The 57,671-nt window shown below is 34.1% G+C and carries 44 protein-coding genes and 2 tRNA genes (2 of these 46 cut by a window edge); 16 read left to right on the forward strand and 30 right to left on the reverse strand.

Going from position 1 to position 57,671, the window contains the following annotated elements; translation table 11 throughout:
- The 5 genes from EDF66_RS17510 to EDF66_RS17530 form a co-directional block, all read left to right on the forward strand.
- On the forward strand, positions 1–2,086 hold the 3' portion of the coding sequence (locus EDF66_RS17510) for a prolyl oligopeptidase family serine peptidase (protein WP_132844010.1). 464 nt of this gene lie to the left of the window's left edge; the window shows 2,086 of its 2,550 coding nt (coding positions 465–2,550); its start codon lies beyond the left edge, outside the window; its stop codon occupies positions 2,084–2,086.
- 199 nt (positions 2,087–2,285) lie between these two features.
- Positions 2,286–2,801, forward strand: a complete 516-nt coding sequence (locus tag EDF66_RS17515) for a hypothetical protein (RefSeq protein WP_021189788.1) — start codon at positions 2,286–2,288, stop codon at positions 2,799–2,801.
- A gap of 398 nt (positions 2,802–3,199) precedes the next feature.
- A complete protein-coding gene (locus tag EDF66_RS17520; protein ID WP_021189787.1) occupies positions 3,200–4,213 on the forward strand; it encodes an SMP-30/gluconolactonase/LRE family protein in 1,014 nt (337 codons plus the stop codon).
- Between the two features lie 422 nt (positions 4,214–4,635).
- Positions 4,636–5,409, forward strand: a complete 774-nt coding sequence (locus tag EDF66_RS17525) for a hypothetical protein (protein ID WP_031288159.1) — start codon at positions 4,636–4,638, stop codon at positions 5,407–5,409.
- Positions 5,403–5,681 carry a hypothetical protein gene (locus EDF66_RS17530; RefSeq protein WP_132844011.1) on the forward strand — a complete coding sequence of 93 codons (279 nt, stop codon included), beginning with the start codon at positions 5,403–5,405 and terminating at the stop codon, positions 5,679–5,681. Before EDF66_RS17525 ends, EDF66_RS17530 begins: the two co-directional genes overlap by 7 nt.
- A gap of 117 nt (positions 5,682–5,798) precedes the next feature.
- Here the strand turns inward: EDF66_RS17530 and EDF66_RS17535 are convergent, their stop codons facing one another.
- On the reverse strand, positions 5,799–7,067 hold the full coding sequence (locus tag EDF66_RS17535) for an NAD(P)-binding domain-containing protein (RefSeq protein ID WP_132844013.1): 1,269 nt from the start codon (positions 7,065–7,067) through the stop codon (positions 5,799–5,801).
- Positions 7,068–7,228: 161 nt separating this feature from the next.
- Between EDF66_RS17535 and EDF66_RS17540 the strand changes: the two genes are divergently transcribed.
- Both EDF66_RS17540 and EDF66_RS17545 read left to right on the forward strand, forming a co-directional pair.
- A complete protein-coding gene (locus EDF66_RS17540; protein WP_132844015.1) occupies positions 7,229–8,158 on the forward strand; it encodes a helix-turn-helix transcriptional regulator in 930 nt (309 codons plus the stop codon).
- 97 nt (positions 8,159–8,255) lie between these two features.
- Positions 8,256–9,098, forward strand: coding sequence for a GNAT family N-acetyltransferase (locus EDF66_RS17545; RefSeq protein WP_132844017.1), 843 nt, complete (start codon positions 8,256–8,258; stop codon positions 9,096–9,098).
- A 4-nt stretch (positions 9,099–9,102) separates the two neighbouring features.
- Here EDF66_RS17545 and EDF66_RS17550 read toward each other — a convergent pair whose 3' ends face one another.
- The 8 genes from EDF66_RS17550 to EDF66_RS17585 form a co-directional block, all read right to left on the reverse strand.
- Positions 9,103–9,852 (reverse strand): YoaK family protein, encoded by a 750-nt coding sequence (locus EDF66_RS17550; RefSeq protein WP_132771972.1) that lies wholly within the window; start codon positions 9,850–9,852, stop codon positions 9,103–9,105.
- Positions 9,836–10,336, reverse strand: coding sequence for a hypothetical protein (locus tag EDF66_RS17555; protein WP_031288155.1), 501 nt, complete (start codon positions 10,334–10,336; stop codon positions 9,836–9,838). The genes EDF66_RS17550 and EDF66_RS17555 overlap by 17 nt, the downstream gene beginning before the upstream one ends.
- Positions 10,323–10,835, reverse strand: coding sequence for a hypothetical protein (locus EDF66_RS17560; protein WP_132844018.1), 513 nt, complete (start codon positions 10,833–10,835; stop codon positions 10,323–10,325). Before EDF66_RS17560 ends, EDF66_RS17555 begins: the two co-directional genes overlap by 14 nt.
- A gap of 130 nt (positions 10,836–10,965) precedes the next feature.
- Positions 10,966–12,324 (reverse strand): sensor histidine kinase, encoded by a 1,359-nt coding sequence (locus EDF66_RS17565; RefSeq protein WP_132771973.1) that lies wholly within the window; start codon positions 12,322–12,324, stop codon positions 10,966–10,968.
- Between the two features lie 6 nt (positions 12,325–12,330).
- On the reverse strand, positions 12,331–13,053 hold the full coding sequence (locus EDF66_RS17570) for a response regulator transcription factor (protein WP_132844020.1): 723 nt from the start codon (positions 13,051–13,053) through the stop codon (positions 12,331–12,333).
- A gap of 207 nt (positions 13,054–13,260) precedes the next feature.
- Complete coding sequence (locus EDF66_RS17575) at positions 13,261–13,755, reverse strand: hypothetical protein (protein WP_132844021.1); 495 nt, start codon at positions 13,753–13,755, stop codon at positions 13,261–13,263.
- 232 nt (positions 13,756–13,987) lie between these two features.
- A complete protein-coding gene (locus EDF66_RS17580; RefSeq protein ID WP_232789302.1) occupies positions 13,988–14,800 on the reverse strand; it encodes an alpha/beta hydrolase in 813 nt (270 codons plus the stop codon).
- Positions 14,801–14,856: 56 nt separating this feature from the next.
- Positions 14,857–17,436 carry a DUF3857 domain-containing protein gene (locus tag EDF66_RS17585; RefSeq protein WP_132844023.1) on the reverse strand — a complete coding sequence of 860 codons (2,580 nt, stop codon included), beginning with the start codon at positions 17,434–17,436 and terminating at the stop codon, positions 14,857–14,859.
- A 394-nt stretch (positions 17,437–17,830) separates the two neighbouring features.
- Here EDF66_RS17585 and EDF66_RS17590 point away from each other — a divergent pair, with 394 nt between their 5' ends.
- Positions 17,831–18,385: a ferritin gene (locus EDF66_RS17590; protein WP_021189770.1), complete on the forward strand. Its 555-nt coding sequence runs from the start codon at positions 17,831–17,833 to the stop codon at positions 18,383–18,385.
- Between the two features lie 61 nt (positions 18,386–18,446).
- On the opposite strand, the gene EDF66_RS17595 is transcribed toward EDF66_RS17590, so the two are convergent.
- A complete protein-coding gene (locus EDF66_RS17595; protein ID WP_132844025.1) occupies positions 18,447–20,645 on the reverse strand; it encodes an FUSC family membrane protein in 2,199 nt (732 codons plus the stop codon).
- A gap of 268 nt (positions 20,646–20,913) precedes the next feature.
- Here EDF66_RS17595 and EDF66_RS17600 point away from each other — a divergent pair, with 268 nt between their 5' ends.
- Positions 20,914–23,088 carry a S9 family peptidase gene (locus tag EDF66_RS17600; protein ID WP_132844026.1) on the forward strand — a complete coding sequence of 725 codons (2,175 nt, stop codon included), beginning with the start codon at positions 20,914–20,916 and terminating at the stop codon, positions 23,086–23,088.
- 75 nt (positions 23,089–23,163) lie between these two features.
- Here the strand turns inward: EDF66_RS17600 and aroQ are convergent, their stop codons facing one another.
- Positions 23,164–23,586 carry a type II 3-dehydroquinate dehydratase gene (gene aroQ, locus EDF66_RS17605; RefSeq protein WP_021189767.1) on the reverse strand — a complete coding sequence of 141 codons (423 nt, stop codon included), beginning with the start codon at positions 23,584–23,586 and terminating at the stop codon, positions 23,164–23,166.
- Positions 23,587–23,642: 56 nt separating this feature from the next.
- Positions 23,643–25,289: a gliding motility protein RemB gene (locus EDF66_RS17610; RefSeq protein ID WP_132771979.1), complete on the reverse strand. Its 1,647-nt coding sequence runs from the start codon at positions 25,287–25,289 to the stop codon at positions 23,643–23,645.
- A gap of 199 nt (positions 25,290–25,488) precedes the next feature.
- Here EDF66_RS17610 and EDF66_RS17615 point away from each other — a divergent pair, with 199 nt between their 5' ends.
- Positions 25,489–26,913, forward strand: coding sequence for a glycoside hydrolase family 125 protein (locus EDF66_RS17615; RefSeq protein ID WP_132844028.1), 1,425 nt, complete (start codon positions 25,489–25,491; stop codon positions 26,911–26,913).
- A 52-nt stretch (positions 26,914–26,965) separates the two neighbouring features.
- Positions 26,966–27,796 (forward strand): glutamate racemase, encoded by an 831-nt coding sequence (murI, locus tag EDF66_RS17620; protein WP_132771981.1) that lies wholly within the window; start codon positions 26,966–26,968, stop codon positions 27,794–27,796.
- Between the two features lie 58 nt (positions 27,797–27,854).
- On the opposite strand, the gene asnB is transcribed toward murI, so the two are convergent.
- A complete protein-coding gene (asnB, locus tag EDF66_RS17625) occupies positions 27,855–29,543 on the reverse strand; it encodes an asparagine synthase B (protein WP_132844030.1) in 1,689 nt (562 codons plus the stop codon).
- Positions 29,544–29,838: 295 nt separating this feature from the next.
- Here asnB and EDF66_RS17630 point away from each other — a divergent pair, with 295 nt between their 5' ends.
- The 4 genes from EDF66_RS17630 (at position 29,839) to EDF66_RS17645 (ending at position 34,859) form a co-directional block, all read left to right on the forward strand.
- Positions 29,839–30,402, forward strand: coding sequence for a Crp/Fnr family transcriptional regulator (locus EDF66_RS17630; protein ID WP_132844031.1), 564 nt, complete (start codon positions 29,839–29,841; stop codon positions 30,400–30,402).
- A 243-nt stretch (positions 30,403–30,645) separates the two neighbouring features.
- Positions 30,646–31,089 (forward strand): VOC family protein, encoded by a 444-nt coding sequence (locus EDF66_RS17635; RefSeq protein WP_021189762.1) that lies wholly within the window; start codon positions 30,646–30,648, stop codon positions 31,087–31,089.
- Entirely contained in the window at positions 31,089–31,469 is a 381-nt protein-coding gene (locus EDF66_RS17640) for a VOC family protein (protein ID WP_021189761.1), read from the forward strand. The genes EDF66_RS17635 and EDF66_RS17640 overlap by 1 nt, the downstream gene beginning before the upstream one ends.
- Before the next feature lie 216 nt (positions 31,470–31,685).
- A complete protein-coding gene (locus tag EDF66_RS17645) occupies positions 31,686–34,859 on the forward strand; it encodes an AsmA-like C-terminal region-containing protein (RefSeq protein ID WP_132844033.1) in 3,174 nt (1,057 codons plus the stop codon).
- A 139-nt stretch (positions 34,860–34,998) separates the two neighbouring features.
- Here EDF66_RS17645 and EDF66_RS17650 read toward each other — a convergent pair whose 3' ends face one another.
- The 14 genes from EDF66_RS17650 to EDF66_RS17715 form a co-directional block, all read right to left on the reverse strand.
- Positions 34,999–35,952 carry an arginase gene (locus EDF66_RS17650; protein ID WP_132771985.1) on the reverse strand — a complete coding sequence of 318 codons (954 nt, stop codon included), beginning with the start codon at positions 35,950–35,952 and terminating at the stop codon, positions 34,999–35,001.
- Positions 35,953–36,162: 210 nt separating this feature from the next.
- On the reverse strand, positions 36,163–40,011 hold the full coding sequence (locus EDF66_RS17655; protein ID WP_132844035.1) for a TIM-barrel domain-containing protein: 3,849 nt from the start codon (positions 40,009–40,011) through the stop codon (positions 36,163–36,165).
- A 299-nt stretch (positions 40,012–40,310) separates the two neighbouring features.
- Entirely contained in the window at positions 40,311–42,704 is a 2,394-nt protein-coding gene (locus tag EDF66_RS17660) for a mechanosensitive ion channel family protein (protein ID WP_132771987.1), read from the reverse strand.
- A 558-nt stretch (positions 42,705–43,262) separates the two neighbouring features.
- Positions 43,263–43,940, reverse strand: coding sequence for a M15 family metallopeptidase (locus tag EDF66_RS17665; RefSeq protein ID WP_206368645.1), 678 nt, complete (start codon positions 43,938–43,940; stop codon positions 43,263–43,265).
- Between the two features lie 101 nt (positions 43,941–44,041).
- Positions 44,042–44,118: transfer RNA gene (locus tag EDF66_RS17670), tRNA-His, on the reverse strand.
- A gap of 306 nt (positions 44,119–44,424) precedes the next feature.
- Positions 44,425–46,203 carry an AMP-dependent synthetase/ligase gene (locus EDF66_RS17675; protein ID WP_132771988.1) on the reverse strand — a complete coding sequence of 593 codons (1,779 nt, stop codon included), beginning with the start codon at positions 46,201–46,203 and terminating at the stop codon, positions 44,425–44,427.
- Between the two features lie 217 nt (positions 46,204–46,420).
- Entirely contained in the window at positions 46,421–46,918 is a 498-nt protein-coding gene (locus EDF66_RS17680; RefSeq protein ID WP_132844036.1) for a thioredoxin family protein, read from the reverse strand.
- A 71-nt stretch (positions 46,919–46,989) separates the two neighbouring features.
- Complete coding sequence (gene fbp, locus EDF66_RS17685) at positions 46,990–48,006, reverse strand: class 1 fructose-bisphosphatase (RefSeq protein ID WP_132771990.1); 1,017 nt, start codon at positions 48,004–48,006, stop codon at positions 46,990–46,992.
- A gap of 26 nt (positions 48,007–48,032) precedes the next feature.
- Positions 48,033–49,601, reverse strand: coding sequence for a phosphoenolpyruvate carboxykinase (ATP) (gene pckA / locus EDF66_RS17690; RefSeq protein ID WP_132844038.1), 1,569 nt, complete (start codon positions 49,599–49,601; stop codon positions 48,033–48,035).
- Positions 49,602–49,870: 269 nt separating this feature from the next.
- Positions 49,871–50,245: a YkvA family protein gene (locus tag EDF66_RS17695; protein ID WP_021189754.1), complete on the reverse strand. Its 375-nt coding sequence runs from the start codon at positions 50,243–50,245 to the stop codon at positions 49,871–49,873.
- A gap of 375 nt (positions 50,246–50,620) precedes the next feature.
- Positions 50,621–52,069 (reverse strand): L,D-transpeptidase family protein, encoded by a 1,449-nt coding sequence (locus EDF66_RS17700; protein ID WP_132771992.1) that lies wholly within the window; start codon positions 52,067–52,069, stop codon positions 50,621–50,623.
- Positions 52,070–52,235: 166 nt separating this feature from the next.
- Positions 52,236–52,655 carry an SH3 domain-containing protein gene (locus EDF66_RS17705; protein ID WP_021189752.1) on the reverse strand — a complete coding sequence of 140 codons (420 nt, stop codon included), beginning with the start codon at positions 52,653–52,655 and terminating at the stop codon, positions 52,236–52,238.
- A gap of 21 nt (positions 52,656–52,676) precedes the next feature.
- Complete coding sequence (locus EDF66_RS17710; protein ID WP_021189751.1) at positions 52,677–53,171, reverse strand: BON domain-containing protein; 495 nt, start codon at positions 53,169–53,171, stop codon at positions 52,677–52,679.
- A 94-nt stretch (positions 53,172–53,265) separates the two neighbouring features.
- The gene (locus EDF66_RS17715; RefSeq protein ID WP_037526077.1) at positions 53,266–53,694 is read right to left on the reverse strand and encodes a GreA/GreB family elongation factor; all 429 of its coding nucleotides are present in this window, start codon (positions 53,692–53,694) and stop codon (positions 53,266–53,268) included.
- A 182-nt stretch (positions 53,695–53,876) separates the two neighbouring features.
- Between EDF66_RS17715 and EDF66_RS17720 the strand changes: the two genes are divergently transcribed.
- A tRNA-Ser gene (locus EDF66_RS17720) sits at positions 53,877–53,961 on the forward strand.
- Positions 53,962–54,130: 169 nt separating this feature from the next.
- Here EDF66_RS17720 and EDF66_RS17725 read toward each other — a convergent pair.
- The 3 genes from EDF66_RS17725 to EDF66_RS17735 all read right to left on the reverse strand — a co-directional run.
- Entirely contained in the window at positions 54,131–54,355 is a 225-nt protein-coding gene (locus EDF66_RS17725) for a CDGSH iron-sulfur domain-containing protein (protein WP_021189749.1), read from the reverse strand.
- Between the two features lie 796 nt (positions 54,356–55,151).
- A complete protein-coding gene (locus EDF66_RS17730) occupies positions 55,152–56,990 on the reverse strand; it encodes a UbiD family decarboxylase (protein ID WP_132844040.1) in 1,839 nt (612 codons plus the stop codon).
- 78 nt (positions 56,991–57,068) lie between these two features.
- A protein-coding gene (locus tag EDF66_RS17735; RefSeq protein ID WP_021189748.1) for a hypothetical protein crosses the window boundary here: on the reverse strand, positions 57,069–57,671 show its 3' portion. 267 nt of this gene lie beyond the right edge of the window; 603 of the gene's 870 nt are visible here — the last part of the coding sequence; the start codon falls outside the window, past its right edge; the stop codon is at positions 57,069–57,071.

Consider the following 57,671-nt stretch of genomic DNA (forward strand, 5'->3'; position numbering starts at 1 on the left):
AGGGAATAGCGCAGTTCTTATTAATGGTGAAATGCATACTGGCGACCCCTATCGTATGGGCTGGCTATATATTCCCGTCCAGTTGAAGAAAGGCTTAAACGAATTTTATGTAAGAGGTTCATTTATAGCTGCGACACTCAGTTTTCCAAAAAACAAAATACAGATAGCAACCGAAGACCTGACACTTCCAGATATCGTACAGGGTAAACAAAATCAGAATCTCCTTATCGGCCTAGTTCTGATTAATACAAGTAATAAAAATATTCATAATATAAAAATTCAGAGCAATACTGGAGGGAGAAAAGTAATTTCAACAGCACCTGTTCTTATGGCCAATAGTACACGGAAAATTATCGTTCCTATTGATGCATCGGCAATAAATAGTTTAGGTGAAGTACAAACTGATATCGCTATCTGGGATAAAGAAAAGTTGATCGAGACGAAAAAAATACCGCTGAGAAGTGTATCGGGAAATACTGCCTATCGAATCACATTCATCAGCAAAATAGATAATAGTTTACAATATTATGCCGTAAATCCAGCCTTAGGAGGAGAAAAAGCAGGAGATGCACTTTTCTTTTCAGTACATGGTGCCGGTGTAGAAGCCTTAGGGCAAGCACAGGCTTATCAAGCAAAGGATTGGGGAACACTTGTCGCACCGACCAATCGTCGCCCCCGCGGGTTCAACTGGGAGGATTGGGGCAGAATGGACGCTTTAGAAGTACTCGACCTTGCCCAGCAAACGTTAAAGCCAGACAGCCAAAAAATTTACTTAACTGGTCATTCCATGGGCGGACACGGCACCTGGTTCCTAGGCGCTACTTATCCAGAAAAGTGGGCAGCAATAGCACCTTGTGCAGGATATCCAACTTTAAAAGGCTACGGATCTGCTGATGGGCTGATACCAGAAAAAGGCCGAAATATGTATGAAGACATATTATTAAAGTCAGGAAATCAAAGTGATGTAATTGCATATGCAAGCAACTACAAACCTTTAGGAATATATGTGCTCCATGGTGATGCTGATCGAACAGTATCTGTTGAATATGCACGTCAAATGCGTAAATTACTCGGAACTTTTCATCCGGATTTTAGCTATTACGAATATCCAGGTGGATCACATTGGTACAGTAATGAAAGTGTCGACTGGAAACCTTTATTTGATTACTTTAAAATACATCAAAGAAAAACAACAAACGAAGTCGATCATATTGATTTCAAAACAGCAAATCCTGGTATCTCAGCGACATACTACTGGAGTACGATCTATCAACAGATTAAGCCACTTGATTATTCACAAATTGTACTTACTAGAAATCTGGAGAAAAGAACCCTAATCGGTAAAACAGATAATGTACAGATATTGAAATTAAATTTGGAAGGTTTTCAGAAAAATGAACCCATCACGATTGATATCGACAGCTCCAATACAATTACCTATCAATGGAATACAATTGAACAATCTGTAGTGTACCTCAAAAGAGAAACCCAAGGTTGGTTAGTTGTTGAAAGACCAAAGCTAGATCAAAAAGGCCCTCATCGGAACGGTTCTTTTAAAGAGGCCTTTAACCACAGTATGGTGTATGTTTATGGTACAACCGGAACTAAAGACGAAAATAAATGGGCTTTAGAAAAAGTACTCCATGATGCTGAAGCATGGTATTACAGAGGTAATGGAACATTTGATGTGATAGCTGACCGCGACTTTGATGCAGAAAAATACATTGATCGCAATATTATATTAATTGGTAATGCAAAAACAAATAGTGCTTGGAACAAACTGCTTAGTGACTGCCCAATTACGGTAACGTCTGATCAAATTAAAATAGATAAACAAACTTATAAAGGCAATGATTTAGGCGGTTACTTTTACTGGAAAAAACCAGGAACCGAAACCAGAGGTGTTGGCGTGATTACAGGAACTGGACTTAAAGGAATGCAGGCCACAGGAGCAAATCAATATTTTGCAGGAGCTAGTGGTTTTCCAGATTATATGTTCTTCAATTTAGATATGTTAAAAAATGGTCCAGAGAATATAATAGATGCAGGATTTTACTCGAATGAATGGAAGATAGAAGCAAAATAAAAAAAATAAGGCAAATAGAATCAGAAAATTAAATTGTAAAGTGATCTAGCTTTAAAAAATATTAAACAACAAAATAACTACCTCATTAGCAAAATGATGACTTTTTCAACATTTAAATTAGAGAGGATTGGCAAACTATTTGTTATAACAGCGAAAGTTTTCCTTTTGAAAACTTAAACTAATATTTTTTATAATTATCATGAAAAAAGTAATTCTACCTTTTCTTACTCTTTTTACTTTATTATTTGCCGCTCATCAGAAGGCAAATGCACAAACACCTTATCGTACGGCCATTGGTTTAGGGATAGATTTAGGTGATGGCGAAACTTTATTTGGTCCACAAATAAAACATAACTTTGGCGGAAATGACGCTGTAAATGCACAGGTATTATTTGGGGATAATATCACAGTGCTAGGCGTTGACTATTCCTATAACAAAAGAATTCCAGGAGCTCGTGGTCTTTCCTGGTATATTGGTGTTGGTCCGCAAGTATCGTTTATCGATTATGATAAAGGGTACAAAAAGTATCATTGGAAAGATGGTGATGATACGCATGTAGATTTTGCAATAAGACCAGCGCTCGGTTTAGAATTTAGAATTCCTTCCGCTCCATTGGCGATGCATTTTGATTGGAAACCTTGGTGGAATATTTCTCATGATGTTAACTTTGATCCATCAAGTTTCTCATTGGGATTCAAATTCGTTTTAAAATAAACGAAATTATAGCTAACAAAAAAAGGAACTCCTGCACAACATAAAGTTTGCAGGAGTTTTTTTATCATAAAACTTCAGTTACCCTAACCGATAAAAATTCATCTTCCAATCTGAAATAATAAACGGGAGCTACTGCTATTTTGATCTTCTCCTCTGCCATCTAACCTAAACAAAGGTTAATATATACAACCATGAGATAACCTTAAACATACATATAGTTAAGTTTCTGGATAAGAAAAATTGATTATTTTTAGTAAACGATAAATATTACTATCTTTATTAATAACTGAGTACCAATAGTTTTTAAATTTTTGTGTTTTATAAAAGGATAAAACTTTATAGAAATGCTGATCTATTCAAAACCATACTCAATTTAAACCACAATCAAAATTTTAATAATGACTATTCATAGAAACATAAAATTGACAGTAGCTATATTGACTATAATATTTTCATCACCTGTATTCGGACAAACTCCTTCAAAATTCTATGATCAAGCTAAAATAGAGGTATTTCACCCCGATTTTAAAAAAATAATTGACCCTCTTATAAAAATTGAGTTACTAGCAGAAGGTTTCCAGTGGACAGAGGGACCGGTATGGGTTCAAAAAGGTAACTATCTCTTGTTTAGCGACACAAGGCTGAACACCATATATAAGTGGTCCTCAAAAAATGGAGTAGAGAAATTTATACAACCTGCAGGATACCAAGGAACTGAGATCTACAGTGAAGAACCAGGTACTAATGGGCTCGTGATCAACAAAGAAGGATATCTCGTTGCATGTGATCATGGGAATAGACAAATTGTTCAGATCGATCTCAATAAACGAAAATTTACACCATTAAGTACACACTGGAAACAGCTCAGATTTAATTCCCCTAATGATATCTGTCAACATGATCATGGAGATTACTTTTTCACTGACCCTCCTTACGGACTCCCTAACCGGGAAGTGGATACTATAAATAGAGAGATCATTAGTAATGGTGTATATCGACTAGATTCCTTTGGAAACGCAATCCAAATAATCTCTAATTTAACAAGACCTAATGGTATAGCACTTTCAACAAAACAAGATAAACTGTATGTCTCCATTAGTGATCACAAGCACCCATTTATTATGGAATATTCTTTAAATAATAAATTAGAAGTGGGAAAACCAGAGGTTTTTGTTGATTTCAAATTAAAGTTTCCATCAGAACCAATGGCTGCCGATGGTATTAAAGTACATCCTGACGGATATGTTTTTGCCGCTGCTGGAAGCGGAATTATCATACTGAACGATAAAGGAGATGTAATAGGTAGAATTAAACTCGGAATTGCAACGGCAAACTGTAATTTCGGTGGAGATGGATATCTATATATAACTGCCTCTGATAAACTCTTACGCGTTCCCCTTCTGAAATTATAATATCCAAATTTCAGAACATTCGATTTACGTATCACATAAATCTTGATTTCCAGCACTTGCTATCCCCCCTTTAGCAATGATGTTTTTGTTTCAGCTGACAACCAAAAGAATACAAAAAAATGTTGTTATAGCAGAATCGCTCGTAAAAATTAAATTTTTACCTGCTTATAATAAAAATGCTACACCGCAAATTCCATAAAAATAGAATCACATCCTAATTATGTAAAGTTATTTTAATTTTCCTATTGCAGGGTTAATTAATTATGATTAAAATTGATGAATTATAAATAAGAAATAAAATAAAAAATGAATTTAATTCCCTAATAGAACAAAATTAGTTTTAAAAAATACCATTCAAATCTAAACTCATTAATTTTTATTAAATATATTTTTATCAAAAACCTAAACAACGTAAGATTCTTATGACTAGATTTACACAAAAAATGATGTTAATTCTGTTGATTTTCACAAGTCAACTTGTTATTAACTGTTCTTCAGACAATGATCCAATTAATGAAGAAATTGAAAACCCAACCGGATGGATGGATGATCTGGAAAGATCACTTGGTACAGGTACTAAGGCCAAATTAAATAATTGGGTAGAAAAAGGATTAGATAATACGAAGCTAAAAGAAGCTTTCTCTAAAACTAGTGATAAAGCTGGTTTAATGACTAAACTTGAAACTGCAATCAGCATTTATCACCAAAGAGTTCATATAGAAGATTGGAACAATATTCCAGGAATCGCAAAATCTGATTATAAATCAAATGGTTTATTGGCAGGTATTAACCATCCGGATTGGAATGATCCAGCTTTAGATCTACCAGCTATTGAGGCCGCCAACTTTGTTGATGCAACAGCAACGGTTCTACCTTCCGGAACAAAAATTTACCGGGTAACCGGAGGTAATCCTGCAGGAGGATACTGGACAAAGGAAAAACCAAAATCTGTTGGAGCTGTTATTGGTGGTACTGCCGTTCAGCCCGCTTGGAACGATTTTAGTAAATGCTACGAATATGAAGTTCCACAAAAGCAGACTTTAAAAGTTTGGCAGGGAATTACCGCAAAACAACCTATTGCAGCAGGTGTAATTAATCCACACCTACCTGGAGGAGAACTGCAGTTATTCATCCCTCCAGCAGTTAGAGACGATGCTTTTAAAAAATTAGTAATACAAATTCCATTATCATGGTAAGTTCAGAGAAAATAAAAAATGATTATCTAAAGTTATTGCAACTAATAGAAAAAGAAGCCGCAAATGAAACCACTATTCAAGCATATCTAAACTATCTCAATAACTACAAAGACAGATTCATAAACGAAGATAACATTCAGCACGGTCAGGAATTGAAAGAATTTTTGAAAGGGGCAAATAGATTCTCAGATGAATTTTCATTTTCTAATCAAAATATTTCTCAAATACGGACATTAATCAATAGTATTTATGAGTCACTAAACAACTCATAATAGATCAGACCATTAAAGATTGCTATCTTTTTATGCAGATAGCAGTCTTTTATGTCGAAATAGACATTTTATTCACAATAGCTTCTTGCTCAAAAGGGATAAAAATTACACTTCAATTCATTGGTTCTTATTCAAATTTTGCATAATTTTTTCTACAATTGCTTTTGCATCATCACTTACTCCAAAAACAAGTCCTGATTTTTTCTTCCGTAACCAGGGAAAGCCTATGCAATAAAGACCCTCCGTTAGCATTTCACCATCTATATGCTCAGGTCTTCCCGTATCATCAACTAAAGATGCATTTAGATAACTAAAGTCATATCCAAACCCTGTAGCCCAAATTATTGTAGCTATATCAAAGTCTCTTAAACAAAGTATACGTAAATCGGAAGCTGAAACATAGTTATTATCAGGACAATCTGAAAGATCCTCCTCTTCTTCTGAAATAAATTCAGAATGCTTTTCAAGGTAAGCATCTACTTGACTCTTAATAAAAACCGATGTTTCATCTGCATAATGGATATTACTTTTAGCATTATCGTCAAAATATAGATTTTCATCATCTACGCCTTTTAAACCACCAAGAATTGTGACCCCTATACTATACAATGATTGATAACTTACCGTATGTCCTAACAAACCTAGACCTGAAACTTGAGGTTGCACAGCAAGTAAATGAGATTTTTCTTTTAACAACTTACTGGACATATCCATCATCCCCATCCGATCCATCCATTCCATGATATCTTTCCCTTTATAGCGGCGTGGTGCTCTTGCGACTTTACTTCCAGCTAAATATACTTTTCTCTTTGCCAAAGCCAGTTCTTCAGCAATCTGACAACCTGATTGCCCACCTCCCACAACCAATATATTTCCAGTAGGCATTTGTTTCACATTCTTATATTCGGAAGCGTGAAATTGTTTTACATGAGCAGGTACGTTTTTCCATAGCTTGGGCAATGAAATCTTATTCATAATACCCGAAGCGATTACAACTGCTTTTGATAAAAATGTATAAAATACACCCTCCTTCTCTATATTAACAGCAAAACCTATGTCAGTTTTTTCAATTCCGATTACTTTATGGTTTTCTAATATAGGTAGGTTAAATGTTCGAACATACTTTTTCAAATACATTACAAATTCTTCTTTAGTCATAAAGTATTCCCTTTTATTAATCGGAATATCCATACCAGGAAGAGTGGTCATCCAGTTCGGTGTATTCATTTTGAATGAATCCCAGCGATGCTCTTTCCACGAATAACCAATAAAATGCTGCTCCAATACGATATGTTTTATTCTATGGTTTTTAAGATAATAGCTTATGGCCAGTCCAGCTTGCCCAGCTCCGACAACAATAACATCCTGTATTTTTTCAACTTTCATTTTAAACTGTCTTAAAAAAATTCAACTTATGAAGGAATAAAGCAAATTGTATATCGAGTTCATTCCACAAGAATACATAAAAACTTATTTGCTTACCTTTGTACAAATATTATCATTACATATCGAGAGAAGATAACGCAATAGAGATTAAAACCTACGCAATGATGCAAAATCAGGAATTAACTATTATCCAACGCAATAGTCTAAAAAACGAAAAGTTTTCTGCTTATTCGGAAAAGAAACATAATATAAAAACAAAATTAGGTGGTGCGTTTTTTTTTCACGAAACGACCTTTGATTCGTTACAATTTATCCAGTGCAATTACACATTAATTAAAGAAGAGCAACTCCAGATTAATATTGAAAAAGAAGCTCTTGAAATGCACTTCAGATTAGATGGATCTAGTGGAGCTTATCGTTCCGGACAACCATTGAATCTTATAAAAGGAAGCAATACTATAACATATTTAGAAGATTATAGACAAGATATTGTGATGTCTCCAACTGAAACAGGAAGTTTTTTGGAAATTAGGATAGGCCAATCTCATTTTGAAAAATTATTAAGTGATTTTGTTTCTGACACATCAAATCTATTCTCAGGAACTGTGATGACCACTACTCCAGCAATGCGTAATACAATTGCTCAGATTCAAATTAACCCTTACAATCAAAAGATGCGCGGGCTATATATGGAAGCAAAAATGACAGAACTTTTCCTACTGCAATTACAAAAATCCAATAATCATCCCCACCAAAAATCTCTCTCTTTTGGAAAAATGGATAGAGATAAACTCTTTCATGCGAAGCAACTAATCGAGCAGCACATGGACCAATTCCTAACCATCACACAACTGGCTCAACTTATTGGCATGAACAAACGGAAACTTATGCTAAGCTTTAAAGAGCTTTTTGGAATGACAGTATACAGCTACATCAAAGATCTGAAAATGGAAGAAGCAAAAAGGCTGTTGTTAGAAGAGGATAAATATGTAAATGAAGTGGCAGACCACATCGGTTATCAGAATCCCCAACATTTTATAACAGCATTTAAAAAGAAATTTGGCATTTCTCCAGGTACACTAAAACAGTAAAACTTCTAGCACTTAAGAAAGTTATACCTTAGTAAAGTGAATAGAATAGTTCACTCATCTTACTCAAAAATAATAAGAAAGCATTCTGTAATAAAAAATGGAAATTACAACTTTAGAAAATATCAGAATTGATTACATTACAGAAATTTTGAACCAATCATTTTCTGATTATATCGTTCCATTTCAACTTACTTCTCAGCAGTTGGAATATAAAATTTTCACCGAAAACATCCGGCTTGATTTATCTTTAGGAGTTTTTTATTCAGGTAAATTAGTTGGTTTTATGCTTCATGCCTTAAATCATACTGGTGAAAAATTGGTCGCTTATAATGCTGCTACTGGAGTCATTCCTGATTTTCGAGGACAAGGTTTGGTAGGTAAAATGTATAATTACTTAATCCCAAAACTAAGAGATCTTGATGTAGATCATATGGTACTGGAAGTTATTGTCGGTAACCAACGTGCAATACGCGCCTATGAGAAAATGAATTATCGGGTTAATAGAACGCTAGATTGTTTTAAAGGATGTTTTGAATCAGATAAAAAATCCAGTTTTTTATCTATTAAACAAGTAGAAAATTTTAAATGGGATGATTTTATATCTTTTTGGTCAATTAAACCATCTTGGCAAAATTCCATAACAACTTTAGAAAAAAGCAAAGATAAGATTACTATCCTCTGCGCGTATTTAGAAGACGAATTGGCCGGATATATAATCTATAATGCTCAGACAAAAAGAATACAACAAATTGCAGTTCCTACAATCCATAGACGGAAAGGCATAGCAACACAATTGATAAATGCGATGACACAATCAACCGGATCAAAAGAACTATATGCCCTTAATATCGACAATAGTTCTTCAGAAAGCACTGGATTTTTTAAAAGTTTAAGTTTTGAAAATAATGTGTCTCAACTTGAAATGATAAAAAATATATAAAAAGCTAGGAAACTAATGATTGGCGGTGTCGCTGCACATATTGTTTTTTGATAATATATAGTTTATAGTAATCATAAGAGCCTATGATCAATAGCACAAAACATACTACGTAAAATGTCTTATTGGTCAAAAAAGCAAATGATAAACCACTTAACAGCCCGCCCGCAACATAAGCCATTACTATACTCAACAATAAATTAAACTTATCAACAAGTGCTTTATTATGTCTGTTAGATTCCTTTGTAAACATAGAAATCAGAATAGCCAGATCTGTTGTAAGCCCAGTCAAATGAGTCGTTTTTACTACTGAGTTTGAAATACTGGCAGTCAATCCATTTTGTAGCCCCATAGCGAATAACAGCGCCCCCACCAAGATTTCTGTTTCCTGTAAAGAATCTTTATAAAAAAAATCCAGATAAATGCCGACAAATAATATGCTTAATATTTCAAGAACTAAAGGTATAGAATGAGTAAGAAAAGCACTAAAACGCCCCTTTCCATGAATAATAATCATATTCGAAAGCATACTGCCGATTAAAAATAATAATATCCAGAATAAAACTACAGCCCCCTGATACCAGTTACCCTTAGCAATCTCTTGAGCAAAAATGGCATAATACCCCGTTACATTTGAGGTAAATGAAAAAAAAACGATGACCGATGCGACATTGACCATACCTGCTGAAAAAGCAGTCAAGGATCCCAATTTAATATTGTCTTGTATCGTGCGATGATTACTATATTTTCTTAGCATAATTTATTTTTTCTCCTTTCTCCAACACAATTCGTGCAATTCCCTTAGCCTGTAGATCTAAATTAAGATGTAGTATTAATCTGGTATCACTAAGTTCATGTATCACAAAACTTTCCACAAGTTTATCGTCTTTCCGTAGCTCCAAAATATGACCTCTTCCCTTTAAAAACCAATTATATCTATTATCATGATGATGGGCAATATAACTGCGGCTTCCTTTTCTTTCAAAGTGCCACAAACCGTCTTGAAGAGGCGGTAAATGTGCAATCAGAGTATTTTTAATTTCTTCATGAATCGTCGATTGCTTTTGAAAAGATGGCATATTATCCACTTTTTCAAAATACCATCCTTGTTCGACCCATTCTCCTTCCAACATACGCTCTGGACTTTCATAAAACATCACCATAGTTGTTGCTAAAAAAAGAAGCAAAGCAAGTAAGATAAAGTTGAATTTAACCAGTAGATTTATTTTAATAATTGACATCCCATTTTTTTTTAAAGAATAAATCAGATAAAACATTACACTCAAATTTCTCAGTACTGGGTTTCTGTATAATTCCGACTTGCCCCAGTTTACGCGCGTTCAACCGCAGTAAAACCTTTCCTACATCAAAAAAATGCTTAGTTCTTTTTTCAAATGCATAATTTGATGGCACTCTGATTTCATCAATCTTTGCGCCTAATAAATAATTATGTAAGTAATTTGAATTGTCGGTACCGATGATATCCGTATATATGACCAACTTCCGATCTTCATAGCGATTACAGATCATCTGGCAAGCTTTAATAAAATCTTCCGAATGAAGATCTGACAGTTGATCCTCCAGTTTAATACCTAGCAATTCACTGATAGACGTACTACTGCGGTTGCCATATACCAATACGACCTCCACTTCTTTCGCCTTCGAATGTTCGAGACTTTGGATCACAAATAAAAGGGAATCTATTGTAAAATCACTAGGAATCAATATACGTTTCTTCATATCAAATTACTTTTGATACAAAGTTAACACCGAGAGATTGCAATGGAATGAAGCTGAAATTAGCTTTCTATTAGAATTTCAAAGCTGAAATTAAAATGAGATTAAAACAAATGAAAAGATTAGAATAGGATTAAAATTTAAGATAAGTAGGGAGCTCTATTTCAACTGTTGTTCCTTTTCCTACAGAAGATTTAACTTTTAACGTCCCCTCGTGTAATTTAATGATATTGCGAGCCAAAGGCAAGCCAATACCATAACCGTCAATACCATCGGTATTTGAAGCCCTAAAATAAGGATCATAAATATGTTCCAAATCTTCTGAAGGGATACCTATGCCCTCATCTTTGATCAAAATAAACACCTTATTATCCAAAGCACCTAAAGCAATATAGGCAGTCCTATTAGATGAGTACTTACAGGCATTACTAATAATATTGGACAAAGCCAATTGAAGTAAAATAGCATTTCCATTAATTTTAAGACGCATACTGTCATCTGGCAATAAGTCAAAATCAGTAACAATACGAAACTTATCATTAATAGCTTTGATTGTCAACTCTGCATCCATTATAATTTGATCAATACGAACAGGACTAAAAGAAGATGAATTACTGACAAAACCAGTACGTGCCAACAACAAAAGTGCCTTTGTTTTTTTTTCTAAATGCTCAGCAGATGAAATAATTTTCAAAAGAGTTTTTTGATAATCTTCTTTCCTTCGCTCTTTTGATAGCGCCAGATCTGCCTGCCCTATTATGGAAGTCAAAGGAGTATTCAATTCATGTGAAGCATTACTGATAAAATTTTTCTGAGTTTCAAATGATGTCTCTAATCTTGTTAACATATTATTAAAAGTGCTGGCAAGATCCTTAAGTTCCCCTTTATATTTAACTTCATCCAATCTTTTATGTAAATTTTCAGAACCTATTTGTTGCACCTCCTTCATCATTGTTAAGATAGGCTTCAAAAAAGAACGTTTCATAAAAACGGAAACTACCAAAATAAAAAGTATACCCAAGATTAAACTAATTATCAGCAGATTTCGAAGATATGCAAGATGATGCGTATAAAAGTAGTTCTCAGCAGAAGCTCCAATTATATACCTTCGTCCATCCTTTTCAAAAAATTTGGTCGAATAAAACTGACTATCGGATTTAAAATTAGAAACACCTTTTTTATCGATCTTACTCCATAGCTTTCGATTAAAACCGCGACTCTTCACAATATTCCCAGCGGCATCGAACTCGACAAGAAATTCGTGCTGATTATCAAGATTCTCAATAAATTCTAAGCTCCATTGGTTATTTTGATCTGCGCTACCATTATTTAAAAACTTCTCAGCTGCTATATTCCGTCTCAGATCTAACCGTTTATAAAAATCGCGAAACGCAAAATTGGAAATAGAATAAAAAATAAAACCAACAAAACAACAGACATAGATAACCAGAATGGTAATGAGGTAAATAAGCTTTTTATTATAATTATGCATAAAATCTTAATCTTCGACTTTTAAAACATATCCCATACCGATCACTGTATGTATAGCTTTTTTGGATGATACTTTTTCTATTTTCTTGCGGAGATAGTTAACATAAACATCCACTACATTAGAACCAATATCAAAGTTTATTCCCCATACCCGATCAAGCAGTTCGCTACGCTCAAATACTTTTTTGGGATTTTGGATAAACAATAAAAGCAATCGATATTCTGTACTCGTAAGCGTTAATTCTTGTTTTTCACAATAAGCTATTTTTTTATAATCATCGATTTCAAAAAAACCGTATTTATATATCTCATGGACTGGTTCCTGATCCCGCTGTGTAGCCTGAAGTATAGAATGCTTGCGTCGAATCAAAGAACGAATTCTTGCTTTAAGTTCAATCAGTTTAAAAGGTTTAGAAAGATAGTCATCAGCCCCGTTGTCCAAACCCAGAACAACATTTTCGGGAGTTCCCAAGGCAGTTAGCATCATCACAGGTAAATCAGTATAACCCCAAAACCGGATTTGTCTACAAATCTCCAGCCCATTGGTACCTGGTAACAATATATCCAACAGTACGAGAGATATTTCATGATTGCTAAGCAGCTCCTGTAATAAATTTGCTTTATTTAAATGAATTACCTGATAACCGTCCTCTTCCAAGCCCTGAACAATCAGATCAGCTACATCTTGTTCGTCCTCTACCAAGATAATTTTTTGTTGCTCTATATTCATGACATGATATCTGATTACCTTTTAATTCCTTCAAAAGATAAAAATAAGCTTTTGGTAACTCACACACAAATTTGAAGACATATCGGAGCAAAGAATATGAAACCATAGACCATGCTAGAAAATAAAAAGTAAAATACCTTATTATACTTTGGTGTTTTCAGCACGAAATAAATAAAATAGAAGAAGGTCAGAAACGGATCAATTAAATTATAAGAATTGCAAACCAATTCCATCAACTCTCGTATCTAACCATATTTTTTCTCTTGATTTAAGTACTTGATTTGGACAAGAATGACGCAAGATGAAATCATCATTGTCCTCATTCAGATAAGGGTTAATATCATCTTGATCTGATAAATAAACAATATTAAACACAGCATCTTGATCATCTGCATTAATATCAGATTGTAAAACTTTAACATCTTGAGTCATTAGCCACTTTGATGCTTCGTCTTTATTAAAGTATTTTAAATGTAAGATATCTACACCAAACTGCTCCAATTCTTTAGTGGCCCTATCTGGAAAAAAGTTAAGCAGATAAACTTTATATACCTCTATGTGATTATTCCTAAGCGCATAATTTCTTACAATAAGTCTGTGAGGATTATATTCAAAATTGAACATCATATGATTTTCCATAAAACCATAATGCAGATTATATTGTAAAATACGCGCATTCATATTGATCTTTTCGTTTTTCATAATTGGCATAGTTTAGTATAATCAATAACATTAAATTACCTAAATAGTTCGTACAATTGCTAATTTCCTAACACTTTAAGCAACATTCTCATTCATTTACTATAAACCACAAAAAATAATATGACGATGAATTCAATTCAAAATCTGAAAGAAGATTATAAACCGTAAAAATCAGAATAGATTAAAAATCAACAAGATCAAGGTATCTTAATCTATTCCTAAATTTTCATTATTAATTTCGGTCTAATTTCTCCATCCATCTTAATAACAACAAACAACCTGGGGCATACACAGCACCGTGATCAAAACCCTGTAATTGGAATAACTCCGTTTTAGAATGTTTTAAGTTTTCGAGCACTTTGGCCAGATGTGCATTCTCCTCATATCTGGCAGGTAATTCTAATCTAGCATCACCTGTAATCAACAAAGTCGGAGGAGCATCCTTTCTAGCAAAATGAATAGGTGCATACTGATCAATAATGGGTATTTCCATTGACTGTTTACGTTCCTTCTTGATAGTGTAATGGGTATTTGTTTGTCCGCTGATAGGAGCTATACCTTTGATCTGGTTAGCATCTATATGGTATTTCTTCAGATAGCTCACATCCAATCCGACCATCAATGCTAGATAACCTCCAGCCGAATGCCCAGATACATATATTTTAGTAGGATCACCACCATACTTTGTGATGTTATTGAACGCCCAGGCAACAGCGGCAGCAGCATCATCAATATAATCTGGCCCCTTTACTTTGGGACTCAATCTATAATTAACAGCAATTACAGCAATCCCCTTTTCCTTAAGCTCCAATGGTACATATTTTTCTCCTTCCTCTAATCCTCCGCCATGAAACCATACGACTGTAGCAAAACTCGATTTGTCCTCCGGAAAATACAAATCTAACTTACAGCGCTCTTGTTTATACATATCTTTTTCAGACTTTTCTACATAAGAAATATCTTGCAACAATTTATAACCCTGCGCTGAAGAAGTGAAATTAGTTAAGATTAAACAAAAGAATACAAAAATTTTATACAACATCATGATCTAATTTAAAAACGCATACATAAAACTGGCAAATAAAAATATAGTAGTCATATCTATTCCGACAGTGCAGTATCTTTATCAATCGCTAATTCTTGATTATAAGCGTTTACAAAAGTTCCTTTCACACGTTCTGAATTATAAAGATACATCCCCCATAGCACACTGTAGATGATATTCTTCACATTTGTAGAAATTACATCGGGAGCTAAAATATTACTCATATAAAAATAATTAAAAAAAGTAAAAACAACATTTGAAAGAAACATCACAGCGAGCACAACAATCATAGTTTGTGGGAAAAGATCTCTTTTTTTACTAAATAAATAGATGCAGTATATAAAACCCATTAAGAGAATGATATTTAATAAAATTTCACTCGCAACAAATATTTTATGAACATAGTCCGGAAAATAACTAGTATACCTATAACTCTCCCAGATCTCCTGAGTTAGATACCCAGACTCAAAAAAATTATACGCAACTCTTAGAGTAGTAATTACCATCGAAATAATTAATAAAATCAACCATCCCCCAACTGAATGGTATTCGGGCTCCTCGTATAATTGAATCATTGAAGATGATGCTGTTTTATTATAGCGAAGTATAAAAATAACACAGATTAAAATAATGCAAACACATCCAAAAATTGTAAGCATACTGATTTTACCTGAAATGTTAGAGCCGACGATTATTCCATTATCCTCAATATAATATGCATTGTACAATAAAACATCTCTGTTTTTAAAATCATCAACATATTGTTTTTTATCACTCGATGCTACGAAAGGATTGTGGAATCCAAAATTGTAGCTGATAATAAGCGTGTCTTTTGACGTTTTAACAGTTTTACCAAAATAATAAGAATCACGATCAATAAAAGAGCTCTCTCTTTCTGGATTAAATTCAACCCCGCCATGATTTACGATGCGAATATCATATTCTAAGCAATACGGAAAATACAAACCAAGAGGCGCTAAACCTTCTGATGAATTAAGTTCAGGTAAATTATTATTAATTTGACTCGCATATATGCCAAAGATATTTTTATTTGACGCCTCATCTTTTTCACCAATTTTCTCAATATAATACCGCTCTGTTACATGAATAATATTTTTATCAAACTCATCTTCAAATTTTAGTGACTCTTTAATGGAAATTTTGGGATACATTTTTTTGTAGTAATCCAAATAACTCTTTTGTATCTGATTTTTTGCATTTTCTTTAAATGAAGTTCTTATAAAGTCTGCACTAGAGGCGCTATAGCTCGTTTTAACCTCTAAAATTGCTCCGCCCTTACTATCTAGCAAATAAGTTTCTGAAATTTTTGTTAATCCATTGACATTTTTATCAACAGATGTCAAATGCTTCGAATCATCGATTTTTAAAACTCTACCATAGTAAGGGAAATATAAATCTGTAATCCCGCCACCTTGATTAGTGATGGTAGGGTCAATATACTGTTGTCTGTCTCCAATCTCAATAGCAGCCACAACATGATTAAAAGCACCTGGCGATGGTAGATAATCTTCCATACCATATGTAAGGTACGAATTCGCTAAAACCAAAGATCCTTTTATTCCTTTCCGTTTTAACATGGAAATCATCAGCAACGATTTATCTTTACAATCACCGTATCGCTGATTAAAAATTTTTTCCGGTGTGTTAGCACGATGAGAAAATTCACCCAGCTCAACTCCCATATAACGAATATCATTCTGCACAAAGTGCGTTACCTTTTTCAGAAATTTCATCGAATCTCCATGAGAATCATCCCAATATCTATCAACTAGAAGTGCTAGCGGAGAACCGTCTTTAAAATCTACAGTTGGATTAGTCCGCGCCATCCAGCCCCCTACTTCTGACCAAGAATTAAATTCTGTACACTCTATCCATTGCAGATTTGTATACCATGCAGGCGCATATTCATCAAATTCAACGGCAGGAAACGACTGCTCTTCCCAGCTATAAGAAACGTGATTACTACCTTCTTCTATAAACGGTTTACTAGCATTGTTATGCGATTTAAAATTTAACTTCCTATTTTTCGGAACAATATAATTAACTACTGCCAGACCGATAGGTTCATAAGATTGCAGATAATATTTGTCAAAAAACTTATTTTCAAAAACAGGATTAAATCCCTTCAAACTATATGAAACGATAATCTTATCGTCTTTTCTTAAATCATCCAATATATAATAAGCAGAATAAGTTCCATTATAGATAAATCGAGATAAATCGGTCTCAGTAGCAACTAAGGTAAATTTACCGACATCAAGCTTATCAATAGTTTTCCCATCCCTAATTACTTTCAATTCATGAAGAGTAACCTGCTGATACTTTGGATCAAAGTTTATTGAAATTTGACCTGCATTTTCAGCACCGTTACTATCAAATAAAACTTTAACATCTCTAAAAAACTTAATTTGCTCCCCTATATTAACCTGATATTCAATCAAATCATAATAATACCCTTGTCCTATATCTTTAATATCAATTTTTGAAGGTGAAAGTTTATTCGCTCTAACCCAAGTTGGAACAGGAGCTTTATTAAGTTTGTTATTAGCCAGAACATGGCTATTAAACAAAACCGCTATAAAGAATAAAAAAAATAAATATGAATTAAATTTCATTGGTTAATAATCTTATGTTAAAGATATAAAAATTAAATTATTATCGATATGACAAGCAAAATTTTGCTTTGTTATAGACATAAAGATCAAGATGATAAGATATAATATAGACAACTAAGATATAATATATACACACAGTTCTAATCTGAAGATAAACAAGGTGATCAATAGAAACAACATCACAAAAATCACCGAATAATCCATTTTCAACTATTTATAATAAAAAGAATTGGCTCATTTTACTCATCCCTAAAAAGAATATCTGCAAACATTTTCGTCTCCTGGCTGTTGATTCTAATAAAGTACACATTAACATATGTGACACAGGTATACAATTTTTTAACAGACACCCGAATAAACCTATACGAATTCGTGGTGCATAAATCTCAAAAAAATGGCAATAACAACCAATAGATTATCACAGACTCTTAGTAAAGCTTTGAATGATCAAATTACATTAGAAGCATATTCTGCTCAAGTATATTTAATGTTAGCTTGTTGGGCTGATCAGAATATGTTAGATGGTGTCAATTCGTTTCTTATGAAGCATTCCCAAGAAGAGCGCGTACATATGGCCAAAATAATAGAATATATTCAAGAAAGAGGTGGATCTGTAAAAATTGATGCAATAAAGAAACCAGAACCAGAACCTAAAAACATTTTAGAATGCTTTGAAATGGTACTGCAACAAGAAATAGAAAATACAGAATCTATCTATAAAATAGTAAATTTAAGTATGCAAGAAGGTGATTGGGCAACATGGAATTTCCTTCAATGGCTTGTTAATGAACAACGTGAAGAAGAGAAACTTGCCTTAGACTTATTAGACAAAGCTAAATTGGCTGGAGGTGAAGATATGACAGATAATGCCCGATTTGAACTCAACAAACTAATCGGAAATACTGGGCAAGAGTTTCCAGTTGCGGATCAAGTAAACCCGCTGGCATAAAATACATATAAAAAAAGGTAGCTTAAATCAAAAGCTACCTTTTTTATTTTTCTGAAATTACCTATAGCGACCGCTTAGCCAGTAAGGAAATATCTAAAGAATTATGATACAATTTATCCACAAGACCATCCATTAATTCTAATTGCTCTCTAATTAATAGCTCGTCACTCTGATCACTTATATGCGCTTTTGAAACAGCTGTTTTCAAGGCAAGAATTTCTAATGAATCAGTGGCAAACAAAGTATAGGTCTTTTTTAATTTCGAAAGAATCTTGTTCATCAGCCGTTCATGCTCCTCATGAAAGGCTAAACCGGAACTATGGTCCAGCATATTTGTAAAGGCCATAGCATAGGAAATCAATTGATGCGTAAAAATAGAAAAGTCATTTAATTCCTTCGTGAACGGGCGTTGAAATATAGGTTCATTCAATATACGTTCATTTAGTGCATTCAATTCCGCTAAACTGAGATAAATTTCTTTCCTAGCCAATTTATAATCCGCAATATCGACTTTATCACCCGATAACTTACGAAAACTAACAGATAAGAAATGTACATTCGCCTGTATCACATTTTTCAAATACGTCTTTACTGAATCACTTTCCCAAGTAGGAAATATGAAATGAAAAGATAAAAATGAAAGCACACAGCCAATTACAGTATCCAATAGACGTTCCTTCAATAAAAGAACGCCAAAATCATCTACTCCTGTAAAGAAATAATAAGCAATTAGAAAAAAGGCAGTTAGAAAAAATGAACCATAAACATATTTACTTCTTAAAAAAGTAAAAGTCAATAGCATATAAACTAACATGAGACCTAGGAGTACATAAATATTTGTGATCAAGAAAATACTTGATAATCCCAACATGCCCCCCAGAAATGATCCTTTCAATCGATCAATACTTCGTTGTTTGCTTAAACTGAAACCAGGACGCAGAATAACAATTATGGTAATGTAAATCCAAAAACTATGTTTTGTCAAAGCAATGTATTCTGGAAAAAAAACAGGAAGTGTTTTAGTAATAACAAAAGCAACCAACATAACAATAGCGACACGAAGTGAGTGTCTAAAAATTGGTGACTTTAAATTTAAATGTGCCTGTAATGCTGGCCACGAAAAGGTTCTTTGTTTAAAGAAACGTTCTTTGTGTGCAAGTAACTCAGAGTGATCATGAACTTCCTCAGATTTAGATAAAATACGATGAACCTCTCTTATTTTCTGCATGACATAACGGATATTAACAAGGATTTTCTTCAATACGATTGTCGTTCCTTGCTCTTGGCTCTCTAAAGCGATAACCTCAGCATAGGCTTTATCCCACTGTCCTGTAAATTGAATAGCTTTCTTCGGTGGCTTCAATAAACTGATTGGAGTCGTCAGTCGCTCCAATTCTTGAGCACAGCTAATTAACAATTCAGGTATGACCTGATAAACCTTTGTATGTCCATATTTTTCACGAATCTGATAATAATCATGATGAGAAGCATTTATTCTTTCAAACAGTTCCATCAAGGTCGCGAAAATAAAAGTAAGCTGTTTATATTGGTAACTTGCAAATTGCTTCTCAGTAGCCGCAGAAAATAAAACTTCACGTACATTTTCCTGTCGTTGATTCAATATTACATTGATCTGAATAACACGTTTATGAGTCTTTGCAATCGCAGTATGAACATCAAAGAAGCAAGCTTTGATACGCAATAAAGTACCGATCTTATAGGCACACTCCGCCAGAACCTGTTGACTGACCCGATAAGGTCTCATGTAGCGTACTGCTAACACAAAAATCATATACCAGACTGCACCTCCAGTCATCAATAAAGCCTCTGTTATAGGATGACTGCTTTCATGTGTCAATGTCAAACTAAAAAATAGAGCCAATAAACAAGAAGCTCCGATTCCCATAGCTCTGATACCAAAAACACTGAGCATGCAAGCTGCAAAAGAGAAAAAAGCAATAAACAAACCAAGGAACACATCTGAAAAAGGAAGTATACGCGTAAGCATACTCATTGCGAAAATAACAGCAACATTGATAAACAAGGACTGACGGCGTTCCCGGTAAGGACCAACCAGATCTGGAGTACTTGCAATAATGCTACCTATTCCTAAGGTTACACCATTGTGCAAATGGCCGAAACAAGCAAATATTACAACCGGAATTAGCACTGCCACCGTAATTTTTAATCCTTCATGAAACGGTTGACTATTGATAAAGAACCGTGCCTTTTGCCATACTATTTCTAAATGATCACGCAATGTAGGTTATATTATTAATGTGGAAATATATCGATAAAAGACTATGCATATGCTAATCATTTAACTTTTGCAAAAGTACCAAATTAAATACTACAAAAAGAAATTTTCATCTCCTATAAAGTTCACATATAACCATAAAACATTCATAAAATATTGTTTTACATCAAAAATCAATATTTTATTTTAAAAAAAAGACCTTCTTTAGTAACACAAATGAGAAATAGTCAAAAGAAAACAATAATTTTAGGCACTAAAAATCTTTAAATGCATGAAAAAACTCACGCTACTTTTGTTATTAGCAAGTTCAATGGCTTATGGTCAGCGCAACTTGAATATAGAAGAAACAGTCTTTGGACCTCGTACATATGCCCCGACTGCCCTTATTAGCAGCAATTGGATACCCAACAGCAATAACATTAGTTATTTGGATAAGGGATATCAAAATTTAGTTCAGAAAAGTGCTACGAACACAGGGTCTGAGGAAATAATACTGAGCAAAAATGACTTACAAAATGCTTTAAAAACAAGAATTCCGAATGAGCAGATTAATTTGCAGATCTTTCCTAGTGATTATAAATGGGAGGATGCAAATACGATCAGCTTTATACTCTATACGAAACAAGCTCATTATCATATCGCTGTTAACGTAAAGAATAAAGAAATAGTTCATCTGTTGGAAACAAAGTTGGAGGCAACAAATCAAGAATATACAACAGATTACAGTAAAGTAGCTTTTTTAATTGGTAATAATATACAAATTAAAGACAATACTGGGCAATTAACTGTTGTTACTGCAGATACAGTAGACGGTATTCTTAGTGGAAGTGACTATACGCATAGACAAGAATTTGGTATCAAAAAAGGTATGTGGTGGAACCCGCAAAATGACAAATTATTGTACTACCGCAAAGACGAGACGATGGTTACTAAGTACCCGCTTATCCAATGGGACACGCGTGTAGCTTCAGTCAAAGATATTCGCTACCCGATGGCGGGTATGAAAAGTGAAGAAGTTACCTTGGTCATTTATGATACGAAAACAAAACAAAAAATTACCCTTGCGACGGGAGAACCAAAAGAACAGTTTTTAACAGCGGTAACATGGGATCCTTCTGGACAATCAGTTTATGTTGGGGTATTAAATCGTGAACAAAATCATCTAAAACTTAACCAATATAATGCACAAGATGGTCGTCTAATCAAAACATTATTTGAAGAAACAGCTTCGACATGGGTAGAACCTCAAAATGATTTATTGTTTTTACCAAATAACCCAAAACAATTTCTATTTCAATCAGACAGAGAAGGTTTCAATCAACTTTACCTGTATAATACTGATGGTAAATTGATCAAAAAATTAGGACATCAAAATCTTATTGTACAGCAGCTAGGCGACTTTTCGCCAAAAGGAGATTTAATTTATTATACAGGTGTCACTAATGATGGCTTAGATCGTCAGCTATTTTCAGTAGACCTTAAAACCGGTAAAACAATACAATTAACACAGGGTACAGGAACACACAATGCCAAATTAAACAGTGATGGCTCTTATATTTTAGACCAATTCAGTAATCTGACAACTCCAAATATTGTTCAGATAAAAGCTACAAAATCCGGTAAAACAGAAAAGATAGTGGAATCAACAAATCCGTTTTTAGGAAAGATCAATCCTCCTAAAATAGAATTTATCACGTTGACATCTGCAGATGGAGCAACACCTTTAACTGGCCGTATCATTTATCCAAGTGATTTTGACACAAATAAAAAATATCCCGTGATGTATTACCTTTATGGAGGATCTCATTCACAATTAGTAACCAATAAATGGTTAGGCGGTGCGGGTTATTTTGATATGTACATGGCGCAACAAGGTTACATTGTATTCACAATGGACAATAGAGGAACAGACGCTCGTGGAAGAGCATTTGCAACAGCAACACACCGTCAATTAGGACAAGCAGAGATGGCTGATCAAATGAAAGGTATCGAGTTTTTGAAATCCAAATCGTTTGTTGATCAAAACAAGATGGGTATATTCGGCTGGAGTTTCGGTGGATTTATGACAACATCATTTATGATACACCATAACGACATCTTTAAAGCAGCAGTAGCAGGTGGTCCAGTAATGGATTGGAAATACTATGAAGTCATGTACGGAGAACGTTATATGGATATGCCTCAAGAAAATCCAGAAGGCTATAAATTGACTACACTAATCGATAAAGCAGATCAGCTGAAGGGCGACTTATTAATCATTCACGGAGCTCAAGACCCTGTAGTGGTACAACAGCACAGTATGGAGTTTGTAGAAGCATGTATCAAAGCAGGAAAACAGGTTGATTATTTCCTATACCCTACTCATGAACATAATGTTTCTGGGAAAGATCGCATTCATATGTATGAAAAAATTGCCAGATACTTTGACCTGCATTTAAAGAAATAAATGATTTGAATAATTAAAAACAATAAAAAATCCCCTTGATCGCTCAAGGGGATTTTTTATTATATAATATCAATACTAGCGGGCAAGAAGTGCTTCAACTCCTAATCGATAGCTATCTAAACCAAAGCCACAAATGACTCCTACACAATTCTTTGACAAATACGAATGATGCCTAAATTCCTCCCGTGTATGAACATTTGAAATATGGACCTCTACAACCGGAGTATTAATAGCCGCAATAGCATCAGCAATTGCAACAGAAGTATGCGTATAAGCCCCTGCATTGAGTACAATACCGTCGTATTCAAAACCTACCTCATGCAATTTATCTATAATAAATCCTTCAGTATTACTTTGAAAATAACTCAACTCAACAGATTCATAGTTATTTTTTAAAGTTGAAAAATAACTATCAAAATCTTGTGCTCCATAAATTGATTTTTCTCTGACTCCTAATAAATTAAGATTAGGTCCATTGAGAATTAATATGTTTTTCATTAAAATAAATAGCTTCTTGAGCAACCAAGCTCGGTTTCTTTTAAACAATTTACAGACTAAAAATCACTATATAATGATCTAAAACTTGAACGAAGACCAATACTAAATACACCCGATTTATGCGTTAGCGGGGTCTCATATTGTATCTTTTGATAACGTTGCGAATAACCTAATTCGAATCTAAGATTATACTTAGGATTCAGAACATAAGCAGCTTTAGCATCTGCATAAACGACTTGACTTTTTATCCCTTGCCCAATATGATTACCATACATGTTAGCAAAAGTACGGTAAGACTGAAAAATATCACCTCCCATATTTGAACCATCCTCAAGATCTAACCCCTTTTCATTATAATTCAGCTGCGCAGAAAAATCAAATCTTTTCCATGCATAGTTAGCAATACCAACAACCTCTCTAAAATTAGCTCCCAAAGGATGCGCCAATGGCTCAGCATTATTACTGTAGTTTGAACCAGAATCAAAGTGGGCATAGGTATAAGGTCTGGCTGTGTTGTATTCAACTAAAAAGTTTAAGTTTTTTACATCAAATATGTCATATCCCCGTACACCAAACTGAGCTCCCCATTTATTATGCACATAACCTTTACCCGCAAAAAACTCCTTTGCCGTAAATTCACCTAATAGGAACTGGCCATAAGCTGTTATGTTCTTAAGAACTTTATACTTTGTATTCAAACCTAAAAACATCTTATCCGGAGATGTTGAATTATTAGATTCGACCGGACGTAAAAACATCACAGGGTTAATATAAGTAAAGTCAAAACCTCGAGTACCTGCGGCATCACGATTTGCCCAGGTGATGGCCTGGAAAAATCCAATCGAAAATCTATTCGTAGCATTGTAATCCACATACTGAAAAACACCCCACTTCTTACCGTCACCATATCGCTCAGTCTCACCTAAGGCATTAGAACGTTTATTGGTTGGATCATTCATATACGCCCAGACTGAAGTATACTGAACATTACCAATCGTACCTGTAAATTTTAAATGTGTATAATTAGAAGAAAAATCCGACAATAAAAGCGAACGGTATCCATCACCGATAAAATTCTTATCATAAGCTACAGTAGCCTGAAAATGCTTACTAAAATCATAAGTTAAACTAGCAGTTGCATTCATCCAGTCTTTCTTATTATTAGACTGATGTTTTGTATTCCCCTCTCCTGGTATAACTTTTCTATCATCGATATAATCCGACAAATATTCTGGAAAAACGGCCTGATTTTCCGTTGCACTGGTGTAAAATGTAAATTTATCTCCCACTGTGACTCCCGCTTGAAAACCTCTAGAGTTCATCCAAGTACGGCGTTTATCTCCCATCATATCCTTCCCAATTATCATATCGGGCAATAAATCAGCATAAAAAGTATAATCATCTTTCTCTACCTCAATAAGATGTTCATTAAATATCTTACGCATAAACCAATTATCCGAAGCTACCGGCTGATTCGTTTTTATAGAATCAAACTTCGCCAATAATTCATCGGTAAATAGAAATGGTTTAGATGATGTATGTAAACGCGTATGTGGCGAATACAGTACATCGTTCATTTTTTGAGAAAGTTGATAGGAATAGGGTTGATTTTTAATTTGTGCGCTTAATTCGTTCTGATTTAGCATACCAAGTGCAAGCACTCCAGCAAATGCTAAAAATTTTAATGACACTTTTTCTTTCATGAGATTTTTTTATACAGTAAAATAGGACAGCAAAATCTATTCCTAAAAAACAAAATAACGCTTTTTTAAACTTATAAAGATTACTATTTACAAAAAAAACATGCTAAAACGTATTTGCTTTCCATTTTAACGATTTTTTATTACCTTGCAATACAGAGAAAACCAGTATGATAATAAATAACCTTTTTGAAATTTAACAATGAAACGCAGAACATTCATTCAAAATTCAGCCGTATTGGGTGCTGGATTATTTGCAAGCAAAGTATCTTTTGCTTCGAATCAGACTTCATTCCCAACAGTGCGTATTCCTGCAGATAAACGTCTATTTTCAAGTAAAGCTATTGAAAATGCAATTGTAACATTTGGTAAAGCAACAAGTAATAAAGAATTGGCTTGGTTATTTGGCAACTGTCTTCCAAATACCTTAGACACAACAGTATTCCCATATGTTGAAAATAATCGCAATTATACCTATGTAATTACGGGTGATATTGATGCGATGTGGTTAAGAGATAGTAGCGCTCAGGTATGGCCATACCTCGCATTTATGAAAGATGATAAAAGTTTGAAAAATCTGATTTCTGGATTAATACATAAACAGAGTAAATGCATCAACATAGATCCTTATGCTAATGCATTCTACAATGATCCTACAAAAAAAGGTGAATGGTTCAGTGACCATACAGACATGAAACCAGGGATTCACGAACGTAAATGGGAAATCGATTCGCTATGTTACCCCATCAGACTCGCCTATCACTACTGGAAAGAAACAAATGATGCAGGCCCTTTTAATGAAGAATGGGAAGCTGCACAGGAAAAAATCTATCAGACATTTATTGAGCAACAACGTAAAGAAAATCTAGGTCCATATAAATTTATGCGTACCACGCCAAGAGGATCAGACACCCTGCAGGTTGATGGTTATGGATATCCCGTTAAACCTGTTGGTTTGATTTGCTCCAGCTTTAGACCTTCAGATGATTCAACTGTTTTTTCTTTCTTGATTCCTTCTAATCTTTTTGCAGTAGTCAGCCTTAGACAATCTGCAGAAATCTTAAGAAAAGTCAAAAATAACAATACTTTAGCCACTAAAATGGAAGCACTAGCCAATGAAGTGGAATCAGCTGTTCAAAAACATGGAATAATAGATCACCCACAATTTGGAAAAGTATATGCTTTTGAAGTTGATGGCTTCGGCTCATTCTTAATGATGGATGATGCAAACGTTCCAAGTTTACTTTCATTACCATATTTGGATGCAGTAAAAGTAGAAGACCCCGTATATCAACGTACACGTCAATATATCCTATCAGAAAACAATCCGTTTTTCTTTAAAGGTACTGCTGGAGAAGGTATCGGTGGACCACATATTGGTCGCGATTTCATTTGGCCAATGTCTATCATGATGCGTGCCTTTACATCAAATAATGATAAAGAGGTAATCGAATGTGTTAAAATGTTGATTGCTACACATGGAGATACAGGTTTTATGCACGAATCCTTTCATAAAGACGATCCAAAAAACTTTACCAGAAAATGGTTTGCATGGCAAAATACTTTATTTGGAGAATTAATATGGAAAATTTATAAAGAAAAACCATCTTTGCTTAAACAAATATAGTTTACCCTATAGTAATAAAAGTGCTATAAGGTAATACTTATAGCACTTTTTTATGGAGCAAGAAAAAAAACAAATTGGTCCAATAGGGATATTTGATTCTGGATATGGTGGTTTATCCGTATTTAAAGAGATCAAAAAACAATTGCCTCAATACGATTACATCTACCTAGGCGATAATGCTCGCATTCCTTATGGAACCCGTTCATTCGAAACCGTCTATGAATTTACAAAACAATGTGTATTTAAGTTATTTGATTTAGGATGTAATCTTGTTATTCTAGCTTGTAACACAGCCTCTGCCAAAGCATTACGTTCAATCCAACAAAATGACCTTCCACCTGGAAAAAAAGTACTGGGTGTCATTCGTCCAACAACTGAAATTGTAAAAGAATTCACAAAAACAAATCAGGTGGGCATACTAGCAACAACAGGGACAGTGAAATCGGAATCCTACAAAATTGAAATCAACAAATTTTATCCCGAAATAAAAGTATTTCAACACGATTGTCCTTTTTGGGTACCTTTAGTTGAAAATAATGAAATCAATACAGAAGGAGCAAAATATTTCGTTGAAAAAGATATTGAAAAACTTTTAAAACAATCGCCTGATATTGATACCATCATATTGGCCTGTACACATTATCCCTTATTACTACCCGTGATTAAGCAATTTGTACCCAGCCATATCAATATCATTTCACAGGGACCACTCGTCGCTAAAAGCTTAGAAAAATATTTGGACCTGCACCATGATATTGAATACAAAAGTTCTAAAAATGGAAGCATGCAATTTTATACAACCGATGATCCACTTGATTTTGAATCAAAAGCAGAAATATTTTTCGGTCAAAAAATTAAAGCTACACACATTAAAGTCACATAAAAAAGGCCTCATCTACTAAAAGATGAGGCCTTTCCATTTTATCGATGTAATTTAGATCTTAATCAGCCAATACCTCTTTTTTAACATAACTATCATTATGAACCGCAGCAACAGCTCTGCCCGATGGATCATTTAAGTTTTGAAATGACGCATCCCATAATAAAGCTTCAGGAGTACTGCAAGCAACAGACTTAACAGAGGGCACTGTTTTAGCAGCCGCTTCTGAAGGGAAATGTGATTCAAAGATCGTACGGTATAAAAACTCTTCCTTATTTTTAGGAGGATTGATAGGAAATCTTTCCGCCGCACCTGCAAATACGGCATCACTTACTTTACTTTCAGCCTGTTCTTTTAAAGTATCGATCCAACTATAACCTACACCATCAGAAAATTGCTCTTTTTGTCTCCAGGCAATACTTTCTGGTAAATAATCTTCAAATGCTTTACGTAACACCCACTTTTCCATTTTACCATCCTTAATCATTTTATCGTTTGGGTTGATCGTCATGGCAACATCCATGAATTCCTTATCTAAAAATGGAACACGTCCCTCCACACCCCATGCCGCTAAAGATTTATTAGCACGCAAACAGTCATATAAATACAATTTCTTCAATTTACGAACTGTCTCTTCGTGAAATTCTTTAGCATTCGGTGCTTTATGAAAGTACAAATATCCTCCAAATAACTCATCAGAACCTTCTCCTGAAAGAACCATTTTTATCCCCATAGATTTGATCACACGTGATAATAAATACATCGGTGTAGAAGCTCTTATCGTAGTAACATCATAAGTTTCTAAATGGTAAATAACATCGCGGATAGCATCGAGCCCTTCCTGAATAGTAAAGTTAATCTCGTGATGGATAGTGCCAATATGGTCTGCAGCTTTTTGTGCAGCAATTAAATCTGGAGCACCTTTTAATCCAACAGCAAAAGAATGCAATTGTGGATACCACGCCTCTTCTTCATCACCAGATTCTATACGTTTGGAAGCAAATTTTTTTGTTACAGCAGCAATTACTGATGAATCTAAACCTCCGGATAATAAGACACCATAAGGGACATCAGACATCAATTGACGGTGAACAGCAGCTTCTAAAGCTTCACGCAATTTAGCTATATCTGTTTCAGCATCCTTAACTGCGTCATATGATTCCCATTGTCTTGAATACCAACGCTTAGGCTCTTTACTTTCAATGCTATAAATATAATGTCCCGGAGGAAATTGATCCATAGTAGTGCAAAATCCTTCTAAGGACTTCAATTCCGAAGCAACAAAAAATTGTCCCTTATCATCCATACCATAGTATAAAGGTATAATACCCATATGGTCACGAGCGACAAAAAATGAATCATTGCGAGCGTCATAAAGAGCAAAACCAAAAATTCCGTTTAAATCTTCTATAAATTGAGGTCCTTTCTCTAAATATAAAGCGAGTACAACCTCAGAGTCAGATTGTGTAGCAAAATCATAATTTGGCAGACTATCGCGCAATTCCTGATGATTGTAAATTTCGCCATTAACAGCTAAGACAACTTGCCCGTCTGGACTATATAAAGGTTGACTACCCGATTTTGGATCTACAATAGCTAGTCGCTCATGCGCAAGTATAGCCAGATCTGAACTATAAATACCTGACCAATCTGGTCCACGATGACGTATACGCTTAGACATTTCTAAAACTTGAGGTCTGATTAATGTGACAGATTCCTTTAAATCAAATGCTCCGATGATACCACACATATTATTGTTTTTTTATTGTTTCTTTCTTTTGATTGAATTATTGACACAAATTAAAGGAATAAATAATTAAATTCATAATGTTTTTTAAATTTTATTAAAAATTTAACATTAAACAACTAAGTTCTTTACCATTTATACATTAAAATGACTCAATCAGTACCAAATAAAAAATAAAGAACCCTCTAATAATCAACAATAAAACATGCATTACTAAATATACTTGTTTCATTTTCTAACCAGATTTGGTATTTTTTGCATAAATTCATACTAGAAAAAAAAATATAAATCACCCATTATGAAAGCTTTACTTCATCATTATGAAAATCTAGCAATTAAACAAAGTGACCTAAATAAAATAATGACCGGACATGAGCTTCTTCATTTTTCTAAAAATGATTTTTTACTCCGCAAAGACGAAAAGGCACATGAATACTATATTTTGGAAAGTGGCCTCATAAGGTCATTTATTCATGATTATAATGGAAATGAAATTACAACTGATTTCTTTGGTGATCATGATGTAGTTATCGAAGTCACTTCACTTTTTCTTCAATTTCCTTCTCCCGAAAATCTTCAATGTTTAACTGACTGTAGCGTTTGGAAAATTGATTTTAATACCTTTCAATCTTTGTATCATAACATTCCAGCTTTTAATGAATGGGGACGATCATGGATGACCTATGCTTTACACATTAACAAAAAACGTTTTATAGATATGGTTTCACTTTCTGCTACCGAACGCTATCATAATTTAATCAGTACCAAACCCCAAATAATTAAGCAAGCAGCTTTAAAATATATAGCTTCATACCTAGGCATAACAGACACATCGTTAAGTCGAATCCGAAAAGAAATATAATTTATCCGAGCAGTAAAATTACTTGTCCTATGCGAAGTCGATTGATTAGGGTTTACTTTACTTTTGAGTAAGATAAATAAAGCAACAGATCGTCAAGACTTTAAAACAGTTCTTTTATATTCTGGTTTATGAATAGAAACAAAACTTAAATAATAAAAATATTTTTTACCAATTTATTTACTGACATACAGTTGTCAAATCAACAACTAACTTTGATATAACTTAAATATAAAAAAGAAAATTATGGCTATTTTACATGCTTACTTAAACTTTAACGGTAATTGCGAAGAAGCTTTCAAATTTTACCAATCTGTTTTTAATACAGAATCACTAGGCATATACCGCTTCAAGGATATGCCAGCCGATCCAAATTATCCACTACCTGCTGATGCAGGAGATAAAATAATGCATACAGCAATTAAAATCAATGATTCTGTCATGCTAATGGGATCCGATTGTATCGAAGGTTTCGGACATAAAGCAACTTCTGGAACAAATGCTTATTTAATGTTGGATACAAAAACAGCTGATGAAGCAAAAGACTTATATGCAAAACTCACTGCAGAAGCACAAAATATCGAAATGCCATTAGGAGAACAATTCTGGGCTGAGCTATATTCGTCATTCCAAGATAAATATGGTATTTCGTGGATGATTCATTTTGAAGGGAATAAAAAAATGCAATAATGAAAAATGCAGTTGTATACTTTGAGATTCAAGCAACTGATCCTAAAAACCTTGCTTCATTCTATCAACAACTTTTTGGTTGGACATTTATTAAAGAAGAAAACCTTCCAATTGAATACTATCGAATAGAAACAGCAGGTATAATGGGTGGATTATTAAAACGTCCAGCAGAAGTTCCTCCGTCAAATTGTGGCACTAATGCATTTACATGTTCAATGGAAGTTGACGATTTTGATCAGACATCAGCAAATATTTTACATAATGGCGGAAAGATTGCCTTACCTAAGTTTGCAGTAATAGGAAAATGTTATCAAGGATATTTTACTGATCCGGACAACAATATCTTTGGGATATTTGAAGTGGACATCAACGCTCATTAAACGTATACTAAAGGGATTAATAACTTATTTATTAATCCCTTTAGTATATTTTATAAAAATATCTTCCCCCTATTTGCTATCCGTTTCACAAGATCAAGTTTATAAAGGCTCCGAATTTCTTTACCATCACTTTGTATAGGAATATTGAAAATTGTAATTTTTCAATATTGTTTTACAAAGATTTATACGTTCTTTGCAAATTCAAAAAAAGAATTTGTGTTAAAAAAATATCTACCCTACTTTTTACTCACTGGTAAAATAATCTTTACAGCTTGTATTTTATTTATTGCACTCATTTTTACTATTCCTTTATTATTTCAGGAACAAGTAAATACAAAAATTAAAGAGGTTATTAATGATCAGATTGATGGCGAGTTAAATTACAGTAAAATTCATTTATCTTTCTTCGACCACTTCCCTGCATTAACAGCTTCCCTTCATGACCTTTCCCTAAAAGGATCTGCTCCATTTAAAGATGTTGAGCTATTAAAAGCAAAACAGGTAAGTCTTGGAGTCGATATTCTAAGCCTTTTAAAGTCAAAAATTGTCGTTGAACAATTCTATATCGATCATGGCAAAATCCATGTTAAAGTAAATAAAGATGGTGAGTCTAATTATAATATCGTTAAAAAAAAGAATGATAAAATAACAAATACTGATGAAACAAGTACCGCAATTGACTTAGCCTTTAAAAGCATTTTACTTCAAAAAGTAGATGTGTATTACGAGGATTTATCAGTTCCAATCATCCTAGAAGCTAAAAAAATGGATTATGAAGGTCATGGTGATCTCATGTCTTCACTTTTTGATTTAGATAGCAAAGTAGACATACAATCATTAAGCCTAACTTTCGACGGAGAAAAATATGTAGATGATAAAATGATACATGCCAGTCTCATGACTAAAGTAAACACCAATACATTGGCTTTTATATTTGAAAGGAATGACATTCGGATCAATAAACTTCCTGTTAAATTTAAAGGTGAATTTGGTTTCTTAACAAATGGCTATCATCTGGATTTTAAATTAAAATCCAGTAAAAGCACTTTATCTGAATTACTATCTTTAGTTCCGACCTCCTACTCGAAATGGTTGGCCGAAACAAAAATAAAAGGTAACTCAGAACTATTCATAGATCTCGTAGGGGAATACATTGTGGAAGAACATAAAATACCAGATCTTACCGTGGGTTTAAATATTACAGATGGATACTTTTCCAATAAGACGGCTAAAATCCCAATAGAAGATCTACAGACAAAACTTAAGATTAACCTTCCTCAATTAAACCCAGATTCTCTTTTAATTGAATTAAAACAATTTGAATTTAAGGTTGCTTCCGGATATTTCAACAGCAAAGGAATAGTTAAAGGACTAAATCCTTTATATGTAAATACTGAATTTAAAAGTAATCTAGACTTAAGTGCTGTCAGTAATGCACTAGCTTTGCCCACCTTAAGCTTTAGAGGAAATTGGATGTTAGCTGGTTTTATTAATGGAACCTACGCAACGGCTATTAAAACCTCAGGATTAAGAAATAAAATAGATACTACCATTGCATCTATACCTAATTTTGATATTCACAATACGTTACGCAAAGGGTATTTCAAACTCGCAAATTTACCTGCAGCTATCGAAAAAATTGAGTATGATTTAAAAGCAACATGTAATGATGCAAAAATCACCAATGCTCAAATTGCATTAGATCATATTGACATTAAAGCACTGAACAATTACATAAAAGGATTTATACATATCAACGATTTGCTAAAATTAGATGTCAAATCAAATATGCAGGCTGATATTCAATTGGCCGATATTAAAAAAATATATCCAGTCGATAGCCTTGAAATATCGGGAAAAATCTTTGTCAATATGGTAGCTGATGGTAAAATGGATCTAAAAAAAGGTACATTTCCACAAACAAATACAACAGTTACTTTAAAAAACGGATTTCTAAAAACACTAAATTATCCCCTTCCAATTGAGGAGATAAATATTGAAACCTATATATCCAGTGAAAAAGGTTCTTTAAAAGATTTAAAAGTTAAAGTTTTACCGATATCTTTCAATTTAGCTGGCGAACCTTTCTTTTTGCATGCAGATTTGCAAAACTTTAAAAATATACGCTATGCAATTAAGTCTCAAGGGAAGCTTAATTTAGAACCCCTATATAAAATATTTGCCATAAATGGGATAAACGTCAATGGTTATATTAGAACCGATCTGGATCTCGCCGGATTACAAAGCGATGCTACAAGTGGGCAATACCATAAATTAAAGAACCATGGAACATTAGACATCGGGCAAATACAAGTACAATCTGAATTATTTCCTAAACCCTTTAATATTAAAAAAGGACATTTCACTTTTGCCAAAGAGAAGTTAGTTTTTAGCGATATCGCATCTTCATATGGACATAACAAATTAAATATTACAGGATACTTAGATAATCTTATCCAATACTTCACAAACACAACACAGACATTAAAAGGTAATTTTCAATTAAGCAGCCCCATTATTAATGTAAATGATTTTACATTTTTTGCTGAAACTGAAAACAGTAGCCCAACAAGTACTAATTCAGGCGTAATTTTAATACCAAAAAATCTAGATATCTCAGTTAATGGCATCGTAAATAAAATGAAATATGATCAGCTTACATTAAATCAACTAACGAGCAAAGTATCAATTCAAAATGGAAACCTTTCATTCTCAAATACAGGATTTGAACTTTCAGGATTAAAAGTGGCTATGAATGGTCAATATAAAGCATTGAACAGCAATAAAGCTCGATTTGATTACCTCGTAAAAGCTGATAGTTTTGACATCCAGCGTGCTTATCATGAAATCCCTATGTTTAAAGAAATGGTTTCTTCTGCGAAAAATGCCCATGGACTGGTATCGCTTGAGTATCAATTATCAGGACTTCTAGATAACAACATGAATCCAATAATGCCTTCAATAAAAGGAAGTGGTTCCTTGACCCTTGAACAGATCCAATTCATGGGGTTTAAACTATTGAACAACATTTCAAAAGAAACTTCAAAAGAAAGTCTAGCTGATGGATCGGTCAAAAAAGTAAAGATCAATACATCCATAGCCAATAATGTAATGACTATTGCACGTACTAAAATGAAAATGGGATTTTTCAGACCTCGTTTTGAAGGACAGGTCACACTGGATGGTAAGATGAATCTTGGATTCCGATTAGGGCTCCCTCCTTTTGGTATTTTTGGAGTTCCAATGCGAATAACTGGTAGTGCACAAAACCCAATAATAAAATTAGGGAAATATAAAGAAGATGATCTGGATACAGATATGGACAATGATGATAAAAAATTATATCGAGAATCATTGATGCAAGATTCAATCACAATATCCAACAAATAGACGATAAAATAAAAAAAGGTATCCAAAATCACAATAGATACTTAAAGAATATTAAAATTAAAAAGGCGAAGGATTGTTTTTATCAAATAATCCTTCGCCTTTTTAATCCATTCAAATTTTAAAAGTCATGAATAATAGATTATCTTTCGATGGATTTAGTTACTTTTTCCAATATTTCAAAAGCCACTTCAGCCATTTTATTCCCTTGGTGATCCAATAACGGATTTACTTCTACCACCTCAAAGCAAACAACCTTCTTAGAGCTTAATATACCTTCAAGCAATTCTATAACTTCAGAAGCATAAAAACCTTTAGGGACAGGCGTACCAGTTCCATCAGAAATTAACTCGCTATCCATGCTATCAACATCAAAAGAAACATAAATCAGATCACAACCGGCGAGTTTCTTCATCACCTCACGTATACAGCCCTTTACAGATAACTGACGAACCTCGTCGACAATATAATTCTTAATTTCTAAATCATTGATTAATATATCCTCAGGAGGTTCAGTATCACGTACACCAAAATAAATCAAATCCTGAGCCTGAAATTTCCCTAAATGTCCACCAATACCCTTTAACTTCTGCCAATATTTTTTCGTCTCCTCATCAGGCCGATTAACTGTGCACAATAAATTATCTACGCCTAATGTAGCTGCCAAAGGCATACCATGTAAATTACCAGAAGGAGTGGTGTAAGGAGAATGGATATCGGCATGAGCATCAATCCAAATTACCCCTAATGATTGATCGGGGTAAACAGATTTTATTCCAGAAATAGTTCCAATAGCAGAAGAATGGTCCCCTGAAAAAACTAAAGGAAAGAAACCTTCTCTTAATGTCCTTTCAACGACAAGTGCAACCTCACGGCATTGCTCGTAGACTTCTTTAATTCTTTTAGCATAGGGATGGAAGGACGGGTCGTAAACTGCATCATTGCGAGTTTCCACATCAATATGAGGATAATTATGAAAGTATTGGCTTCCCTTATTAATCGCAGCAACCTCAATAGCATCAATTCCTAAATCGGAACCTCTTGTTCCAGCCCCTATATCAGATCTATTTTTGATAATTTTTATGGATCTTTTCATACATCAAATCTAAAACTAGGCATACAATTAAAAATAAAAACCACGAAACATAATATGAATACTTAATATTCACTCATTGGGTTATAATTGTTTATATAAAGATAATTATTTCAAGTTAATAATACCGTCTAATACTAGGATAAGAATCAAAAACAAAACGGGCTTAGAAATATTTCTCTAAGCCCGTTTTTTATAAAAAATAAAAGGAATTTAAAATCTTAATGTATTCAGATTTTTATCAACTAAAAACCCTTGAACAGCTTTCAATGTATATTTTAAATCTTTTTTTGCTCTAAGTTTCAAAACAAATAGATCTTCATTTCCATTTAAAGCTTTTTGATCGCCAATATTTACAAAAGTAGGGTATAATACTTTTTCACCACTAGTATGAAGTCGGTCATTGGTCAGGTTATCCATCCCTTTAACAGCTAACGCCTGAACTGAAATAAATTCGTAATCTTGCGACTGATATGGTAATCCAAAACTGATGGCATTAACAGATTTAAGATCCTTACCTTTAACCATAATTTCAATGATCTCATCCTTCTTATAACTTGCTTTCGGAATCGATAAGCTGATTTCACCTGCAACTTTTTCGACTTTAGGATCTTTGATACCACCATCTAATTGAGTAGCTACAACTGAAATATCATAAGCATCAATTAAATCATTTTTATTAATATCACCGTTACTAACATAGCCTTCAAAATCAGCATCACCCCTTTTCAAACCAGTATAATTTGTATAAGAAGTCAAATCATTTCGATCTATCAAACGATCGTTGTTGATATCACCAGGAATGTAACTCTCTGTACCAGGAACTTTAAAAACATACATTTCACGACCTGAACCAAATCCGCCGACTCCTTCAGTAATTGCTAACTTAACATAACGAGCTGTAGGCTGATTAGCAAAATTGAAGATCTTCAGTTCATCATTATTAGCCCAGTTAAATGCACCTGCTTCTGTCCAGCTATCTTTATCTGCGCTATAATAAACTTTACCTTTCAGCACAATACCGTTACCACGACCTGTACGAGGTAAATAGTGAATCTTATCCAATTGATTAACAGACTTTAGATCTAAAATCATATCAAATGGTAATGCATTTTTACCCCATGCAGTATGCCACATATTACCTTCGTCAAAGTCAAAAAATTTATCAACTCCTGATCCATCTTGATTCTCAGCTGTTGTTTCGCCTTTAATATCATGAATAGCAAACTCCAGTGGATTTGACTTCGTCACGGACTTAACTTCAACCCAATCAGAAAAACCATTCTTATTGACAGCTCTTAACTTAAAAGTATACGCCGTTTCTGGACTTAACCCATCAAAGAGCAATTCATTCTCCTTGATCGTCGAATAAAGCATATCTTTAAATTCGATCTCATAATAATCAGCATGGTCTACCTTGCTCCATGTCGGCTTCAATGTATATGCAGCTTTATTATCTTCACTAACAATAGCATTTTGAGGCGCAATCAATGCACCCGAAGAAATGCGGAAACGATCCTGTGGATTAAATTCAAATCCCTCCAACAGTAAGCTTACATTATTTGCTGTAATATCTGTAGAGGCCAATTTAATATGTACAACAGGATTTTTAGTAATAATCTGCTTCTCAAATTCACTACCTTTAGTTGCAAACTTATTCATGTTAGGCGCAGCATCATAAAAATAAACATTTTCTTGATTAGCCAATTCTCCTAAAGAATTTACTTCAACCAATTTAACCTTGCGTTTTCCAATCAGTCCAGTCAGTTTTTTAGGTTTTGAAGTAACGTTTATTCTAAATTCTGTTTGCTTATTTTTCACGAAACCATCAAAATCACCAATTGTAGAATTCACCGTAACAGCTAACCGATTTTTTCCGTCTAAAGATGATTCAATTAAGGTAGAAGATCCTTTACCTAATTTATAAGCTTCAGAAACCCCATCATCATCATACTCCGTAAAAGACGTTTTTCCTTCTGGATAGATTTCATAAATACGAAGTCCTTTATTTATTTCATGAACGTTATTGTTTGGATTTGCCATGGGAATAATGGAACCATTTTTTACAAATACGGGCAATTTCCAGATCGGCGAATCAAAATTATTGAGAATAACATTTCCAGTAAATTTATCACCTGTAAAATAATCTACCCAAGTACCCTCTGGTAAATAAATGCCATTACGCACATCATTACCTTTATCATCAGATTTCGTAGCCTGATAAATAGGAGCTACTAAAAAGGAAGGACCGTATAAATATTGATACTGTGTAGATGTTCCTTGTGTATAAGCATTTGGGTACTCTAAGAACAGTGCTCTGATCATCGGTAAACCATCTACTGCTTCTTTAGCAATACTATAAGCATAAGGAATAAGCTCTGATTTTAATTTCAGATAATTACGATTAATTGAGGTAACAGGCTCACCCAGTGCATGTGGATATTTTTCATTCGAACCCCACCCGTCCATATTCAACTCCATTGGAGTAAAAGTTTTCCATTGAAAATCACGAATATTGACCGCATTATTTTTACCTCCAAAAATACCATCCATATCGGATGTAATATTAGGCTGGCCAGATAAACCTGAACCTAAATATGTCGGAATATGGAATCTGATATATTCCCAGACACCACCAGTTTGATCGCCAGACCAAATGCCGGCATAACGTTGCGTACCTGCCCATCCGTCTAATGAAATAGTGAACGGTCGAGCTTCATTTCCATAATAAGGAATAATATGACCAACATCCGCCACACCATTCAATCCAAAAGAATAACCAGCACCTACCCAGGCAACATCCGTTTTCAGAACACGAACTCCAGCATCTCTCACTTCTTTTACGATATCACGTTGCAATAATGCACTGATCTCAGGTTTTGGATGTAAATCAGACTGTGTCCACAATCCAATTTCAACCCCATTCTTACGTGCGTAATCACCAAGACTTTTTAAATTAGCAATATTACCATCTAAAGTTTCTGTCTGTCCGTAACCCGCTCCATAACCATCATTAGGCAACAACCAGCCAAAAGGCATATCATGCTTCCTATAACTATCAATAACAGCACGCGCCGAGAATTGGTAATTATTCAATTCTCCATTTAAAGACTCCTTTATACCGCCATTATCTTTTTGACCTTCCTTATAGCGCTTCCCATCTTCAAACAAGATGCCCTTTTCATCCTCTTTCCAAAAATCTCGGTTGTAAGCATTCAGATGACCTTGATAAAAACCAAACTTCGGAAGTAAAATAGGATTTCCTGTTAATTGATAGAAATCATTCAACAAAGGAACTGCGCCATCATTTACCATGAAGAAGACATCAAGATAGTCGCTGTCATGTGTCAATTGAACTTGTCCTTTTTCTTTTGAACCAAAATCATACTTACCGGGCTTGAAAGTATACCACATAAAACCATATCCTCCGGATGACCAGTAATAAGGAGTAGGCGAAGCAACACCACCGTCGGTCCAGCTATTTTGATTTTCAATAGAGATTACTTTTCCTTTATGAGAAAAACGACCATTCTGAACACCTCCCCCATAAAAATACTCCTCCGGTTTTTCCTGAAGACTTAAAGTTACCTTTCCCTTTTCAAATTGAATAGGTTTTGTAAAAACAATAGACTTGTCTTTATTTTTTTGATTAACAACAGTCAATAAATTAGTTGACTTATCAATAACAACAGAAATTTCATCTGTAGCAATAGTTATCTGATTATTTGAATCGTTAAGATTTAAAAGATGAACAGGCTTTCTGGGATTTGAAACTAATATCGAAGCTGCAGGTTTGGCTTCTGGATCACGAATGATACCTCCGGTATTATCCTGAAACAAACGAAAAATATGTCCTCCGTAAAAATCAAATGTTAATCGTTGATTATCGGAAAATAAAACCTCTATTGTCGTCGCATTTATTTTTTTTGCGCTCACAATAGTTAACGTTGGATTAATTTGCTTCTGCAAAACCTCTCCCTTGAAATTGGCCTGCGTAGGAGCAATACTAACCATTAAAGGAAATGCCAAAGCAAACATCACCTTTCTGTGTTGTTTATACATTATGTTACAATTTTGTGTTTTCTTATTTTATTTATAGCTGTTTAGACGTTAAATAATAATTTGTTTTAAAACTGTAGTTATAGGTCCGTAAATGTAGGAAAGAGATTTGAAAATAAAAGATTGTATCTATTAAAATACATTATTCTTCAATTTAAATTAAAGTGCATATCAATTTGTAACTCCTTCAATCAAATTCTACTTATCAGAAACAGCTATATAGCATTAGCATTTAGATGAAATAACAAAAGGTCAGAACTAAGTTATAATTCTGACCTTTTGCTATTATTATATAAGTTCAACTATTTATTTGAAGGGGCAATACTGTAAAACTTCAGTTCCTCTTTTTTGAACCGATTATTCAATTCAATCAAGACATCATTTTTAAAACCACCACTATTACCCGAATTATCAATCCAGCAACTAATACTAAGGTAAATCATTTCTTCACTTATATCTTGAACGCTAATGCCAATACCCAATTCAGGTTTACTAAAAGTACTATGCTCAACAGCCTCTGTAATCCACGATTTTAAAGTATCAAGTTCAGCTGTACGATCCACCTGAATAACAAAACTTGTTTTTGCATCATCATTAGATAAAGTCCAATTGACCACACGTCCAGATAATAAATCACCATTTGGGATAATAACCTCGGCCCCATCTCCAGTATTTAAGATGCTCGCGCGAATACCAATCTCTTTTACCCTACCCTTTTTATCAGCCAACTCAATGCGATCTCCAACGCGAAAAGGTTTATCAAAAGCTAAAATAATACCCGAAACAAAATTATTAATGATATTCTGCATTCCTAAACCTATACCAACACTTAAGGCTCCAACGATTACCGTCAACTTATCAAGACTAACACCTAAAGCAGAAATAGCTATAAAAAAACCTATAACAATTATAATCAACCTAAATAAGGGAAAAAGGGTCATTTTCTGATCGTAATCAGTACTCAACGTTCCATTTTCACCACCGATCAACAATAAATTCAAATTCTTTTGAAACCAATTAGCAGCAGCCAATATAATTACCGCTAACAATAAATTACCAAAATTAAAATTAATTCCACCGAGCTGATGATTACTGCTCAAAAATTTAGACACCGAAGATGCTAAAGAAGCAGCAAACTGAAGGTTATTCGCCAGCACAATAATGGCTAGTAGAAGACAAACAAATTTCAAAGCATCCCCTGTAGCCTTCAAAGCACGTTCTTCATTAAATCGCAACCAAAATCCTCTCTTCACACGATTTCTTGAAAACTGATTTCTAACATCCTCTTTTATCATCTGCGTGAAAAAAGTCAAGGTAAAAGATTGTGCAAGACCAACCGCACCAGCAATACTAAAACTACGAGAGTGATCAACATAGCCTAAAATATTCAGAATAATTGCACCAATATTTAAAACGGCAAATATGATAAAAACTGGAAGTTGAATATAGCCCGCGGCAGTAGGATCGTTAATATTCTTTTTTAGATAAAACCCTATTCCTAAAGCCACTATATTAAATAAAATACAAACAATCCGCATAATAAGGTCTTCGCTCACAACAGAATTGACAAAGACATCGCATATATAAAAAAGAAGTAAAAATCCTACAATTTTACCATGTTTTACAGTAAATTTCTTTCTTAACAAAAGACCAAATATGGCCATAATTAGCAATTGCATCCCTTGAATAACCAAAGTTGGAGTAACAATGGAAACAATAGGTAATAACGTCAGAAATAGAACAAATGCTTTTCCAACAGGAACCCAATAATTAAAAGATGATTTCGTAGCAGATAGGCTATTGTTATGCTTATTTAATACATAAGCTGTCGAAACAATCCAATAGAGATAAGCAAATACCAAAATAATCAATAACACCCGACTCGTCCACTCAGTCTTATTCACATAAGTATCTAGCGATTTACTCTTTCTGTAATTATCTTTTAAATTATTTAAAATTTTCTCTTTTGTAACTGCGGCACCTCCAGCTTTCCATAATGAACTTTTTACAGCTGAGGTATCCGACTTCCCTGCATTAGTTTGCTTAGAGACAGTTTCCTTCACATGATGGGATAAACCATAATAAGCCTTCAAATTATCATTGGTAATACTTACAGACACTTGTAAAGAATCAATTTTACGTTGCACATCTTGTTCTGATGTAGTCAAATAAGTGCTTAACCGCTCATTAGTTTCACTTTGACTATACTTTGATCGAAACCCTTTTAGTTGACTTAAAGTCAAATTAAGACTACGGTTGTAACTTTCTAAACTACTGTGAAATGCATTTAAATCAGCGATTTGAGTGCGAACATAATGCGTCCATGAAGTCACAGAATCTGGAGGAAGCGTTCCAGAAAAATTATTCACCTTCTCAATAAATTCAGTCCGTATATCACGCTTATGTATAGCCTCACTTTCCAATGCGTATGCACGAATATTTGCAATGTATTTTACATTGATCTTTGATAGATCAGCCCGCAGACTATCAACAGTACTATTCGACTGCAAACTAGCGACAGTATCTACAAAATTGCGTCGCATCCTATTTTCTCTACGATTTTCCTTATTACGAGAAGCTTTAACAATGTATTCGCTCTTCCTTGCGCTAATCGTATCAACAGCGATCTGAGCGAAACTTTTATCACTAAAGCAGAGCAATAAAAACAAAATCAATATATAATTAGATGGTTTCATTTAATATTCTTTAAATTAAAAACAAAGGATACTCAAGATGAATGTGTGCAATCAAATTCAAGTTCAACAAAAATAACTAAATATCTACGATTATAAGGAACTAGCAGAACCTTCAGACATCCTTAATCTGAAATAAAAGTTCCAACATTTTTATTTAGAGCTCGAATCGAAATAAATTCCTAAATTCATGTTATGTAGATTACTTTATCAAATTAAAATAAAGGCATTTCCAGAACAGATCTGACAATTGTATCTAGTAATAGGTGTATTACACAAATTGGTCACAGGCTTTTCCTAAAACTTGCGACCATAAAAAACTAAAAAGAAGCCAGAAAATAAGATTTAACTGTTGAACCCAGCGTAGATAGAATGTATATGCTTTTAAAGAATGCTTTCCATAAACGAATAGTTAATTTTTCATTATCGCATGTCTATCGATATACTTAAACCATATAACAGGAATGAATAAGGCATTTCTTACCGCTTTGATAGATCTAAAAAATTAACATAACAAAGTTAGTTTTTCAATTTCTTGAATTTCAAAAAAACAGCACCAACTTAATAAACATCAAAATCAAAGTATGTTTTTTGGTAAGGTTCATGAATTAGAGTAAAATGCCACCATTCTTTAGCATAGCCTTTAAAACCATGTTTCATCATGATGCTTTTCAACATTATTCTATTCTTTTTCTGCGTCGCATTAATTTCCTCAGTATCAAAATGGGATATTGGTCCAAAAAAATCAAAAGGACTTCCCATATCCAATTCCTTATGATCAATAAGAGTGACTATCGTTAGATCGATCGTACTACCTCGACTATGCCCCGATTTACTTGCGATATAACCTAATTTAAATAAATTTCTTTTATCTAGATTCGGATAGAATTCTCTTTTTGATAAAGTGTCATTAATTTGTAGAGCCCATCTTTTAAAATGCTGAACCGCTTTTTGTGGGCGATAAGCATCAAAAACTTTCAATGACATTCCCTGTGCATTTAATTCCTTCTCCACTTTTTTCAAAGCATTTGTCGCTGCAGTACTCCATATAAGGACAGGCGATTTATAACCGTCGATTTTCTTACCAACAAAATTATGTGAACTATAATAACGTAGATCAACATTTATTCCAGGTATGATATCTTTAACATAACTAAAACCTTTCGGTAATTTTTGCTGAGCAAAAATGGTGGTTTGACTAAAAATAAAGATAAAGAAAAGATAGCGATGCATTTTCATTGATAAGTTGTATGCTTGAAGTTAATAAAAATATAGGATACTACTTGAACAACCTGTCGAAATAAAAGAGAATAAAAAAAGCCAGTACTTATGTACTGGCTTGGGGTAAATGATGGGGCTCGAACCCACGACCCTCGGTACCACAAACCGATGCTCTAACCAACTGAGCTACATCTACCGTGTTTGTTGCTACAAAAGTAGAACAATTATTGGTATTTAGAAACTGTTTTTAATCTTTTTTTACAATAAATTTTTACTTCGTTCATAATTAAGAATTTAATTTTCACAAATATCGACTTCAGCCCTATTCATCAAGCATATCGGCAATAAATACAAAATATAAAACCGCACTTGTTAAATAAAAAACAAACAAATTCGCTTTAGAAATTACGTGTGGACAAAAAAACGTAACGCAAAAATATCTACTCTTTGCTAAAACATATTTTTTGTAATCACTATTTCCTATATTTGACTTTTATCAAATTCAATCAATGGCACTTTGATAAAGATGATCGTACTCTGTCTTGTACTTCTGCAAAATCACTTTACGTTTCAGCTTTAATGTAGGAGTAAGTTCTCCCCCTTCAATTGTAAATTCATCTGCAATGATTATAGGTTTTTTGATCTGCTCCCAATTACCAAAATGTTGGTTAGCCATACGCACTTCTTGATTTATTTTTTTAATAACCTGATCTTGCTTCAGAAAATCTGCCTTAGATAATTTTAGAAGATTAGGATTTTCAGATTTGGCCCAGTCAATTAAATGTCCATAATCAGGAACTATAAAAGCAGAAGCAAATTTCATCCCATCACCAACCACCATCGCCTGTTCAATAAACTTAGACTCTACTAATTTTTTTTCAATAGGCTGAGGAGTCACATATTTGCCTCCTGAGATCTTAAATAATTCTTTTTTTCGATCAATAATTTTTAAAAATAGACCGTCCTCCCAAACTCCGATATCACCTGTATGCAACCACCCATCAATAATCGTCTTACTCGTTTCTTCCGAATTTTTATAGTATCCCATCATGATATTTGGCCCCTTCACTAAAACCTCACCATCACTGGCCAATTTTATCTGAACATCCTTTACCGCAAGTCCAACAGTACCTACACGAGTGCCTCTTAAATAATGATTAACAGATATAAGTGGAGATGCTTCAGTCATCCCATATCCCTCATAAATAGGAATACCTGCAGCTAAAAAAACACGTGTCAACTTACTTTGCAAAGAAGCACTGCCAGAAGCAACTGTCTGTAAAGAACCTCCAAGTCCCTCATACCATTTATTTAATACCAGTTTCCTAGCTAGGTTTAATTTAACATCATATGCAAAACTTCTTTTTTGAGGATCGGGATCATAATTTTCCCCTACCGATACAGCCCAATCAAATATTTTACGTTTAAGACCATGCAGGTCATGTCCCTTCTTAATGATCTTTTCATATACTTTTTCCAAAATGCGAGGGACAGCAGTCATTATGTTAGGTTTTACCTCTATTAGATTTTGACCGATCTTATCAAAAGACTCTGCAATGTAAACGGTTATACCGATATAAAAATAAGTGTATATAACCATCCTTTCATAAGCATGACAAGGAGGTAAAAATGTTAGTCCGCGATCATAAGCCTTACATGGCGTAATCTCTCGGGCCGATCGAACATTTGCTATGATATTATCATGTGACAACATCACACCTTTAGGCTTTCCTGTAGTTCCTGAAGTATAAATCAAAGTTGCAAGATCATCAGATTTTACTGCATTTTTCAGTTTTTGAAGATGCCCATCCTCAATATGACTTCCTATTTGAACAATCTCTTTCCAATTCCGTACCTCATCATGCGAACTCATACAGAAAATATACTTGAGCGTATAGATGGAATTTTTAATATTAACAATTCTTTGATAAAGACTCCTTGTACTAACTATAGCAACCCGAATCTCGGCATCATTAAAAATATATTGATAATCAGCATCCGTAATATTTGGATAAATAGCAACAACTACAGCTCCAATTTGTTGAATTGCAAAATCAACAATATGCCACTGCACACTACTTTCGGCGATTAAACCAACTTTTTCATTAGGCTTGACCCCCAATTCTATTAATCCTTTTGATAGCGCATTAACCTGACCAATAAACTCATCAGTCTTTAGATCAGTCCAGTCTCCATTTATTTTACTGGAGAACATGGCTAGACCGGGATATAATCCTAACTGCCGTTCAGCTAAATCAAATATTCTTAATTTTTCTTCCATTTCAATCCTTAAAAAAATCCACCTTGAGAGTAAGGTCATCTCTTAAACAAAATGCTAAGAGAATAAGTTTACAAAACTAACCAATTGTCAATAGAAAATAATTCAAAATATGAGTCCCAATAAAAGAATCCAAATATTTAAGATCAATTGAATTTATTCTGTAAACAAAAAAGGCCTTGAGTTATTTCCCAAAGCCCTTTTTGAAGGTTATAAATATTTATTTTTTAGACCAACTTTTAAAAAACTGCATGACCTTATTTTTGTCATAGCCTTTACCAGATTCTAAACTACCACTTTCCTGAATTTTAAGGACTTCACCTGTACTATTCATGACAATAAAAAAAGGATATCCTAATTTTAACGAATCAGGTACATACTTTTTAAATATGGCCTCATTTTTATTCTCTTTGGAATAATTAAGATGGTAGTATAGATAGTTATGACGGAGATAATCATTAATCTCAGCAGTTTTATGAATATAATCATTAAATCTCAAACACCAAATACACCAATTACCTCCCGCTTGAATAATAATATTTTTATCCTCTTTATTAGCCTGAGCTATTAGTTTATCTAAATCCTCTTGTGCATTAGCTTCAGGATGATAAGGATATGATAAAGTATCTTTTTCTCCTACAGGCTTCGTTTGTGCAATAACCTGCTGAAAAGTAAAAAAAACAAAGCATAACGTGAAAACTCTTATAATCTTGCGCATACAATTCTATTCAAATGTAAAATCAAATTTAAGGAAAGTAAAGCTTAAAACAAACCTGCATTCATGAGTTTTTATACATTCAACGACGATTCAAGCTCCATACTATAAAAATATTCCACCTGTTCAACCATGAGTTTACTTCCTATAACTACAGGAACACGCTGATGTAATTCAGTAGGCTGAATATCCAAAATCCGTTCACTGCCAGTAGTAGCTTTGCCTCCTGCCTGCTCAACAATAAAAGCCATAGGGTTACATTCATACATCAAACGCAACTTTCCTGTAGGAAAAGATAATGTTTCAGGGTATATAAAAACACCTCCACGAATCAAATTACGATGTATATCAGCAACCATTGACCCGATGTAGCGGGAAGTATAAGGACGTTTTGAAGCCGAATCTTCAATTTGGCAATATTTAATATAGTTCTTGACCGCTTGTGGAAATTTAATATAATTTCCTTCATTGATAGAATAAATCTGCCCACTTTCAGGAATTCTCATATTAGGATGAGATAAACAGAACTCTCCTATAGAAGGATCTAAAGTAAACCCATTCACACCATTTCCGGTAGTATATACAAGCATAGTTGACGAACCATAGATAATATATCCCGCCGCAACCTGCTTCCGCCCCTGTTGCAATAGTTCATCAGCCATCGAAACAGGTTCATTGTTCGCCCTTCTGTATATTGAAAAAATTGTTCCTACTGAAACATTCACATCGATATTAGAAGAACCATCTAGAGGATCAATACAAACCATGTACTTAGCATTCTTGGAAACAACATCATGCGACAAATCAATGCCCAATTCATGTTCCTCCGAAGCTAAATAACAACATTCTCCTCCCCGCTGTAGTGCGGAAGTAAATTGAACGTCAGCATAGACATCCAGTTTCTGTTGCACCTCGCCCTGTATATTCATATCCCCGCATGCACCCAGAAGATCAGCTAACCCCGCTTTATTAACTTCACGATTTACCACTTTTGCGGCGATAGCAATATCTCTTAACAATCGGGATAACTCTCCTTTTGCAAAAGGGAAATCAGCCTGTTTTTCAATAATAAATTGACCCAACGTTTTCATATATACACAATGATTTAGCCTTTACATTAGACGGTAGTAAAATAGGTATCTTGATATTTTTTGAAGTTATTCTCAAAAAGTGATTTTAGAGCCATGGCCTGCTCATCATAGGCATCATCATTGCCCCACAATTGCTTGGCTCCTAGAATCTGCTCTGGAACTTCTTGACAAAATGTGGGATACTTTAAATTAAAGATCGGATGCACTTCCATAGGATATTCCTCCAGTTCTCCTGATAATGCGGCCTGAATTAAACTACGCGTATAAGCGAGCTTGATGCGTCTACCCACACCAAAAGGTCCTCCGATCCAGCCAGTATTGACTAACCAAACCTTAGTATCTGGATTCTTTTTTAATCGATCTCTTAATAACTCAGCATACTCCATAGGATGTAATGGCATAAATGCCTGCCCGAAGCAAGCTGAAAATGTAGCCGTTGGTTTTGAAACACCCATCTCAGTACCAGCAACCTTTGCAGTATAGCCATTGATAAAATAATACATGGCCTGTTCTATAGTTAACTTTGATATTGGAGGCAAAACTCCAAAAGCATCCGCTGACAAGAAAAATATATTATTAGGTGCATCAACCAATTTAACATCTTTATAGGAAGAAATATAGGATAAAGGATAAGAAACACGCATATTCTCAGTAATACTTGCATCCTCAAAATTAGGAACAGCTGTACCCTCGTGAAATTTAATATTTTCCAAAAGTGATCCCGATTTTATAGCTCCGCAGATCTCCGGTTCTTGTTGCGGATTTAACCCTAAACACTTTGCGTAGCACCCACCCTCAAAATTAAACACACCATTGTCAGACCAGCCGTGTTCATCATCACCAACCAAATTACGATTCACATCCGCAGAAAGTGTCGTTTTACCCGTACCCGATAATCCAAAAAATAAAGCGGTATCTCCATCTTTACCAACATTTGCAGAACAATGCATGGACAAAACTCCATCCTCAACGGGCAATATAAAATTCAAAATCGAAAAAATACTTTTTTTAATTTCTCCAGTATAACCAGTCCCAATGACCAAGACAACACAACGACTAAAATCAATAACAACACAATTTGGAGCATTAAGACCCAACTCCTGAAAATTAGGAACTTGAAGATCCGAAGCTACAAGAACAGTCCAATCGACCTCAGTATATTCAATACCGTTTGTTTCAATAAACATATTGGAAGCAAACAGATCCTGAGTAGCTTTTGTGGAGACAACTAAAAGATGTTTCGATAAATCATCACTCGATACAACCTGACAATCTCTTACAAAAAGTTCCTTAGCCGATAGATACTCAGTAGTCAAATCATACAATTTATTAAATGCATCTGGAGTAATTGCTTGGTTAACTTCATTCCAAAAAACTCTGTTTTCAGTTATCTCATCCTTTACGAGATAACGATCCTTAGGAGATCTGCCCGTAAATTTACCGGTCAAAATATTCAAAGCCCCATTTTCAGCCAATGAAGCTTCTCCTTTTTGAATAGCATGTCCAATAAGAGCATTTCTATCCAATTGACAAAATACTTCCTTGGGCTGGTGAATACCCAAAGCAGCTAACTGTTTAATCTTTGATAAAGTCATACTTTTGTTTTAAAATATTGTTCAAATCTAGCTAAATATAACACATAGATACAAACAAAATTTAGCTTATTGTTGAAACTACACATTTACAATGCTTTGAAAATAAGAACATTATAACTACAAATTAATTTAAATATTATTTAAACAGCTAAAATTAAGATATAGATTTAAACATATTTTTGCTAAAAAAAAAACAAATCGCAATTCAAAAATAAAGCCCTTGAAATTTAGAATAACAAGGGCTTTGTAAAAATGAATATATTTTAGACCTAAGATTTGACTACAATAGATTGTTTACTAAACAACTTGTATTTTAATATTTCTTCGGAGAGTTTTGAGATAGCATATCCAATAATAGTCACATCATCTATCCATCCCAACACCGGAATAACGTCTGGAATAGCATCTAATGGCGATATCACATATATTATAGTCGCAACGATAACGGATAAATTCCACTTATTCATTTTGTATTTTCCCGAAAATGTATCCTTACACATTGCTATCAACAATTGAAAATCTTCCTTTCGAACATCCAAATTTTTCGCCTTTTGTTCAGCTTCCTCTAAATCCGCCGACGTAATTTTATGTGTTTTAAATCTTTCAAATAGAGCCAGAGCCTTACCTAGAAATTGTTTCTTCATGTCCTTAAATTATAAAAACCACCCGTTAAGACTAAAATATAAGATCAAAGTTTAATCTCAACAATGGTGCAATGTATATTTACTTCAATATCTATTCCAATAAACTATTATATCTCAAAAACAATTAAATACGTTAAGACAGAAATAATCTTATTTATTATCAGTAGCTTTAGTAAGAATTATTATTCACTTAAACATAACTGTTATGGCAAAGGAACAAAATGCGGTAAAGAATGATAAAAAGAAAGCTGAAAAGACGCTAAAAGAAAAAAGAGCTGAGAAAAAAACAAAGAAAGCTAGTAAAAGCAAATCCGAATAAAATAAAATCCCCTTTACAAAAGTAAAGGGGATTTTATTTTATTCGGATACTAAAAATTAATTGAGATATTTCTTCATTGCCACCTTCAATCGTTCGTCATAACCATAGATATCAGGAAATTGTTGAATTTTATTATCCTCATCTAACCAAGTCGTGTAATAAGATAGGTAAACAGGGATGCCCTCTTTCATTTTCACCCATCTGGAATTATTAACTGAATCTTTGATTTCTGTTGCAATTTTTTCCGCCTCTTTCTCATTATTAACTAAAAAAGCAGCTAAACTGGTAGGATCTTCTACACGTACACATCCATGACTCAAAGCACGGTTACTCACCTTAAATTTCTGTTTAGCAGGAGTATCGTGAAGATAAATAGCATAAGGATTTGCAAAGATGAACTTTATATTCCCTAATGAATTATCAAATCCAGGGTTTTGCTTAAATTTAAAATTCTCTACCGAATCTGCCTGCCAATTTATTGTATAAGGATCAACGATTTGCCCCTTTAGATTATAAACCACCATATTCCGACTCTCAAGATAACCTGGATTAGCTCTTACACTATTTAACAGTTCCTTTTTCACAATACTTTTAGGTATATTCCATACAGGATTAACTTGCATTCTATCCAGTACACCGCGCATCATAGGAGTTTCGTGATTTTCCCCTGTTTTAGCAAAAGCTTTGTTTTCAGTCTCTCCCACACAAACATTCATCGTTTGTTCAACAGCCCCTGCTGTGATCATCTGAAGTTTCATTTCCGGAATATTCACGAAGACATATTTATCAGGAAAATCTTCCCCCATCCACCGCAACCGTTCCATGGTCATCAAAACTTTGACACGTTCTTCCTTATTAAGATCTCCTTCAAGCAACAGATGCTGAAATTTTCTATAAATCGAATTTGTAGGTTGAGCATGGTTCACAACCTCCGAAACATTTAAAGCACTATCCAACAAGTGCTTTGCCTTATCTAACGAATATCGTTTATGCCCGACAAAATACCTTCCGTAAAGTTTTTTAGGATTTACAATACCGTTTTCCAATACGTTCAAATAGGCAACCAAAGCATCTGAAGAAAGAACTTCCACTTTCGCCAACAATTGGTAAGCCTCATTTAAATCCGTTATTTGCTTACTTTTTAGCCGATTCAAAGCACGGCTAATTTCTACAGTATGAAAAATTGAGGGATCAATACCATGTTCTTCAGATCTTTCTAGATAGTACAATAAAGTATCTGTACCACCCGTAAACAACTGATTAGGTATCCAGGTAAAACCACGAGAGGAATCTGCTAATACACGCATCCATTTCGGGTTAAACAAACGAGAGTTATCACCTTTTAATTCTTTCTCAATAGCAGAGAAATATGCCGTACTATCAAAATCTTTAAATATCTCTTGATCAAATGACTTTGCTAAAATATCACCAAATGTGGGCGGATCTGTTTGACAAGATGAAAAAGAAAGTATAAACAAAAAATATACAAGCACTAAATTTCGCATAATATAATTAAGAAATTGCTCAAAAGCTCAAAGATAACAATGTTTCAAATGATATTGAAATTTGTTATTACAACTACCCTAATTGTCAAGGTCCCGCTACAACCTTATAAAACGAACAGAGCCTAAAATAATATAATTTTAGGCTCTATTAAAGGTTAAGAAAGACTTAAACTGTCTGTAGATACTGTGCAAAACAATACCCCTCTTCATTATCTTTTGTCCGAACTAACCACCACTGGTCATTAGCTTTACTAATCAATGTGATGATTTCATCCTTTGCAGCTTTTCCAACGATTGGCTGATCAGTACCAGGTCCTTTACGAATGTTCAGATTTGAACTATCAGTAATAACCCTGACCTCACTTCCTGGAACCTCAGTAGCTACTTCTACATCCATAACCACATCTCCTGTTGCAAAATTTGGGTCTATATTTCCATATATTTCCCATAATTTATTCTTAACATCTGCAGAAGGGGCAGTACCCCTAATTTGCAATACGCCATCCTGCTCGGCATAATTTAAATCATTAATACCAGATGATCTCGCAGTATCCAATAATACTTTATATTTTTCTTCTAAAGCCATGATATTCGTTTTTTGAATTAGTTATTTAGTGACAACCGCACTCAGATCAACTTTTTTGGGATGTAAATTATCCAAAGCTTGTTTTAGTGTTACTAACTTTGCTTTTTCAATAGTTCCAGTTACTGAAATAACTCCATCTTTAACAGTAGCCTGCACAGTTGGAAAATCTTTTGTAGCATCAACAATACCTTTAGCTAATGATTCATCCACAGTATTAACAGAAATCTCTGCCGGAGGAACAGCTTGCACGATAATATTATTCACAACAGACTTGATAGACTTATCAGCAGCTTTGACGTCAGTTTCAATCTGAGCCTTCTCTGCATCTGAAGATGCGAAACCTTCCAAAGTAACGACACCATCCTTAACCGATGTCGTTATACCTTGATGGCTAGTAATCACCGTTTCTACTTTAGCTTTTAAATCAGCATCAGAAACTTTAGATTTACAGGAAGGCATTGCAACAGCTAAAGTGCCCGCCATCATTAACATTGGGAATACTCTTTTTAACTCCATAATCACAGTTTTTTATTTTTTTTAAAGCCTAAATCATCCAATATAGACACTTAAATCTAAACAATTATCAGAGTAAATAGTTTCGATCCCCAAACTAATTAATAGAAAGTAGACGTTGTTCTACATTATTGAAGACAAATGATTCCCCAACTTTCTTTCGTAAAAGCAACTTTCCGATTGGCGATTGATTAGATATTACAAACACCTTATCATGATCGATTTTCACAACACCAATGCTAATTGCAATAAAATAAATACCCAAATTTGTTTCCACTATACTTCCATTCTGTACAAAATCCAAATGATTAGGTTCAAGAAGCCCCGTTAATATTAATTCATCCTTTTTTGCTTCTGCCAACTGCATTTGACATCTCGCGATATCCTGTTGCATCATTTCGCGCGTAGTTTCATATTTATCACCCGCACTACTTTTAGTATCATCAGTACTTGCCTCGTGAGCCGATTTCAATGCCAGTTCTAAGTTTGCAATGCGATCCTCAACATGTAATTTACATGATGACATTAACGACGATCGTAATAAAGTATAATCCTTCTCCATGATTGCAAACTAGGGATAAAGATTTAAAGAAAAAAATCAAAATAAAAGTAACTAAAAAACAGGATGATACAGCTCACAATACATTAAAACAGCTTTAAATGCCAAAATAAATTTGGTATTGAGCTTAAAATTTGTACTTTTGTGACGGAGAGCTGGCAGAGTGGTCGAATGCGGCAGTCTTGAAAACTGTTGACTGTCATAGGTCCGGGGGTTCGAATCCCTCGCTCTCCGCTAAAACCTTCATCATTTGATGAAGGTTTTTTTATGCAATGACTTTTCATTTTAAATGCATAAAATAGCAATTTCAGATTAAAACAAAAAACCCATTTAGACATCATAATGACATCAAAATGGGTATTATTTATTTTAATTTCGTAATCAAATTTGCTTACAGAAGTGGCTATGCTTTCTTTGGAGGAAGATCAAAGGCAATAGCCTCATGTTCAAAATGACCATTGTGAGCACCATCGCAAAAAGGTTTATTTTTGGATAATCCACAACGACAAATCGAAAGTACTGTTCTTCCCTGCAAACCATAAGTGTCACCATTTCTATCAACGATTTCAAAATCGCCTTCAATTTTTACTGATCCGTTATTATTAATTGTAAGTTTCGTCTTCGACATATCTATTTTATTAATGTGTTTTCTATACAAAACTAGAGATAATGAACTAACTTTACGCAATCTCACTTCTATTTAGAAGCGTTCCGTTTAACGAAATTGAATTCTCTAAAAAACAACAAATACAAGCAAGCTAATAAAAACAGATTACTAGAATATCATCCCCCTTTTAGGTGAAAAAAATATTCCTAAAATATAATCTCTTAAAACTCCCAATCTCAAATAAAAATCTTGATCCTCGTAATGGATTGGCAGCAAATTTGTAAACTTTGTAAACAAAGCTTACTGAGGGTACAAAAAGAGCGCATAAAAAACAATAAACAGTAGGTAAAGAATTAAATAACGGTATAACTGATTTTTTAAAAGGGAAATAGGTCTATGAATTCTATTTGAGCATTGTTCGTAAAACTTTCGGGACTTGAACGTATATGATTCAACATTTGCTCGAGATGCTTTTGACTATAGTTTAGCTCCCTACCTAAACAAAGTTGAATATACAGCGAAGAAATAACAAATTATTTCCAAAACACTGCCCTAGGAATATACTATCTTTAACGAGTCAATGTCAAATGGTGTCTGCACTTTCACGGACAAGTACGGAGTTTCACGGACTAGTACGGACTTTGAGATCATCATCGTAACAATTATTTGTTTATTGAAACCTAGTTTCAAGTGGTGGTAATAAAACTACTGAAAATTGTAATTGAATATTATTTATATGAGCAATAAAAAAGAGGGCATAAATAATCCTATTTATACCCTCTCCTTGACGAAAACTATTAAAAGTTATATTTGATCACTAAATTATACCGTGTAATGATCCCCCCTTTGCTCCCATTGCGTCTACTCTTTTTTCAACAGCAGGATCTTTAATTAAGTCAGGAGCATGGTGCGGCTTACGTCTTGCATCGATAATAACCGGTCCATAACAACCCCAATGTTTATATTTTGTAAAGCTATTGACACCATAAATATCATATGCTGGATTCGATCTTGTAAAGGTTACCCATACAAAATTGTTTTCATTTGCAGCAGTAAAAGATGCGTCATCAGCTAAAACAACCATCTGTATCCCCGTAAAATCAACGTCTTTCATTCCATCACACCAATCCTTCAAAATCACTTCCTCTTGCTCATAAGATGTAAATGCAGCACCATCGACAACAAGGATACCCGGCATCGCCATCTTAACATGATTGAAAGGACGAGGAACCGATAATCCCAAAGGAATTTCATTACTCAATATTCTTTTCTTTGAACCTGCGGCTGCAAAAATAACTTTAGAGCCGGCATTAAGTCCATCACCAGAATAATCGAGAGTATCTATAGTCGTATTAGTATGAAAATGTAAATCTCTTGAAAGATCAATTCTTTCTAACATATGACGCAAAAAACCTGCAACATCATAAATATTAAGATCAGGATCATCTTCAATCGCTGCAATAAATAAGTACTTCGCTAAACTCAGTTGATTTTTACCCAATGCCTGGCTGGCTATCGTCAAGATCTCCTGCGGTCTATCCACTTTTTGATACGGCGTGTAGCTTTCTCTTCCTATAGCAAACAATAAAGGATGCACACCAGCGGCATCAACAGCATGAACAGCCTGCAGACCATTAATTTCCTTAGGAATTGCGGCACCTGTAATTTCATGAATCAAATTACCAAAACTTGTATCTTCCTGTGGAGGGCGACCAACAACGGTAAAAGACCAAATCGGATCTTTTTTATGATACACATTATGAACTTTCATTAAAGGAAAAGGATGGGTTAAACTATAATAACCGATATGATCACCAAAAGGACCTTCAGGCTTATTTTCATTAGGATACACAGTTCCTGTTATCACAAAATCAGCATCTGCTGAAATACAAAATCCCTCATGATCATAAAAATAACGAAATCGACGATTTCCTAGAGCCCCGGCAAAAATCATTTCTGACAACCCTTCAGGTAAGGGCATTACTGCTGAGAGAGGATGTGAAGGAGGCCCTCCGATAAAAATACTAACTTTCAAAGGTTTCCCTAATTGATTTGCTTTTTGTTGATGAATACCAATACCTCTATGTAATTGATAATGAAGTCCTATTTCTTTATCTTGAATATAATCATTACCAGAGAGTTGTATACGATACATCCCTAGATTTGCCTGCATGATACCCGGCTTAGTAATATCCTCTGTATAAACTTGAGGCATGGTTACAAATGCACCACCGTCCATAGGCCAATTTACCACTTGAGGCAATTTGCTAATTTCAGTTTTACCATACAAAATAGGCGCATTAGATTTCTTTTTCCAAGGAAGAGCTCCTAATGCGACAGCCGAAGAGCTTAAATATTTAAACGGATTTTTTAAAACTGCGGTAGGGTCCATCTTGACATCAACCAGCTTTTTAATATGATCTAATGTATCCCTAAACATAAATTTAGAACGGTCTAAAGTCCCGAATAAATTAGAAACTGCAGGAAAATCTGTGCCTTTTATATTTTCAAAATACAAAGCCGGTCCCTCTACGTCGAAAACACGCATGTGAATGGCTGCCATTTCTAAATAAGGATCTACCTCTTCCTTAATTCGGATCAAATGTCCATGTTGCTCTAAATCGCTAACACACTCCGCTAAACTTCTATATCCCATATAGCTCCATTCTATTGTTCTATTACAAAATTAACAGAATAATTGGGAGGAAAAAGTTTTAAAAATACTTACCTTGATTTATTGATCAAGCAAAAAGCAACGATTAATTGTGGTGAAAGTGAAGTGCACTTTTCTAGACCAGCTGGTATTATCAACTTCAGCTTCATATTTCATCACTCTCCTAAATTCATCAAAATTCTCTTCATGAATTCGATAAAAACGAGTGTATACCAATTTTACCAACCATTTCTTGATCGAAAATGTTTTATACTCACGATCAGGATGGTAAACTTCCATATATTGATTAAAAAGCTGTTTATAGTTTAAAGACTCCTCCCCGCCCAAATAAATTACCTCACCAATAAAATTATCTTCCCAGGGAATTGTCCTAATCCAACGATAAACATCCAATAGCGGGATAGGCTTAAATTTTAAATCGCCGATAAGCTTCCAGTAAGGAATAAATTTACTCTTGGCCAAGCGACCGAATATATCACTAATAATAGTCCCCTTCCCTACTGCACTACATTTAAGGACAACCGTATATTTAACTCGATGTTCCTCAAATAAACTCTGAATGGCGTCAATGTAGAACGAATCCATCAACTGTGCAACATAAACAATTCTATTGCACATGTTTTCCTTGCAAACTTGAATAAAATTTCGAAGTGAAATAAGCTC

The sequence above is a fragment of the Sphingobacterium sp. JUb20 genome, assembly GCF_004342035.1.
Lineage (GTDB): Bacteria > Bacteroidota > Bacteroidia > Sphingobacteriales > Sphingobacteriaceae > Sphingobacterium > Sphingobacterium anhuiense.

Bases quoted from the DNA above. Each gene is read 5' to 3' on its own strand.
- EDF66_RS17515 (WP_021189788.1), top strand. From the start codon at position 2,286: ATGAAAAAAGTAATTCTACCTTTTCTTACTCTTTTTACTTTATTATTT.
- EDF66_RS17520 (WP_021189787.1), top strand. From the start codon at position 3,200: ATGACTATTCATAGAAACATAAAATTGACAGTAGCTATATTGACTATA.
- EDF66_RS17525 (WP_031288159.1), top strand. From the start codon at position 4,636: ATGACTAGATTTACACAAAAAATGATGTTAATTCTGTTGATTTTCACA.
- EDF66_RS17530 (WP_132844011.1), top strand. From the start codon at position 5,403: ATGGTAAGTTCAGAGAAAATAAAAAATGATTATCTAAAGTTATTGCAA.
- EDF66_RS17535 (WP_132844013.1), bottom strand. From the start codon at position 7,067: ATGAAAGTTGAAAAAATACAGGATGTTATTGTTGTCGGAGCTGGGCAA.
- EDF66_RS17540 (WP_132844015.1), top strand. From the start codon at position 7,229: ATGATGCAAAATCAGGAATTAACTATTATCCAACGCAATAGTCTAAAA.
- EDF66_RS17545 (WP_132844017.1), top strand. From the start codon at position 8,256: ATGGAAATTACAACTTTAGAAAATATCAGAATTGATTACATTACAGAA.
- EDF66_RS17550 (WP_132771972.1), bottom strand. From the start codon at position 9,852: ATGCTAAGAAAATATAGTAATCATCGCACGATACAAGACAATATTAAA.
- EDF66_RS17555 (WP_031288155.1), bottom strand. From the start codon at position 10,336: ATGTCAATTATTAAAATAAATCTACTGGTTAAATTCAACTTTATCTTA.
- EDF66_RS17560 (WP_132844018.1), bottom strand. From the start codon at position 10,835: ATGAAGAAACGTATATTGATTCCTAGTGATTTTACAATAGATTCCCTT.
- EDF66_RS17565 (WP_132771973.1), bottom strand. From the start codon at position 12,324: ATGCATAATTATAATAAAAAGCTTATTTACCTCATTACCATTCTGGTT.
- EDF66_RS17570 (WP_132844020.1), bottom strand. From the start codon at position 13,053: ATGAATATAGAGCAACAAAAAATTATCTTGGTAGAGGACGAACAAGAT.
- EDF66_RS17575 (WP_132844021.1), bottom strand. From the start codon at position 13,755: ATGAAAAACGAAAAGATCAATATGAATGCGCGTATTTTACAATATAAT.
- EDF66_RS17580 (WP_232789302.1), bottom strand. From the start codon at position 14,800: ATGATGTTGTATAAAATTTTTGTATTCTTTTGTTTAATCTTAACTAAT.
- EDF66_RS17585 (WP_132844023.1), bottom strand. From the start codon at position 17,436: ATGAAATTTAATTCATATTTATTTTTTTTATTCTTTATAGCGGTTTTG.
- EDF66_RS17590 (WP_021189770.1), top strand. From the start codon at position 17,831: ATGGCAATAACAACCAATAGATTATCACAGACTCTTAGTAAAGCTTTG.
- EDF66_RS17600 (WP_132844026.1), top strand. From the start codon at position 20,914: ATGAAAAAACTCACGCTACTTTTGTTATTAGCAAGTTCAATGGCTTAT.
- aroQ (WP_021189767.1), bottom strand. From the start codon at position 23,586: ATGAAAAACATATTAATTCTCAATGGACCTAATCTTAATTTATTAGGA.
- EDF66_RS17610 (WP_132771979.1), bottom strand. From the start codon at position 25,289: ATGAAAGAAAAAGTGTCATTAAAATTTTTAGCATTTGCTGGAGTGCTT.
- EDF66_RS17615 (WP_132844028.1), top strand. From the start codon at position 25,489: ATGAAACGCAGAACATTCATTCAAAATTCAGCCGTATTGGGTGCTGGA.
- murI (WP_132771981.1), top strand. From the start codon at position 26,966: ATGGAGCAAGAAAAAAAACAAATTGGTCCAATAGGGATATTTGATTCT.
- asnB (WP_132844030.1), bottom strand. From the start codon at position 29,543: ATGTGTGGTATCATCGGAGCATTTGATTTAAAGGAATCTGTCACATTA.
- EDF66_RS17630 (WP_132844031.1), top strand. From the start codon at position 29,839: ATGAAAGCTTTACTTCATCATTATGAAAATCTAGCAATTAAACAAAGT.
- EDF66_RS17635 (WP_021189762.1), top strand. From the start codon at position 30,646: ATGGCTATTTTACATGCTTACTTAAACTTTAACGGTAATTGCGAAGAA.
- EDF66_RS17640 (WP_021189761.1), top strand. From the start codon at position 31,089: ATGAAAAATGCAGTTGTATACTTTGAGATTCAAGCAACTGATCCTAAA.
- EDF66_RS17650 (WP_132771985.1), bottom strand. From the start codon at position 35,952: ATGAAAAGATCCATAAAAATTATCAAAAATAGATCTGATATAGGGGCT.
- EDF66_RS17655 (WP_132844035.1), bottom strand. From the start codon at position 40,011: ATGTATAAACAACACAGAAAGGTGATGTTTGCTTTGGCATTTCCTTTA.
- EDF66_RS17660 (WP_132771987.1), bottom strand. From the start codon at position 42,704: ATGAAACCATCTAATTATATATTGATTTTGTTTTTATTGCTCTGCTTT.
- EDF66_RS17665 (WP_206368645.1), bottom strand. From the start codon at position 43,940: ATGAAAATGCATCGCTATCTTTTCTTTATCTTTATTTTTAGTCAAACC.
- EDF66_RS17675 (WP_132771988.1), bottom strand. From the start codon at position 46,203: ATGGAAGAAAAATTAAGAATATTTGATTTAGCTGAACGGCAGTTAGGA.
- EDF66_RS17680 (WP_132844036.1), bottom strand. From the start codon at position 46,918: ATGCGCAAGATTATAAGAGTTTTCACGTTATGCTTTGTTTTTTTTACT.
- fbp (WP_132771990.1), bottom strand. From the start codon at position 48,006: ATGAAAACGTTGGGTCAATTTATTATTGAAAAACAGGCTGATTTCCCT.
- pckA (WP_132844038.1), bottom strand. From the start codon at position 49,601: ATGACTTTATCAAAGATTAAACAGTTAGCTGCTTTGGGTATTCACCAG.
- EDF66_RS17695 (WP_021189754.1), bottom strand. From the start codon at position 50,245: ATGAAGAAACAATTTCTAGGTAAGGCTCTGGCTCTATTTGAAAGATTT.
- EDF66_RS17700 (WP_132771992.1), bottom strand. From the start codon at position 52,069: ATGCGAAATTTAGTGCTTGTATATTTTTTGTTTATACTTTCTTTTTCA.
- EDF66_RS17705 (WP_021189752.1), bottom strand. From the start codon at position 52,655: ATGGCTTTAGAAGAAAAATATAAAGTATTATTGGATACTGCGAGATCA.
- EDF66_RS17710 (WP_021189751.1), bottom strand. From the start codon at position 53,171: ATGGAGTTAAAAAGAGTATTCCCAATGTTAATGATGGCGGGCACTTTA.
- EDF66_RS17715 (WP_037526077.1), bottom strand. From the start codon at position 53,694: ATGTCATCATGTAAATTACATGTTGAGGATCGCATTGCAAACTTAGAA.
- EDF66_RS17725 (WP_021189749.1), bottom strand. From the start codon at position 54,355: ATGTCGAAGACGAAACTTACAATTAATAATAACGGATCAGTAAAAATT.
- EDF66_RS17730 (WP_132844040.1), bottom strand. From the start codon at position 56,990: ATGGGATATAGAAGTTTAGCGGAGTGTGTTAGCGATTTAGAGCAACAT.